62 protein-coding genes, 1 tRNA gene and 1 riboswitch (2 of these 64 cut by a window edge) are annotated in these 55,603 nt (G+C 67.2%); of the genes, 6 read left to right on the top strand and 57 right to left on the bottom strand.

Annotated features, from left to right (window positions below; genetic code table 11):
* From guaA to rpsL, 36 genes are all read right to left on the bottom strand, one after another.
* Positions 1-1,444: the 5' portion of a glutamine-hydrolyzing GMP synthase gene (gene guaA, locus IFS44_RS05505; RefSeq protein WP_056406242.1), read on the bottom strand. It extends 113 nt beyond the left edge of the window; only the first 1,444 of its 1,557 coding nucleotides appear in the window; its start codon is at positions 1,442-1,444; its stop codon lies beyond the left edge, outside the window.
* A gap of 94 nt (positions 1,445-1,538) precedes the next feature.
* Entirely contained in the window at positions 1,539-1,961 is a 423-nt protein-coding gene (gene rplQ / locus IFS44_RS05500) for a 50S ribosomal protein L17 (RefSeq protein WP_031395235.1), read from the bottom strand.
* Between the two features lie 252 nt (positions 1,962-2,213).
* Entirely contained in the window at positions 2,214-3,284 is a 1,071-nt protein-coding gene (locus tag IFS44_RS05495) for a DNA-directed RNA polymerase subunit alpha (RefSeq protein WP_031395236.1), read from the bottom strand.
* Between the two features lie 100 nt (positions 3,285-3,384).
* The gene (gene rpsK / locus IFS44_RS05490) at positions 3,385-3,774 is read right to left on the bottom strand and encodes a 30S ribosomal protein S11 (protein ID WP_031395237.1); all 390 of its coding nucleotides are present in this window, start codon (positions 3,772-3,774) and stop codon (positions 3,385-3,387) included.
* 84 nt (positions 3,775-3,858) lie between these two features.
* Positions 3,859-4,227, bottom strand: a complete 369-nt coding sequence (gene rpsM, locus IFS44_RS05485) for a 30S ribosomal protein S13 (RefSeq protein WP_031395238.1) — start codon at positions 4,225-4,227, stop codon at positions 3,859-3,861.
* 215 nt (positions 4,228-4,442) lie between these two features.
* Positions 4,443-4,676 (bottom strand): hypothetical protein, encoded by a 234-nt coding sequence (locus tag IFS44_RS05480; RefSeq protein WP_166745984.1) that lies wholly within the window; start codon positions 4,674-4,676, stop codon positions 4,443-4,445.
* 49 nt (positions 4,677-4,725) lie between these two features.
* On the bottom strand, positions 4,726-6,069 hold the full coding sequence (locus IFS44_RS05475; RefSeq protein ID WP_192097752.1) for a sensor histidine kinase: 1,344 nt from the start codon (positions 6,067-6,069) through the stop codon (positions 4,726-4,728).
* A gap of 6 nt (positions 6,070-6,075) precedes the next feature.
* Positions 6,076-6,768, bottom strand: coding sequence for a winged helix-turn-helix domain-containing protein (locus IFS44_RS05470; protein ID WP_031395241.1), 693 nt, complete (start codon positions 6,766-6,768; stop codon positions 6,076-6,078).
* Between the two features lie 210 nt (positions 6,769-6,978).
* Positions 6,979-7,629, bottom strand: a complete 651-nt coding sequence (locus IFS44_RS05465; protein ID WP_037529375.1) for an adenylate kinase — start codon at positions 7,627-7,629, stop codon at positions 6,979-6,981.
* A gap of 51 nt (positions 7,630-7,680) precedes the next feature.
* A complete protein-coding gene (gene secY, locus IFS44_RS05460) occupies positions 7,681-9,045 on the bottom strand; it encodes a preprotein translocase subunit SecY (protein ID WP_031393745.1) in 1,365 nt (454 codons plus the stop codon).
* Positions 9,046-9,368: 323 nt separating this feature from the next.
* Positions 9,369-9,911, bottom strand: a complete 543-nt coding sequence (gene rplO / locus IFS44_RS05455; RefSeq protein ID WP_031393746.1) for a 50S ribosomal protein L15 — start codon at positions 9,909-9,911, stop codon at positions 9,369-9,371.
* Positions 9,912-10,018: 107 nt separating this feature from the next.
* Positions 10,019-10,195 carry a 50S ribosomal protein L30 gene (gene rpmD / locus IFS44_RS05450; protein WP_031393747.1) on the bottom strand — a complete coding sequence of 59 codons (177 nt, stop codon included), beginning with the start codon at positions 10,193-10,195 and terminating at the stop codon, positions 10,019-10,021.
* Positions 10,196-10,201: 6 nt separating this feature from the next.
* Entirely contained in the window at positions 10,202-10,993 is a 792-nt protein-coding gene (gene rpsE / locus IFS44_RS05445; RefSeq protein ID WP_043156692.1) for a 30S ribosomal protein S5, read from the bottom strand.
* A 3-nt stretch (positions 10,994-10,996) separates the two neighbouring features.
* Positions 10,997-11,353 (bottom strand): 50S ribosomal protein L18, encoded by a 357-nt coding sequence (gene rplR, locus IFS44_RS05440; RefSeq protein ID WP_031393749.1) that lies wholly within the window; start codon positions 11,351-11,353, stop codon positions 10,997-10,999.
* A complete protein-coding gene (gene rplF, locus IFS44_RS05435) occupies positions 11,353-11,886 on the bottom strand; it encodes a 50S ribosomal protein L6 (protein WP_031393750.1) in 534 nt (177 codons plus the stop codon). Before rplF ends, rplR begins: the two co-directional genes overlap by 1 nt.
* A complete protein-coding gene (gene rpsH / locus IFS44_RS05430) occupies positions 11,886-12,281 on the bottom strand; it encodes a 30S ribosomal protein S8 (RefSeq protein WP_031393751.1) in 396 nt (131 codons plus the stop codon). The genes rplF and rpsH overlap by 1 nt, the downstream gene beginning before the upstream one ends.
* A gap of 10 nt (positions 12,282-12,291) precedes the next feature.
* A complete protein-coding gene (rpsN, locus tag IFS44_RS05425; RefSeq protein ID WP_031393752.1) occupies positions 12,292-12,597 on the bottom strand; it encodes a 30S ribosomal protein S14 in 306 nt (101 codons plus the stop codon).
* A gap of 65 nt (positions 12,598-12,662) precedes the next feature.
* On the bottom strand, positions 12,663-13,277 hold the full coding sequence (gene rplE / locus IFS44_RS05420; protein ID WP_042466294.1) for a 50S ribosomal protein L5: 615 nt from the start codon (positions 13,275-13,277) through the stop codon (positions 12,663-12,665).
* The gene (gene rplX / locus IFS44_RS05415) at positions 13,270-13,587 is read right to left on the bottom strand and encodes a 50S ribosomal protein L24 (protein WP_031393754.1); all 318 of its coding nucleotides are present in this window, start codon (positions 13,585-13,587) and stop codon (positions 13,270-13,272) included. Before rplX ends, rplE begins: the two co-directional genes overlap by 8 nt.
* Positions 13,587-13,955 carry a 50S ribosomal protein L14 gene (rplN, locus tag IFS44_RS05410; protein WP_031393755.1) on the bottom strand — a complete coding sequence of 123 codons (369 nt, stop codon included), beginning with the start codon at positions 13,953-13,955 and terminating at the stop codon, positions 13,587-13,589. The genes rplX and rplN overlap by 1 nt, the downstream gene beginning before the upstream one ends.
* A gap of 164 nt (positions 13,956-14,119) precedes the next feature.
* Positions 14,120-14,392: a 30S ribosomal protein S17 gene (gene rpsQ, locus IFS44_RS05405; RefSeq protein ID WP_031393756.1), complete on the bottom strand. Its 273-nt coding sequence runs from the start codon at positions 14,390-14,392 to the stop codon at positions 14,120-14,122.
* A 10-nt stretch (positions 14,393-14,402) separates the two neighbouring features.
* Entirely contained in the window at positions 14,403-14,609 is a 207-nt protein-coding gene (rpmC, locus tag IFS44_RS05400; RefSeq protein WP_031393757.1) for a 50S ribosomal protein L29, read from the bottom strand.
* A gap of 4 nt (positions 14,610-14,613) precedes the next feature.
* Positions 14,614-15,048, bottom strand: a complete 435-nt coding sequence (rplP, locus tag IFS44_RS05395) for a 50S ribosomal protein L16 (RefSeq protein WP_031393758.1) — start codon at positions 15,046-15,048, stop codon at positions 14,614-14,616.
* Between the two features lie 15 nt (positions 15,049-15,063).
* Complete coding sequence (gene rpsC / locus IFS44_RS05390; RefSeq protein ID WP_031393759.1) at positions 15,064-15,771, bottom strand: 30S ribosomal protein S3; 708 nt, start codon at positions 15,769-15,771, stop codon at positions 15,064-15,066.
* On the bottom strand, positions 15,771-16,148 hold the full coding sequence (gene rplV / locus IFS44_RS05385) for a 50S ribosomal protein L22 (RefSeq protein WP_037529220.1): 378 nt from the start codon (positions 16,146-16,148) through the stop codon (positions 15,771-15,773). Before rplV ends, rpsC begins: the two co-directional genes overlap by 1 nt.
* Entirely contained in the window at positions 16,148-16,423 is a 276-nt protein-coding gene (rpsS, locus tag IFS44_RS05380; RefSeq protein ID WP_031393761.1) for a 30S ribosomal protein S19, read from the bottom strand. Before rpsS ends, rplV begins: the two co-directional genes overlap by 1 nt.
* Before the next feature lies 1 nt (position 16,424).
* Positions 16,425-17,264, bottom strand: coding sequence for a 50S ribosomal protein L2 (gene rplB / locus IFS44_RS05375; protein WP_031393762.1), 840 nt, complete (start codon positions 17,262-17,264; stop codon positions 16,425-16,427).
* Between the two features lie 4 nt (positions 17,265-17,268).
* Positions 17,269-17,583, bottom strand: a complete 315-nt coding sequence (locus IFS44_RS05370; protein ID WP_031393763.1) for a 50S ribosomal protein L23 — start codon at positions 17,581-17,583, stop codon at positions 17,269-17,271.
* Positions 17,576-18,202 carry a 50S ribosomal protein L4 gene (gene rplD / locus IFS44_RS05365; protein WP_031393764.1) on the bottom strand — a complete coding sequence of 209 codons (627 nt, stop codon included), beginning with the start codon at positions 18,200-18,202 and terminating at the stop codon, positions 17,576-17,578. Before rplD ends, IFS44_RS05370 begins: the two co-directional genes overlap by 8 nt.
* Before the next feature lie 2 nt (positions 18,203-18,204).
* The gene (rplC, locus tag IFS44_RS05360; RefSeq protein ID WP_192097751.1) at positions 18,205-18,951 is read right to left on the bottom strand and encodes a 50S ribosomal protein L3; all 747 of its coding nucleotides are present in this window, start codon (positions 18,949-18,951) and stop codon (positions 18,205-18,207) included.
* Positions 18,952-19,238: 287 nt separating this feature from the next.
* Positions 19,239-19,547, bottom strand: coding sequence for a 30S ribosomal protein S10 (gene rpsJ / locus IFS44_RS05355; RefSeq protein ID WP_007406109.1), 309 nt, complete (start codon positions 19,545-19,547; stop codon positions 19,239-19,241).
* Positions 19,548-19,772: 225 nt separating this feature from the next.
* Positions 19,773-20,171 (bottom strand): GFA family protein, encoded by a 399-nt coding sequence (locus tag IFS44_RS22885; RefSeq protein ID WP_192071212.1) that lies wholly within the window; start codon positions 20,169-20,171, stop codon positions 19,773-19,775.
* 171 nt (positions 20,172-20,342) lie between these two features.
* The gene (tuf, locus tag IFS44_RS05345; protein WP_031393767.1) at positions 20,343-21,536 is read right to left on the bottom strand and encodes an elongation factor Tu; all 1,194 of its coding nucleotides are present in this window, start codon (positions 21,534-21,536) and stop codon (positions 20,343-20,345) included.
* A 106-nt stretch (positions 21,537-21,642) separates the two neighbouring features.
* On the bottom strand, positions 21,643-23,739 hold the full coding sequence (gene fusA / locus IFS44_RS05340) for an elongation factor G (RefSeq protein WP_031393768.1): 2,097 nt from the start codon (positions 23,737-23,739) through the stop codon (positions 21,643-21,645).
* Between the two features lie 123 nt (positions 23,740-23,862).
* Positions 23,863-24,333, bottom strand: coding sequence for a 30S ribosomal protein S7 (gene rpsG, locus IFS44_RS05335; protein ID WP_031393769.1), 471 nt, complete (start codon positions 24,331-24,333; stop codon positions 23,863-23,865).
* A gap of 49 nt (positions 24,334-24,382) precedes the next feature.
* Positions 24,383-24,754 (bottom strand): 30S ribosomal protein S12, encoded by a 372-nt coding sequence (gene rpsL / locus IFS44_RS05330; protein WP_010164594.1) that lies wholly within the window; start codon positions 24,752-24,754, stop codon positions 24,383-24,385.
* 315 nt (positions 24,755-25,069) lie between these two features.
* On the opposite strand from rpsL, the gene IFS44_RS05325 reads away from it, so the two are divergent.
* From IFS44_RS05325 to nusG, 3 genes are all read left to right on the top strand, one after another.
* A tRNA-Trp gene (locus IFS44_RS05325) sits at positions 25,070-25,146 on the top strand.
* A gap of 640 nt (positions 25,147-25,786) precedes the next feature.
* Positions 25,787-25,984, top strand: a complete 198-nt coding sequence (gene secE / locus IFS44_RS05320) for a preprotein translocase subunit SecE (protein ID WP_031393770.1) — start codon at positions 25,787-25,789, stop codon at positions 25,982-25,984.
* A gap of 9 nt (positions 25,985-25,993) precedes the next feature.
* A complete protein-coding gene (gene nusG / locus IFS44_RS05315) occupies positions 25,994-26,530 on the top strand; it encodes a transcription termination/antitermination protein NusG (RefSeq protein ID WP_031393771.1) in 537 nt (178 codons plus the stop codon).
* Positions 26,531-26,598: 68 nt separating this feature from the next.
* On the opposite strand, the gene IFS44_RS05310 is transcribed toward nusG, so the two are convergent.
* The 8 genes from IFS44_RS05310 to IFS44_RS05275 all read right to left on the bottom strand — a co-directional run bounded on the left by IFS44_RS05310 (position 26,599) and on the right by IFS44_RS05275 (position 37,056).
* Positions 26,599-27,525, bottom strand: coding sequence for a glycosyltransferase family 2 protein (locus tag IFS44_RS05310; protein ID WP_192097750.1), 927 nt, complete (start codon positions 27,523-27,525; stop codon positions 26,599-26,601).
* Positions 27,522-28,430 carry a polysaccharide pyruvyl transferase family protein gene (locus tag IFS44_RS05305; protein WP_342366338.1) on the bottom strand — a complete coding sequence of 303 codons (909 nt, stop codon included), beginning with the start codon at positions 28,428-28,430 and terminating at the stop codon, positions 27,522-27,524. Before IFS44_RS05305 ends, IFS44_RS05310 begins: the two co-directional genes overlap by 4 nt.
* On the bottom strand, positions 28,427-29,500 hold the full coding sequence (locus tag IFS44_RS05300; RefSeq protein ID WP_192097748.1) for a glycosyltransferase: 1,074 nt from the start codon (positions 29,498-29,500) through the stop codon (positions 28,427-28,429). Before IFS44_RS05300 ends, IFS44_RS05305 begins: the two co-directional genes overlap by 4 nt.
* A complete protein-coding gene (locus IFS44_RS05295; protein ID WP_192097747.1) occupies positions 29,497-30,417 on the bottom strand; it encodes a glycosyltransferase family 2 protein in 921 nt (306 codons plus the stop codon). The genes IFS44_RS05300 and IFS44_RS05295 overlap by 4 nt, the downstream gene beginning before the upstream one ends.
* 63 nt (positions 30,418-30,480) lie before the next feature.
* Positions 30,481-31,593 (bottom strand): glycosyltransferase, encoded by a 1,113-nt coding sequence (locus tag IFS44_RS05290; RefSeq protein ID WP_192097746.1) that lies wholly within the window; start codon positions 31,591-31,593, stop codon positions 30,481-30,483.
* On the bottom strand, positions 31,590-33,584 hold the full coding sequence (locus IFS44_RS05285; protein ID WP_274604206.1) for an HAD family hydrolase: 1,995 nt from the start codon (positions 33,582-33,584) through the stop codon (positions 31,590-31,592). Before IFS44_RS05285 ends, IFS44_RS05290 begins: the two co-directional genes overlap by 4 nt.
* A 182-nt stretch (positions 33,585-33,766) precedes the next feature.
* Complete coding sequence (locus tag IFS44_RS05280) at positions 33,767-35,800, bottom strand: alpha/beta fold hydrolase (RefSeq protein WP_192097744.1); 2,034 nt, start codon at positions 35,798-35,800, stop codon at positions 33,767-33,769.
* Between the two features lie 134 nt (positions 35,801-35,934).
* Positions 35,935-37,056, bottom strand: a complete 1,122-nt coding sequence (locus IFS44_RS05275; RefSeq protein WP_244649940.1) for an alpha/beta hydrolase — start codon at positions 37,054-37,056, stop codon at positions 35,935-35,937.
* A gap of 114 nt (positions 37,057-37,170) precedes the next feature.
* On the opposite strand from IFS44_RS05275, the gene IFS44_RS05270 reads away from it, so the two are divergent.
* Both IFS44_RS05270 and IFS44_RS05265 read left to right on the top strand, forming a co-directional pair.
* Positions 37,171-37,926, top strand: a complete 756-nt coding sequence (locus tag IFS44_RS05270; RefSeq protein ID WP_192097742.1) for a Crp/Fnr family transcriptional regulator — start codon at positions 37,171-37,173, stop codon at positions 37,924-37,926.
* A 91-nt stretch (positions 37,927-38,017) separates the two neighbouring features.
* Positions 38,018-41,176, top strand: a complete 3,159-nt coding sequence (locus IFS44_RS05265; protein WP_192097741.1) for a helicase-related protein — start codon at positions 38,018-38,020, stop codon at positions 41,174-41,176.
* Between the two features lie 3 nt (positions 41,177-41,179).
* On the opposite strand, the gene cobF is transcribed toward IFS44_RS05265, so the two are convergent.
* Genes cobF through cbiE form a run of 6 tightly spaced genes read right to left on the bottom strand, consistent with a single transcriptional unit; the run spans position 41,180 to position 46,340 of the window.
* Positions 41,180-41,947 carry a precorrin-6A synthase (deacetylating) gene (cobF, locus tag IFS44_RS05260; RefSeq protein WP_342366337.1) on the bottom strand — a complete coding sequence of 256 codons (768 nt, stop codon included), beginning with the start codon at positions 41,945-41,947 and terminating at the stop codon, positions 41,180-41,182.
* Positions 41,944-42,663: a uroporphyrinogen-III C-methyltransferase gene (cobA, locus tag IFS44_RS05255; protein WP_192097740.1), complete on the bottom strand. Its 720-nt coding sequence runs from the start codon at positions 42,661-42,663 to the stop codon at positions 41,944-41,946. The genes cobF and cobA overlap by 4 nt, the downstream gene beginning before the upstream one ends.
* On the bottom strand, positions 42,660-43,982 hold the full coding sequence (locus tag IFS44_RS05250) for a cobyrinate a,c-diamide synthase (RefSeq protein ID WP_192097902.1): 1,323 nt from the start codon (positions 43,980-43,982) through the stop codon (positions 42,660-42,662). Before IFS44_RS05250 ends, cobA begins: the two co-directional genes overlap by 4 nt.
* A gap of 8 nt (positions 43,983-43,990) precedes the next feature.
* Positions 43,991-44,776 (bottom strand): precorrin-4 C(11)-methyltransferase, encoded by a 786-nt coding sequence (gene cobM / locus IFS44_RS05245; protein ID WP_192097739.1) that lies wholly within the window; start codon positions 44,774-44,776, stop codon positions 43,991-43,993.
* On the bottom strand, positions 44,773-45,138 hold the full coding sequence (locus IFS44_RS05240) for a cobalamin biosynthesis protein (protein WP_192097738.1): 366 nt from the start codon (positions 45,136-45,138) through the stop codon (positions 44,773-44,775). Before IFS44_RS05240 ends, cobM begins: the two co-directional genes overlap by 4 nt.
* Positions 45,135-46,340 carry a precorrin-6y C5,15-methyltransferase (decarboxylating) subunit CbiE gene (cbiE, locus tag IFS44_RS05235; RefSeq protein WP_446740838.1) on the bottom strand — a complete coding sequence of 402 codons (1,206 nt, stop codon included), beginning with the start codon at positions 46,338-46,340 and terminating at the stop codon, positions 45,135-45,137. The genes IFS44_RS05240 and cbiE overlap by 4 nt, the downstream gene beginning before the upstream one ends.
* On the opposite strand from cbiE, the gene IFS44_RS05230 reads away from it, so the two are divergent.
* On the top strand, positions 46,330-47,079 hold the full coding sequence (locus IFS44_RS05230) for a cobalt-precorrin-6A reductase (protein ID WP_192097901.1): 750 nt from the start codon (positions 46,330-46,332) through the stop codon (positions 47,077-47,079). The two genes, cbiE and IFS44_RS05230, sit on opposite strands and share 11 nt — an antisense overlap.
* Here the strand turns inward: IFS44_RS05230 and cobJ are convergent.
* The 7 genes from cobJ to IFS44_RS05195 form a co-directional block, all read right to left on the bottom strand.
* Positions 47,055-47,819 carry a precorrin-3B C(17)-methyltransferase gene (cobJ, locus tag IFS44_RS05225; RefSeq protein ID WP_192097736.1) on the bottom strand — a complete coding sequence of 255 codons (765 nt, stop codon included), beginning with the start codon at positions 47,817-47,819 and terminating at the stop codon, positions 47,055-47,057. The two genes, IFS44_RS05230 and cobJ, sit on opposite strands and share 25 nt — an antisense overlap.
* Positions 47,816-48,595 (bottom strand): precorrin-2 C(20)-methyltransferase, encoded by a 780-nt coding sequence (cobI, locus tag IFS44_RS05220; RefSeq protein ID WP_192097735.1) that lies wholly within the window; start codon positions 48,593-48,595, stop codon positions 47,816-47,818. The genes cobJ and cobI overlap by 4 nt, the downstream gene beginning before the upstream one ends.
* Positions 48,592-49,221 (bottom strand): precorrin-8X methylmutase, encoded by a 630-nt coding sequence (locus IFS44_RS05215; protein WP_192071229.1) that lies wholly within the window; start codon positions 49,219-49,221, stop codon positions 48,592-48,594. Before IFS44_RS05215 ends, cobI begins: the two co-directional genes overlap by 4 nt.
* Positions 49,221-50,345 carry a cobalamin biosynthesis protein CobG gene (locus IFS44_RS05210; protein ID WP_192097734.1) on the bottom strand — a complete coding sequence of 375 codons (1,125 nt, stop codon included), beginning with the start codon at positions 50,343-50,345 and terminating at the stop codon, positions 49,221-49,223. The genes IFS44_RS05215 and IFS44_RS05210 overlap by 1 nt, the downstream gene beginning before the upstream one ends.
* A complete protein-coding gene (gene cobN / locus IFS44_RS05205; protein WP_192097733.1) occupies positions 50,342-53,635 on the bottom strand; it encodes a cobaltochelatase subunit CobN in 3,294 nt (1,097 codons plus the stop codon). The genes IFS44_RS05210 and cobN overlap by 4 nt, the downstream gene beginning before the upstream one ends.
* 5 nt (positions 53,636-53,640) lie before the next feature.
* On the bottom strand, positions 53,641-54,690 hold the full coding sequence (gene cobW / locus IFS44_RS05200; protein ID WP_192097732.1) for a cobalamin biosynthesis protein CobW: 1,050 nt from the start codon (positions 54,688-54,690) through the stop codon (positions 53,641-53,643).
* Positions 54,691-54,827: 137 nt separating this feature from the next.
* Positions 54,828-55,044, bottom strand: a riboswitch (cobalamin riboswitch).
* Positions 55,045-55,204: 160 nt separating this feature from the next.
* Positions 55,205-55,603, bottom strand: the end of a protein-coding gene (locus tag IFS44_RS05195) for a HoxN/HupN/NixA family nickel/cobalt transporter (RefSeq protein ID WP_446740839.1). It continues 639 nt past the right edge of the window; only the last 399 of its 1,038 coding nucleotides appear in the window; the start codon falls outside the window, past its right edge; its stop codon occupies positions 55,205-55,207.

The following is a 55,603-nucleotide window of genomic DNA, read 5'->3' as shown; positions in this document are numbered from 1 at the left end:
GGAACTGGAACGCCTGCGCGGTCATCCCGTCGGTCGACGTCACCGCGCGCAGGGCGAGGACGTTGTCGTAGGTTCGGCCGTCGCCCATCACGCCGACGCTGCGCACGGGCAGCAGCACCGCGAACGCCTGCCAGATCGTGTCGTAGAGCCCCGCCGCGCGGATCTCCTCGAGATAGATCGCATCCGCCTTGCGCAGGATGTCGCAGCGTTCCTTGGTGACTTCGCCGGGGATGCGGATCGCGAGGCCGGGTCCGGGGAACGGATGACGGCCGACGAAGATCTCCGGCAGGCCGAGCTCGCGACCGAGCGCGCGGACCTCGTCCTTGAACAGTTCGCGCAAGGGCTCGACGAGCTTCATGTTCATCCGCTCGGGCAGACCACCGACATTGTGGTGGCTCTTGATCGTCACCGACGGCCCGCCGGTGAAGCTGACGCTCTCGATCACGTCGGGATAGAGCGTACCCTGAGCCAGGAACTCCGCCCCGCCCAGCTTCTTGGCCTCGGCATCGAACACGTCGATGAAGGTCTTGCCGATGAACTTGCGCTTCAGCTCGGGGTCGGTGATGCCCGCGAGACCGCTGAGGAACAGCTCCTCCACGTTCACATGGATCAGCGGGATGTTGTAGGCGCCGCGGAACAGGCTGACGACCTGCTCGCTCTCGCCCGCGCGCATCAGCCCGTGATCGACATAGACGCAGGTGAGCTGCTCGCCGATCGCCTCATGGATCAGCACCGCCGCCACCGCCGAGTCGACGCCGCCCGACAGACCGCAGATGACCCGGCCGCTGCCGACCTGCGCGCGGATCTCGGCGATCTTGGTCTCGCGGAACTCGGCCATCGTCCAGTCGCCGCTGAGACCGCAGACGTGCCGCGCGAAATTGGCGATCAGCTTCCCGCCATCGGGCGTGTGGACGACTTCGGGGTGGAACTGCACGCCGTAGAAGCGCCGCGCCTCGTCCGCGACGATCGCATAGGGGGCACCGGTCGATACCGCGACGGGGGTAAAGCCCGGCGGGATCGCGTCGACCTTGTCGCCATGGCTCATCCAGACCTGGTGCCGCTCGCCCTCGGCCCACAGCCCGTCGAACAGCGCGCAAGGCGACTTCACCTCGACGAACGCGCTGCCGAATTCGCCGCCGTCACCCGAGACGATCACGTTGCCGCCGAGCTGCGCGGACATGACCTGCTGGCCGTAGCAGATGCCGAGGATCGGGATCCCCGCCTCGAAGAAATGCTGCGGCACGCGGGGGCTGTTCTCGGTCGTGACCGAGGCGGGGCCACCCGACAGGATGATCCCCTTCGGCTGCATCCGTTCGAACGCGGCCGCGGCGGACTGGAAGGGGGCGATCTCGCTATAGACGCCCGCCTCGCGCACGCGGCGGGCGATCAGCTGGGTTACCTGGCTGCCGAAATCGACGATGAGAATGCTGTCTGGGTGCTCCATGTCGGGCGCATAGCCGGATGGGACCCGTAACGAAAGAGGCCGCGCCTCCCGGATGGGAAACGCGGCCTGCAATTCGACTAACGAGAGGCGGGGATTATGCCGCTTCGTTGTAATCCTCGTCCGACATCACCGGACCCGAATCCTGGCCCTTCGCCGAGACGTCGCGGTCGACGAACTCGATGACGGCCATCGGCGAGGCGTCCGACATGCGGATGCCAGCCTTGATGACGCGAGTGTAGCCGCCGTTGCGATCCGCATAGCGGGTCGCCAGAACGTCGAACAGCTTCACCAGCTGGGCGTCGTCGAGCAGCTTGCCGTGCGCGAGACGACGGTTGGACAGGCCACCCTTCTTCGCGAGCGTGATCAGCTTCTCGATGTAGGGACGCAGTTCCTTCGCCTTGGCGACGGTGGTGGTGATCTGCTCGTGCTTGATGAGCGCGGCGCTCATGTTGCGGAACAGAGCAAGACGGTGGGCCGAGGTCCGCTGAAGCTTACGGCCGCCTACGCGATGGCGCATGTTTAATACCTTTTCGTTCGTTCAGGGGCCGTATGAGGTACCCGGGAGCTGGTCGCCGTTAAGGCCGGCGACCGATGCCTTCGTAAAGACGGCAAGGACGGGTTCCGTCAATCACGAAACCCGCGCCTTGCCCGCTTTGTCTCCAGCCGGGTGGCGACCCGGCAAAGCCGCGTCGTCGAACGGGTCGGTCGAAACCGACCCGCCGGCCGGGCTGTCTGGTCTCCGGTGCAGCATGGCTGCCCCGGTGCCAGATCAGCCCATGATTTCCTGCTCGAGCTTCTTGGCCATCTCTTCGATGTTCTCAGGCGGCCAGCCCGGGATTTCCATGCCCAGGCGAAGACCCATCGACGACAGCACTTCCTTGATCTCGTTCAAGGACTTGCGGCCGAAGTTAGGCGTGCGCAGCATCTCGGCTTCGGTCTTGCCGACCAGATCGCCGATGTAGATGATGTTGTCGTTCTTGAGGCAGTTCGCCGAACGCACCGACAGCTCGAGCTCGTCGACCTTCTTGAGAAGGTAACGATTGATCTGCTGCGTGTCGCCTGCGGGCTCCGCACCACCGGCAGCGGGTGCTGCCTGGCCGATCGGGGCCGACGAACGGGTGACCGACGAATCGTCGAAGTGGACGAACAGCGCGAGTTGGTCCTGGAGAATGCGACCGGCATAGCCGACTGCGTCTTCCGGGGTGATCGTGCCGTCGGTTTCGATCGTCAGCGTCAGCTTATCGTAATCCAGGTCCTGACCGACGCGGGTCGGGTCGACCTTGTACGACACCTGACGTACCGGCGAGTAGAGCGCATCGACCGGGATCAGACCGATCGGCGCGTCGGCCGGGCGGTTTGCGGTCGCGGGCACGTAACCCTTACCGATGTCGGCGGTCAGCTCCATGTTGAGCGTCGCACCCTCATCGAGGTGGCAGATCACGAGATCCTTGTTCATGATCTCGATGTCGCCCGAGACGGCGATGTCGCCGGCCTTGACTTCACCCGGACCCGTTGCCGAGAGCTGGAGGCGCTTGGGCCCCTCGCCCTGCATGCGGATCGCGATCTGCTTCACGTTGAGGACGATGTCGGTCACGTCCTCGCGGACGCCGGCCAGAGACGAGAACTCATGCAGCACGTTCTCGATCTTGATCGAGGTCACGGCCGCGCCCTGCAGCGACGAAAGCAACACGCGCCGCAGCGCGTTGCCGAGCGTCAGGCCGAAGCCACGCTCGAGCGGCTCGGCGATGAAGGTCGCCTTGCGCTTGGTGTCGCCACCGGCCTTTTTCTCCAGGCCGCTGGGCTTCTTGAGTTCCTGCCAGTTCTTTGCGTTGACAGACACTTGCTTCCCCTAATTTGGGGGCCGGCGGACAGGACGTCCACCGGCCATGAATATGCACCCGTGCCGCGCGATCAACCGCGCACGGGCAACGTCGGAGAAATCAGACGCGACGACGCTTCGAAGGACGAACGCCGTTGTGCGGGATCGAGGTCACGTCGCGGATCGACGTGATCTGGAAACCGACTGCCTGCAGCGCACGCAGTGCCGACTCGCGGCCCGAACCGGGGCCCTTCACTTCGACTTCGATCGTCCGGACGCCGTGCTCGGCGGCCTTCTTGCCGGCGTCTTCCGCTGCGACCTGCGCCGCGTACGGAGTCGACTTGCGCGAGCCCTTAAAGCCCATTGCGCCGGCCGACGACCACGAGATCGCGTTGCCCTGGGCATCGGTGATCGTGATCATGGTGTTGTTGAAGCTGGCATTCACGTGTGCGACGCCAGAGGTGATGTTCTTGCGCTCGCGCCGCTTAATGCGCTGAGGTTCGCGTGCCATGGTGTATTTCCTGACCTGTATCTGCGTGACGCCGGGCGGTCCCTCGGGACCAGCGCCGGCGGAGTAATCCAGTGTTGAGTCGGATTACTTCTTCTTGCCGGCGATCGGCTTGGCCTTGCCCTTGCGGGTGCGCGCATTGGTGTGCGTACGCTGGCCGCGGACCGGCAGGCCCTTGCGGTGACGAAGACCACGATAGCAGGCGAGATCCATCAGGCGCTTGATGTTCATCGACACCTGGCGACGCAGATCGCCTTCGACGGTGTAGTCGGCGTCGATCGCCTCACGGATGTGCAGCACTTCCTGGTCGGTCAGGTCCTGGACTCGTGCGGTGTCGGCAATGCCGAGCTTCGCGACGATTTCCTTGGCCTTGGTCGAACCGATGCCGTGAATATAGGTCAGCGCGATCACCACGCGCTTGTTGGTCGGGATATTAACACCCGCGATACGTGCCATGAACTTGGTTCTCCTGCTCCACGAGGTCCGGCATGGCTGCACGGCCCTCATCTCCTAGCGATGATCCGAAACGCACGATAACGGCGAACGCAAAAGAGCGCCGCCGGGAACCGTCGTATCGGGGAGGTCGAATTAGGCGCGCGCTAACGAACTGTCAAGCCGCGGGTTCCGCCGCCCGCGTGATGCGCCCCTGCGATGCGCGCCGTGCAACCGCGTCAGCGCCGGGGCTCCGCCACGCGTCGCATCACGATCCAGCGCCGCAGCGCGACGACGAACCAGATCAGCTCGACCAGCCCGAACGGCCATGCCCCCTGCAGGAAGCCATAGGCCGATCCGAACAGGCATCCAACGGCGAAGCCGAACGTCCACCAGTGCGATCCCGATTCCTTGGCATAGCACAGCAGGGTGAAGGAGACTGCGGCAAGCCCGAAAAGCGAAAGTGCGTCCATCGCCAATCCCTTGGCGCGTCCGGCCGGACAAAGCCATCCCCGCTCGCAGTCAGACTGGCAGGACGATCCGCGCGACGAGGCCGGGCGCATTGTCGCCCAGCTCGAACCGCCCGTCATGCAGCCGCGCGACCGCCTCGACCAGCGCCATGCCCAGCCCCGCCCCCGGGGTCGTGCGTGCGCTGTCGAGTCGCCCGAATCGCTTGAGCGCCTGCGCGCGGTCCGCCACCGCAATCCCCGGCCCGCGATCCTCGACCTGGATCGCGACGCCGTCACCGCGCTCGATCAGGCGGAGCGTTACCGTGCCACCACTGGCCCCATGCCGCAGCGCATTGTCGATCATGTTGGTGATCGCCTGGCTCAGCAGTTCGCGGTGCAACGCCATGGCCGGTGGCCGATCGTCGATCGCCACGACGAAGCTCAGGCCCGCATCCTCGGCGACCGGGGCATAGAGCTCACCGATCTCCTCGAGCAGATTCGCAGGCGGCACCTGGATGAACCGGTCGCGCGACACCGATCCAGACCGGCTGATCTCGATCACCATCGTCAGCATCCGCATGACGAGGTCGGTCTCTGTCAGCAGCCCGCCCAATGCCACTTCACGCGCGTCGGGGTCCGCGATCAGCACCGCCTGCTCGGTCTTGGTCCGCAGGCGCGCCAACGGCGAGCGCAGGTCATGGGCCAGGCTGTCGGTCACGACGCGCAACTCGGCCATCACCCCTTCGAGCTTGCTGAGCATGACGTTCAGCCGCGCGGCCAGCCGGTCGAACGCGTCACCGCCACCCGCGACCACGGCCACACGGCGTGACAGGTCGCCCTCGCCCGCAGCCTCGACGACGCTCGCTATCCCGTCGAGACGCCGACCGACATAGCGCGCGAGAACGAGTCCCCCGACGATGCCGAGCGCGAGCGAGAGGGTGATGGCAAAGGCCAGCGCGCGCTCCATCGCACGTTCCTCCGCCGCGATCAGATCGAGGTTGCGCCCCGTCAGCAGCCATTGCCGGCCGATCGGATACAGGGCGTACCCCGTCTCACGCGCGTTCCACAACGCGTCGTCGCCAAGCCGGGCGATCCTGAAGCGGGTCATCCGCAGCGGCACGGTCAGCCGGGCGGGCGCGACTCCCTGGACGGTTCGTCCGTCCGCGTCGACGAGCGCGAGTACCAGCGAGACGTCGCCGGGGCTCACCGCCTCGCCGATCGCCTGGCGCAGCTCGGGAATACCGCCGACCTGCCAGACGGTGCGCAGCGCATCAGACTGTTCGGTTGTCTCGCGCCGGATCGCATCGATCGCATCGGCGCTGGTCTGTTTCCAGACGAAGCCGATCAGCGCGAGGTTGGACACCAGCGACAGCATGATCGCGAGCAGCGCGATCCGCGCGGTGACCGACAGGCGCATCGCGGTTCAGCCCTCCACGGCGAGCCGGTATCCTGCCCCGCGTACCGTATGGAGGATCGGCGTCGGGAACCCGTCCTCGAGCTTGCGCCGCAACCGCCCGATATGGACATCGACGACGTTCGATCCCGGGTCGAAATGATAATTCCAGATCTTCTCGAGCATCATCGTCCGCGTCACGACCTGCCCCGCATGCCGCGCGAGGAATTCGAGCAGGTTGAATTCGCGCGCACCCAGCGGGATCGTATGCCCACCGCGCGACACGACGCGTGAAAGCAGGTCGATCTCAAGATCGCCGACCGACAGCTTGGTCTTTTGCGGATCGCTCGCGAGGCGGTCCGACCGGCGCACCAGCGCCTCGACGCGCGCCGACAGTTCCGCGAACGAGAAGGGTTTGCAGAGATAGTCGTCGGCCCCGGCCTTCAGCCCGTCGACCCGGTGATCGACCGCGGCGAGTGCGGAGAGGATGAGGACCGGGGTGACGATGCCGGCCGCGCGGACCGCGCTGACCATGGCGAGGCCGTCGAGCCCTGGCAGCATCCGGTCGGCGATGATGAGGTCGAAGATGCCCTCGCTGGCGAGAAACAGTCCGTCACGCCCATCGCCACAGGTCTCGACGGCGTAGCCCGCCTCAGTCAGCCCCTTGGCAAGATAGCTCGCGGTCGAGACATCATCTTCGACAATCAGGATCTTGCGGTTCACGGCGTCATCGCTTTCCCCTGTCCCATAACGGAAAGGCCGGCGGAAATCACTTCCCGCCGGCCCCCACGGTACCCCCGGGAGTGACGGGCACCGATCTCTGGAAACTCGCGCCGCTCGTTCGGGCGACACGCGTCTCTTAGGATCGGGCACTCGACAGGGGGATGACCCGAACATGACAAACCTGTCATGGTCGGGTCGGTGATCGTTTAATCAGCGGTCGTCGAGGATCGCTGCGATCGCGACACCGACATGGCCGATGTCCGCCATCCCGTCGACGCGGCGCACGAGACCACGCGCATCGTAGATTGGCAGGATCGGCGCGGTCTTGGCGCGATATTCGGCCATCCGCGTCTTGACGGTTTCGGCATTGTCGTCGGGACGGCGCTTGAACTCGGTCGAGCCACACACGTCGCAGACCCCGGCAACCGCCGGCTGCTTGAACCGATCGTGATAGCCGGCACCGCAGTTCGCGCAGGTGTACCGGCCAACCACGCGGTCGATGAGCGCAGCCTCGTCGACACCGAGCTCGATCACGTAGTCGAGCGTGCGACCGCGAGCTGCAAGCAGCCCGTCGAGCGCCTCGGCCTGGGCCGCGGTGCGCGGATAGCCGTCGAAGATCACGCCGTTTGCGGTATCGGGCTGGTCGAGCCGCTCGCCGATGATGCCCGACACGATGTCGTCGCTAACCAGGCCACCGGCGGCCATCACGGCTTTCGCCTGAAGGCCAACGGGTGATTCCGCTGCAACCGCAGCGCGCAGCATGTCGCCGGTGGACAGCTGGACCATGCCGCGTTCGGCCACGAGCGTCGCGGCCTGCGTGCCCTTGCCCGCGCCTGGCGGGCCAAGAAGGATGATATTCACGAAACGCACTCCCCTCGTTCGTGCAGGATTATAAACCGGTAACCCCGCAACTTAGCGAAGTCGACCGCCCTTCAGCTTCGCCTTCTTGATCAGGTCGCCATATTGATGCGCGAGCAGATGGCTCTGGATCTGTGTCACCGTATCCATCGTCACGTTGACGACGATCAGCAGGCTGGTGCCGCCGAGATAGAAGGGGATCGACAGCGCCGTGACCAGATATTCGGGCAGCAGGCAGATGATCGTCAGATAGGCGGCACCGATGACGGTGATGCGCGTCAGTACGTAATCGAAGTAGTTCTCGGTGTTCTTGCCCGGACGGATACCGGGGATGAACCCACCATGCCGCTTCAGATTGTCCGCCGTCTCTTCGGGATTGAAGACGATCGCGGTGTAGAAGAACGAGAAGAAAATGATGCCCGCACCGTAGAGCAGCATGTACACGGGGCTGCCGTGTTGCAGATACTGGTTCAGGGTGATGATGAAATCGCCCCACTGCGACTCACCCGCGACGCGCTGTCCGGCGAACTGCGAGATCGTCAGCGGCATCAGCAGCAGCGACGAGGCGAAGATCGGCGGGATGACGCCCGCGGTATTGATCTTCAGCGGCAGATGGCTGCGATCGGCCTGCATCCCGCGCTGCGTCTGGCGCTTGGGATACTGGATCAGGATGCGGCGCTGTGCGCGCTCCATGAAGCAGATGAACAGGACGAGCAGGACAACCGCGACGATGATGCCGATCAGCTTGATCGGGTCGAGGCTGCCCGAACGGCCGCCCTCGAGCAGGTTGACCAGGGTCGTAGGCAGATGCGCGACGATGCCCGCCATGATGATCAGCGAGACGCCGTTGCCGATGCCGCGGCTGGTGATCTGCTCACCCAGCCACATCAGGAACATCGTGCCGCCGATCAGCGAGATGACCGCCGCGATGCGGAAGGTCATGCCCGGCTCGATCACCGCGGCGATGCCCTGGTTCGCGCCGAGCGTCTCGAGCCCGACGGCGATGAAATAGCCCTGCACCGCGGTCAGGCCGACCGTGCCGTAGCGGGTATACTGGTTCAGGCGCTTGCGGCCCGATTCGCCGTCCTTCTTGATCGCGGCGAGCGTGGGGCTCAGCGAAGTCGCGAGCTGCACCACGATCGAGGCGGTGATGTAGGGCATCACGCCGAGCGCGATCAGCGACATACGGCTGAGCGAGCCACCCGAGAAGGTGTTGAAGAAGTCGAGCACGCCGCCCTGCGTCTGCTGCGACAACAGCCCCAGCGCAGTCGGGTCGACACCCGGCAACGGGACATAGCTGAGCAGGCGGAAGACGATCAGGGCGCCGATCGTGAACCACAACCGCTTCTTGAGATCGGTCGCCTTGGCGAATTTGGACAGGCTGACGCTTTGCGCCATCTGGTCGGCTGCGGATGCCATACGTGTGATCGTCCTGGAAACAAAGAAGGCGGGAAGCGTTGTGACCGCCCCCGCCGCTCATATAGGCGCAGGAGCGCGCTTGTCTAATGCCTAGGTGCGTTATGCGAGCCCGAGGGGCACTCGGTCGCCCCCTGCCCCGTTCGTCCTCAGCGAAGTCGAAGGACGTTGCCCCAGGTGACGTACCCTTCGACTACGCTTAGGGCGAACGGAGGAGGGGTGGTCCCGAAAAACGGGCGGGTCGGAAGCGGGCGACAGGAAGCCGCCAGGTCAGGCAAATAAAAAGGGGGCCGGCGCTCTCGCACCCGCCCCCTTTCTTGTTCGGCTCAGGCCTTGAACGACGCCTTGTGCGCCGCACGCTCCTTGTACTTCACGCCCTTCTTGGCGGCAGCCTTCTCGGCTGCGGGGACGAAGTGGATCACCTCGACCTTGCCGCCGATCTTCTCGACCGCCTCGATCGCGCCCTTCGACGCACCGTCGACGGTGAACGAGAGGACCGTGGTCAGCTCGCCCTTGGCGAGGAGGCGGACGCCGTCCTTGCCGCCGCGTGCCAGGCCAGCGGCCTTGAGCGCGTTGTGGTCGAGCGTGGCGTTCGCCTCGATCTTGCCGGCATCGACCGCGAGCTGGATCGCGCCGAGGTTGACCTCTGCGAAGTCCTTGCGGAAGATGTTGTTGAAGCCGCGCTTAGGCAGACGCATGTGGAGCGGCATCTGGCCGCCTTCGAAGCCGGCGATGGACACGCCCTCGCGGCTCTTCTGACCCTTCTGGCCGCGGCCGCCGGTCTTGCCCTTGCCCGAGCCGATGCCGCGTCCGACGCGCATCTTGGACTTACGGGCACCTTCGTTATCGCGGAGTTCGTTGAGCTTCATGGTAATGCACTCGCTTTCGCTTGTTACGCGCTGTGGAAATGGATTCCGGAATAAGAAAGGGGGCCGTTAGCCCCCTTTCCCGTATTTGTCACGTGGGTCGTGAAGGCTCAGCCTTCGACCGACACCATGTGCTGCACCTTGCGGATCATCCCGCGGACCTCTGGGCTGTCTTCCAGCTCGCGGGTCTTGTGCATCTTGTTCAGGCCGAGACCGACCAGCGTTGCGCGCTGGTCCTTCTCGCGGCGGATCGGCGAACCGGTCTGCGTGATCTTGATGGTAGCCATGATCGCTTACTCCGTGATCGCAGCTGCATCGGCCTCGGCGGTCTTCGAACCACCATGGCCGAGCAGGTCGGCGATCTTCTTGCCGCGACGCTGTGCGACGGCCTTGGGCGAGGTCTGCTCGCCAAGGGCTTCGAACGTTGCGCGGATCATGTTGTAGGGGTTCGACGTGCCGACCGACTTGGTCACGACGTCTGCAACGCCCAGCGACTCGAAGACGGCGCGCATCGGGCCACCGGCGATGATGCCCGTACCCTGAGGCGCCGACCGCAGCGTGACCTTGCCGGCACCGAAGTGACCGTTGCCGTCATGATGCAGCGTGCGACCGTCCTTGAGCGGAACGCGAACCATCTTCTTCTTGGCAGCTGCCGTCGCCTTCGAGATGGCTTCCGGCACTTCGCGTGCCTTGCCATGACCGAAGCCTGCACGGCCCTTGCCGTCGCCGACGACGACGAGTGCTGCAAAGCCGAAGCGCTTGCCGCCCTTGACCGTCTTCGAGACGCGGTTGATGTGCACCAGCTTCTCGATCAGCTCTTCGCCGCCATCGTCCGAACCCGGACGACCGCCACGATTGTCACGACCGCCACGACCGCCATCGCGACCACCACGGTTGCCACCGGGGCCACCGCCACGGTTGCCGCCGGGGCCACCACGACCGCCACCGCCGCCGCCACCGGGACGACCACGGCCACCGCCGCTGTTGCCCTGGTATCCGGTGCTCTGGGGCACGTTCTGAGCCGTGACGTCCTGTGCGGTCGTCTCGGGTGCGATTACCGCTGGCGTGTTGTTTTCGTCAGCCATGTCTTAGAACTCCAATCCGGCTTCGCGCGCGGCATCGGCAAGAGCCTTCACGCGACCGTGGTAGAGGAAGCCGCCGCGATCGAACACGACCTGGGTCACGCCCGCTGCCTTGGCAGCCTCGGCGACGCGCTTGCCGACCGAAGTCGCCGCGTCGATGTTGGCGCCGGACGTGCCGCGCACGTCCTTCTCCAGCGTCGAGGCCGAAGCGACCGTCGTGCCGGCGGCATCGTCGATCACCTGGGCATAGATGTGCTTGCCCGAGCGATGCACGGACAGGCGCGGACGGGTGCCGGCGCGTGCGCGCAGCGCGGTACGGTTGCGGCGACGCCGCTTGGCGAAAAGAGAAAGTCCCTTGGTCATTACTTCTTCTTCCCTTCCTTGCGGAAGATGAACTCGCCGTCGTACTTGATGCCCTTGCCCTTGTACGGCTCGGGCTTGCGCCACTGACGAATCTCTGCGGCCAGCTGGCCAACCATCTGCTTGTCCGAACCCGAGATCTCGATCGTCGTGTTGTCCGGCGTCTTCACCTCGATGCCCTCGGGCACGTCGATGTTGACGTCATGGCTGTAGCCGAGCTGCAGCTTGAGGTTGCGACCCTGGGCTGCGGCACGATAGCCGACGCCGCTGATCAGCAGCTTCTTGGTGAAGCCTTCCGACACGCCGGTGACCAGGTTCTGCACCATGGTCCGCTGCATGCCCCAGAACGCGCGGGCGCGCTTGGTGTCGTTGGCCGGCTGCACCGAAATGCCGCCGTCTTCGATCGTGTAGCTGATCTCGTCGCGCAGCGGCATCTTCAGGGTCCCCTTGGGGCCCTTCATCGTCAGCTGCTTGCCCTCGATCGTCGGCGTGATGCCCGCCGGTACGGTGACCGGCTTCTTACCAATACGGCTCATCAGAACACCTCCGCGAGGACTTCGCCGCCGACGTTCTGCTCACGTGCTTCGGAATCCGAAAGCACGCCGCGGGGCGTCGAGACGATGGTGATGCCGAGGCCGTTGCGGACGCGGGGAAGTTCCTGCGAACCGGAATAGACGCGACGGCCGGGCTTCGAGACGCGCGCGACATGCTTGATCGCAGGCTGGCCCTCAAAATACTTCAGCTCGATGCGAAGGCCGGCCGCGGGGCCCATCTGCTCTTCGCTATAGCCACGGATATAGCCTTCACGCTGCAGAACGTCGAGCACGCGAACGCGCAGCTTCGACGCCGGAGTCAGGACGGAGTCCTTCTTCGCGCGCTGGCCATTACGGATACGGGTGAGCAAATCACCCAGGGGATCGGTCACTGCCATGATGTAGTCCTTACCAGCTCGACTTCGTGACGCCGGGGATCAGGCCCTTGTTGGCCAGATCGCGCAGCTGAATACGGCAGAGCCGGAACTTGCGGTAATAGGCGCGCGGGCGACCGGTCAGCTCGCACCGGTTACGGATGCGGGTCGGGTTCGCGTTGCGCGGGATTGCCGCCATCTTGAGGCGAGCGATCAGACGCTCACCATCGTCGAGCGTCTTGTCCGCTGCGATTGCCTTCAGTGCCGCGTACTTCGGGGCATACTGCTTGACCATGCGCTTGCGGCGCTCGTTCTTGTTGACTGAACTCAGTTTCGCCATCGACTTAAGTTCTTTCTTTCCTGAAGCGCCGCCCGTGACACGAGGTCAGGGGCGGCGGTTGGTAGTTAAGCTGCCTTCTTCTCGTCGGCAGCGTCGTCTTCGATCGGGAACGGGAAACCGAAGAGACGGAGAAGCTCGCGAGCCTCGTCGTCGGTCTTGGCGGTCGTCGTCACGATCACATCCATGCCGCGGACCTTGTCGACCCGGTCATAGCTGATTTCTGGGAACACGATCTGCTCCTTGATACCGCAGGCATAGTTGCCACGGCCATCGAAGCTTTTCGGGTTGAGACCGCGGAAATCGCGGACGCGGGGAAGAGCGATCGTGATGAAACGGTCGAGAAACTCGTACATGCGCTCGCGGCGAAGGGTGACCTTCACGCCGATCGGCATGCCTTCACGCAGCTTGAACTGCGCGATCGACTTCTTGGCCTTCGTCACGACGGGCTTCTGGCCGGCGATCAGCTCCATTTCCTGGGCTGCCTGGTCGACCTTCTTCTTGTCCTGCGTCGCTTCGCCGACACCCATGTTCAGCACGATCTTGTCGATCCGGGGGATCTCCATGACGTTCTTGTAGCCGAACTTCTCGGTCATCGCCTTGATGATCGTCTCATCATACATCTTCCGCATGCGCGGCGTGTAGGCGGCCTCGGTGCCAGCGGCGGTGTTCTGATCAACCATTGATCTTCTCCCCGGTCTTGACGGCCACGCGGACCTTCTTGCCATCCTGCTCCTCGAAGCGGACGCGGGTCGGCTTGCCGTCGGCGGTCACGTGAGCGACCTTCGAGACGTGCATCGGTGCTTCCTTGCGGACCAGGCCACCCTGCGGGTCACCCTGGGTCGGCTTGGTGTGGCGCACGGCGATGTTCACGCCCGAGACGACGACCTTGTCGGTCTTCGGCATCGACATCGTGACTTCGCCGGTCTTGCCCTTGTCCTTGCCGGACAGGATGATGACCTTGTCACCCTTCTTGATACGCTGGCTCGCCATTACAGCACCTCCGGCGCAAGGCTGATGATCTTCATGTGCTTCTTGCCACGCAGCTCGCGAACGACTGGGCCAAAGATACGGGTGCCGATCGGCTCCTCGTTCTTGTTGACCAGCACCGCGGCATTGCCGTCGAAGCGGATGACCGTACCGTCTGCACGGCGGATATCCTTGGCGGTACGAACGATCACCGCGCGGTGAACGTCGCCCTTCTTCACGCGGCCCCGTGGCTGCGCTTCCTTGATGCTGACGACGATGATGTCGCCAACGCCTGCAACACGACGCTTGGAACCCCCAAGCACCTTGATGCACTGCACCCGCTTCGCGCCGCTGTTGTCAGCGACGTCGAGATTGGACTGCATCTGGATCATGGATCCGTATCCCTTCTCTGTCTCTGGGGTCGATACCGACCGAACCCCGCCTAAAAAATCACCCCGCCGCGGACGAATCCGCAACGGGGAGGAGCGGCCGCTTAGCCGTTCCCGTTTACGAAAACAAGAGCGCAGGGAGTTGCCCCCCTGCCCTCATGTTTGATTCAGCCCTCGGCCGAAGCCCGCTCCGGCGTCGCGTGGGTGTTGACCCGCTCGATCACCTTCCAGGTCTTCAGCTTGGAGATCGGTGCGGTCTCTTCGATCCGCACGGTCTCGCCCTGCTTGAACTCGTTGCTCTCGTCATGAGCATGATACTTCTTCGAGCGACGGATGATCTTCCCGTAGAGCGGGTGCTTCACCTTACGCTCGACGTTCACGACCACCGTCTTGTCGCCCTTGTCGGACACGACCAGACCGGTCAGCACGCGCTTCGGCATGATGTGTTCCTTACTTCGCGGCGTCAGCGCTGGTGCGCTGAGCCTGCAGGGTCTTGATGCGAGCGATGTCGCGGCGGACCTCACGAACGCGGCTCGGCTTTTCGAGCTGGTTCGTGGCGGCCTGGAAGCGCAGGTTGAACTGCTCGCGCTTCAGTTCGCCAAGCGACTCCGACAGCTGGTCGTCACTCTTGGCCTTCATGTCGTCGATACGAGCCATGATCTTACTCGCCTCCCAGATGCGAGGTGTCGCCCAGGCGGGCAACGACCTTTACCTTGATCGGCAGCTTCATGGCCGCCCGCTCGAATGCCTCGGCGGCGATCTTGCCGTCGACGCCGTCGAGCTCGAACAGGATCCGACCCGGCTTGACTCGAGCGGCCCAATATTCCGGCGCGCCCTTGCCCTTACCCATGCGGACTTCGGCTGGCTTTCCCGAGACCGGAAGGTCTGGGAAAATGCGGATCCACAAACGCCCCTGGCGCTTCATGTGACGCGTGATCGCGCGGCGTGCCGCCTCGATCTGGCGTGCGGTGATCCGGTCGGGCTCCATGGCCTTCAGGCCGTAGGAACCGAAATTGAGCGAGAAGCCACTCTTGGCGTCGCCCGAAATCTTGCCCTTGAAGGCCTTCCGGAACTTGGTCTTTTTTGGTTGCAGCATGTCTGTTCCTGCCCCTTAGCGACGATCGTCGCGCTGCGGCCGCACGCCGGAGGTCTGAGCCTCCATCATGATGCGGTCGTACGACGTCGGATCGTTGCCGAGAATCTCGCCCTTGAAGACCCAGACCTTCACGCCGCAAACGCCGTAAGACGTGTGCGCCGTAGCCTCGGCATAATCGATGTTCGCGCGCAGCGTGTGCAACGGAACCCGACCCTCACGATAGCTCTCCGACCGTGCGATCTCGGCGCCGCCAAGACGACCGCCGCAGTTCACGCGGATGCCTTCGGCACCGAGACGCATCGCCGACTGAACCGCACGCTTCATGGCGCGACGGAAGGCGATACGACGCTCGAGCTGATCGGCGATGCCCTGTGCAACGAGACGTGCATCGACTTCCGGCTTGCGGATCTCGACGATGTTCAGCGACACGGTCGACGACGTCATCTTGCCGATCGTCGAACGCAGCTTCTCGATGTCCGCACCCTTCTTGCCGATGATCACGCCGGGGCGTGCAGCGAAGATGGAGATGCGGGCCAGCTTGGCCGGACGCTCGATCACAACCTTGGAGATCGCAGCCTGCGGCAGCGTCTTCATGATATATGCGCGGATCTTGAGATCCTCGAGCAGGAGCCGACCATAGTCGGCGCCTTCGGCGTACCAGCGGCTATCCCAGGTACGGTTGATCTGCAGACGCAGACCGATGGGGTTGCTCTTCTGACCCATTATGCTTCTTCCTGCTCGCGCACGACGATGCGCAGACGGCTGAATGGCTTGAGGATGCGGGTCGACTTGCCGCGGCCGCGGGTCGCGAAGCGCTTCATCGTGATCGACTTGCCAACCGATGCCTCGGCGACGACCAGCGAGTCGACGTCGAGGTTGTGGTTGTTCTCCGCATTGGCGATGGCCGAGGCCAGCACCTTGCGGGCTTCGATCGCCATGCCCTTGGTCGAGAAGGCGAGGATGTTCATCGCATCGCCGACCTTCTTGCCACGGATGAGCGCAGCCACGAGGCCGAGCTTCTGTGCGGAACCGCGGATCTGCGTACCGACCGAAAGCGCCTCGTTGTCCGCGACCTTGCGCGGGCTGACTTGCTTAGACATCAGCGCTTGCCCTTCTTGTCGGCGGAGTGGCCGGGGAAGTAGCGCGTGGGCGCGAACTCGCCCAGCTTCATCCCCACCATGTCCTCGTTGACCGAGACCGGCACGAACTTGCGGCCGTTATAGACGTTGAACGTGAGGCCCACGAACGACGGCAGGATCGTCGAGCGACGCGACCAGGTCTTGATCGGCGAACGCGCGTTGGTGTCCTGGGCGGTTTCTGCCTTCTTGAGCAGATGAAGGTCCACGAACGGACCCTTCCAGACTGAACGAGCCATGTTAGCCCTTCCTCTTCGTCGAATGACGCGACCGGATGATCATCTTGTCGGTCGATTTGTTGTGACGCGTGCGCGCACCCTTCGTCGGCTTGCCCCACGGCGTGACCGGATGACGGCCACCCGAGGTGCGGCCTTCACCACCGCCGTGCGGATGGTCGACCGGGTTCTTGGCGACGCCGCGCGTCAGTGGACGAATACCAAGCCAGCGCGAACGCCCTGCCTTGCCCAGGTTCTGGTTCTGGTTGTCGGGGTTCGAAACCGCGCCAACCGTCGCCATGCAATCGCTGCGGATGTAGCGCTGCTCGCCCGAGTTCAGGCGGACCATCACCATGCCCTTGTCGCGACCGACGACCTGCACATACGTGCCGGCCGAACGGGCGATCTGGCCACCCTTCATCGGCTTCATTTCCACATTGTGGACGATGGTGCCGACCGGCATCTGACCCAGTTCCATGGCATTGCCTGGCTTCACGTCGGTCTTCTTGGCCGCCAGGACCTTGTCGCCAACGGCCAGACGCTGCGGCGCCAGGATGTAGGCGAGTTCTTCGTCCGGGTACTTGACCAGGGCGATGAACGCGGTGCGGTTGGGATCATACTCGATCCGCTCGACAGTGCCTTCGACGTCCCACTTGCGACGCTTGAAGTCGATGTAGCGGTACTTCTGCTTGTGACCACCGGCGATGCCGCGCGAGGTCACATGACCCTTGTTGTTACGACCGCCGGTCTTGTGCTTGCCTTCGGTCAGCGCCTTGACGGGCTTGCCCTTCCAGAGCGACGACTTGTCGACCAGGATGAGACCGCGGCGTGCCGGCGATGTCGGATTATAATGCTTGAGTGCCATGGCCTCAGATCCCCGTCGTCACGTCGATGGACTGACCGTCCTTCAACGTCACGATTGCCTTTTTCATGTCCGAGCGCGAGTAGTTCGTGCCCTTCCACTTCTTGGTCTTGCCCTTCTGGACGAGCGTGTTCACGCCGACGACGTTCACGTCGAACAGCGCCTCAACGGCCGCCTTGATCTCGGGCTTCGTGGCGTCGTTGGACACCTTGAACACCACCGCGTTGTGCTCCGACAAGGTCGTCGTCTTCTCGGTGATGTGCGGGGCGAGGATAACGTCGTAATGACGATTATCGATGCCCGCCTTCTGCTTCTTAGCCATGGAAGCGCGCCTCCAGCTTTTCGACAGCGGCGCGCGTCAGCACCAGCGTGTCATGCTTCAGGATGTCGTAAACGTTGGCGCCGGCTGCCGGCATCACGTTCACTTCGTACAGGTTGCCCGCAGCGAATGCGAAGCTGGTGTCGACCATGTCGCCGTCGATGACGAGCGCACGCTTGCCGAAGCCGAGCTTGGCGAGATCGCCCTGCAGCGTCTTGGTCTTGCCACCCTCGACAGCCAGGCTGTCCATGATGACCAGCGAACCCGCCTTGGCGTGGCTGCTGAGCGCCATGCGCAGACCGAGCGCGCGAACCTTCTTGTTCAGCGACGGGTTGAAGTCACGGACGCGAGCGCCGTGAGCCTTACCACCACCGATGAACACGGGCGCGCGGCGATCGCCGTGACGTGCCGTACCGCCGCCCTTCTGGCGACCGAACTTCTTGCCGGTGCGAGCGACGTCTGCACGCTCACGGGTGCCACGAGCCGTCTCGCGACGCTTCTCGAGCTGCCAGGTGACCACACGGTGCAGGATGTCGGCGCGCGGATCGAGACCGAAGATCTCGTCGTTGAGCTCGATGTCCGCGCCCTCGGTGCCGGCGAAAGATGAAAGCTTGATCTTCACGCTCAGCCCTCCTGGCCGTCGGCTGCAGGTGCGTCGGTCGTTTCGGCCGGCGTGTCTGCTGCGGTGTTGCTGTTGGCGGTCTTGAGACCGGCGAGGAACGGTGCGTCGGCGTGGCGCGCGACCTTCACCGAGTCCTTGACGAAGAGCCAGCCGCCCTTGGAACCAGGAACCGAACCCTTGACGAACAGGAGACCACGCTCGACGTCGGTCGATACGATCTCGAGGTTCTGCTGGGTGCGATACTTGTCGCCCATGTGGCCGGCCATCTTCTTGTTCTTGAAGACCTTGCCCGGATCCTGGCGCTGACCGGTCGAACCGAGCGAACGGTGCGAGACCGAGACGCCGTGGGTTGCCCGCAGACCGCCGAAGCCCCAACGCTTCATGCCGCCCTGGAAGCCCTTACCCTGGGTCTTGCCCTGGATATCGACGATCTGGCCTGCGACATAATGGTCAGCCGAGATCTCGGCGCCAACGTCGAGCAGGCCGTCTGCGTTCACGCGGAACTCATGGACGACAGCCTTAGGCTCCACTTCGGCCTTGCCGAAATGGCCGCGCTGCGGCTTTGCGACATTCTTCGACTTGGCAACGCCTGCACCAAGCTGGACGGCGGTGTAGCCGTCACGATCCATTTCGCGAACGGAAATGACCTGATTGCCTTCGAGTGCCAGAACGGTGACCGGCACGTGCCGACCATCTTCCTGGAACAGGCGGGTCATCCCCATCTTCTTCGCGATCACGCCAGTACGCATGATCTTGTCCCTTCCTAGACAGAGGCCCCGTCGGACTATTCCTCGGGGGCTTGCGGACCATGTCCGGAGCAAGCTCCATAATGCATCCACCTGACCCCATCCCCGGCAAAAGCCCTGAATGGGGTCGGATCAACCCGGTAAATACGAAACGCGCCCCGTCCCGGGCTGGTGTTCCTGCGAACGCAGGAACGTGACGGGGGACGCTGCCCCGTCGGTTTGCACCGACGGCGGTATCCCAATGTCGAACGGCGCGGGACCGTTACCGGTCAACCGCGCCGCGCTCGCCCTTAGGCGAGCTTGATCTCGACGTCAACGCCAGCGGCGAGGTCCAGCTTCATCAGCGCATCGACCGTCTGCGGCGTCGGCTGGACGATATCCAGCATACGCTTGTACGTGCGCACCTCGAACTGCTCGCGCGACTTCTTGTCGATGTGCGGGCCGCGGTTCACGGTGAATTTTTCGATGCGCGTCGGAAGGGGAATCGGACCGCGGATGAGCGCGCCGGTGCGGCGTGCGGTGTCGGCGATGTCGCCAGTGGCTTGATCGAGCACACGGTGATCGAACGCCTTCAGACGAATGCGGATATTGCTGTCCATAGTCCCTACCGATGCGAAAGAGCGGGCCCGTTTCCGGGCTCTTGCTGGTTGATGTTTAAACCGAAGGCGGGCCATTACGGGAGAGTCGCCGAAAAGGCAACTAGCGCGACGACGATTTTAGGCCGCCCCCTCGCGGCGGCGATAGGCTCCATGACTACCCTCACCCAACCCCTTTGACGCTACCTCGACCTAGGGCGGGCGCTCGATCAGCCAGATAACCGACGCCTACACGCGTCCCTTGGCGGAATGCTGTACTTCACCTGGCAAGGTCACCCAGTGATGCATCGATTCCTCCCAGACAGAGCGAACGGGAGCTGGGAAAGCAGGATCGGCAATCGCGCCCACGGCGACCCCGATCATCGACGGGTGCTTGGCAGTCCTCGCATAGACCGTTGACCCGCACTCTGGACACAAGACCGCCTCCAAGCGATTGCCTTCGTCCGTCGCTCGCTCAAACCGCTTGCCCTCACCGGCGACAGTGAGCAGGTCCCCGGGATAATAGGCGAGAACACCAAAGGGCGATCCGCTTCGGCGCTGACAGGCGATGCAGTGACATGCCACCACGGCAGGCGATGGCCCCGGAAGCTCGACCGTGAGTTGGCCGCACTGACATTGCGCACGCATAAGCCCCGCCCCCTTTGACGTGCCTAATCTAGCCGCTCGACGGACCCTGGCGATTGCCTGCTCGCCGCCCAACGCTTTGGCGATGCTGCGGCCGCCCCCGAACACGAAAAAGCCCGGCCTCTCTCGCGAGAAGCCGGGCTCTTTTCAATCATCTCCCGAAGGAGAGGATGCTTACTTGTCGATCTGGCTGACGACGCCTGCACCGACGGTACGGCCGCCTTCGCGGATCGTGAAGCGCTGGCCCACGTCCATGGCGATCGGTGCGATCAGCTTGATGCCGAGCGACACGTTGTCGCCTGGCATGACCATCTCGGTACCCTCAGGCAGCTCGACGGTGCCGGTCACGTCCGTCGTACGGAAGTAGAACTGCGGGCGGTAGTTGGCGAAGAACGGCGTGTGACGGCCACCCTCTTCCTTCGACAGCACGTACACTTCCGAGTTGAAGTCGGTGTGCGGCTTGATCGTGCCTGGCTTGCAGAGCACCTGGCCACGCTCGACTTCGTCGCGAGCGACGCCGCGGATCAGCGCGCCGACGTTATCGCCAGCCTGGCCCTGGTCGAGCAGCTTGCGGAACATCTCGACGCCCGTGACCGTGGTCTTGCGGACGGTCGGGTGGATACCGACGATCTCGACTTCCTCGCCAACCTTGACGATGCCGGTCTCGACGCGGCCGGTGACAACCGTACCACGACCCGAGATCGAGAACACGTCCTCGATCGGCATCATGAACGGCTTGTCGAGCGGACGCTCGGGCTGCGGGATGTAGTCGTCGACGGCCTGCATCAGCTCGGTGACGGCGTCGGCGCCGAGCTTCTGGTTCGAACCCGACAGCGCGCAGGTTGCCGAACCCTTGATGACGGGGATGTCGTCGCCCGGGAAGTCGTACGAGCTGAGCAGCTCGCGGATTTCCATTTCGACCAGCTCGAGGATTTCCTCGTCGTCGACCAGATCGACCTTGTTCATGAACACGACCATGGCAGGCACGCCGACCTGGCGTGCGAGCAGGATGTGCTCACGGGTCTGCGGCATCGGGCCATCAGTCGCCGAAACCACGAGGATCGCGCCGTCCATCTGGGCTGCGCCGGTGATCATGTTCTTCACATAATCGGCGTGGCCCGGGCAATCGACGTGCGCGTAGTGACGGTTGGCCGTCTCGTACTCGACGTGTGCGGTCGAGATCGTGATGCCGCGCTCGCGCTCCTCGGGTGCCTTGTCGATGTTTGCGAAGTCGACAGCGGTACCGCCGGTCGTCTCTGCCAGAACCTTCGTGATCGCAGCGGTGAGCGACGTCTTGCCATGATCGACGTGACCGATGGTGCCGATGTTGAGATGCGGCTTGTTCCGCTCAAATTTTGCCTTGGCCATTGTTTCCTACCTTCTGATTCGTATTCCGGTGCCACACCGGGAACCGCGCGAACGCGGCCCCATAGCGGCTGTTAAAGCCTGACGCTAGCCCTACCCCCTTAAAGGGTTAGGCCAGTTTCGCCTTCACCTCGTCAGCGACGTTCTGCGGCACTTCATCATAATGCGAGAACTGCATCGAGTATTGCGCGCGGCCCTGCGTGAACGAGCGGAGCGAGTTCACATAGCCGAACATGTTGGCCAGCGGCACCATCGCCTCCACCGTCTGCGCGTTGCCGCGGCTGTCGGTGCCCTGGATCTGGCCACGACGGCTGTTCATGTCGCCGATGACGTCGCCCAGATAGTCCTCCGGGGTGACGACCTCAACCTTCATGACCGGCTCGAGCAGCGTGATGCCCGACTTCTGCGCCACTTCGCGCATTGCGCCACGTGCACAGATTTCGAACGCCAGAGCCGACGAGTCGACGTCGTGATACGCGCCGTCATACAGCACGATCTCGAAATCGATGATCGGGAAGCCGACCAGCGAACCCGAAGCGGCGGTCTCGCGGAAGCCCTTCTCGATCGCAGGCAGATATTCCTTCGGAATGTTGCCGCCCTTGATCTCGTCCTTGAACGTGATGCCCGAACCGCGCTCGCCCGGCGTGACCTTGACCTTCACGCGACCGAACTGACCGGTGCCGCCCGACTGCTTCTTGTGCGTGTAGTCGACGTCGACCGGCTTCTTCAGATATTCGCGATAGGCGACCTGAGGAGCGCCGACATTGGCCTCGACCTTGAACTCACGCTTCATGCGGTCGACCAGGATCTCAAGATGGAGCTCGCCCATGCCCTTGATGATGGTCTGGCCCGACTCGGGGTCCGACGACACGCGGAACGACGGATCCTCGCGTGCGAGACGATTGAGCGCGACGCCCATCTTCTCCTGATCGGCCTTGGTCTTCGGCTCCACCGACAGCTCGATCACGGGCTCGGGGAATTCCATCCGCTCGAGGATGATCGGTGCGTTCATCGCGCAGAGCGTGTCGCCCGTGGTGGTGTCCTTGAGGCCTGCGAGAGCGACGATGTCGCCCGCGAACGCTTCCTGGATGTCCTCACGGCTGTTCGCATGCATGAGCAGCATGCGGCCGACCTTTTCCTTCTTGTCCTTGACCGAGTTGGTGACCTGCGATGCGGTCTCCAGCTTGCCCGAATAGATGCGGGCGAAGGTCAGCGTGCCGACGAACGGATCGTTCATGATCTTGAACGCCAGTGCCGAGAAGGGAACCTCGTCCGACGAAGGACGCTCGTCCGGCGTAACGCCATCGAGCTTCAGACCCTGAATCGCGGGAACGTCGAGCGGCGACGGCAGATAGTCGACCACGGCGTCGAGCAGGGGCTGGACACCCTTGTTCTTGAACGCCGAACCGCAGACCACCGGCACGAACGCCATGCTGAGCGTACCCTTGCGGATCAGCTTCTTGAGATCGGCGACGCTCGGCTCGTTACCCTCGAGATAGGCTTCCATCAGAGCATCGTCCTGCTCGACGGCCATCTCGATCAGGTCGCTGCGATACTTGGCGGCCTTGTCGGCCATGTCGGCCGGGATGTCCTGATATTCGAACTTCGCGCCCAGGCTCTCTTCGAGCCAGATGATCGCGCGGTTCTCGACGAGGTCGACCAGGCCCTTGAAGCCGCCTTCCATGCCGATCGGCAGGTACAGGACCGCCGGGCGCGCACCGAGACGCTCGATGATCGAGTCGACGCAGAAATAGAAGTCGGCACCGGTGCGATCGAGCTTGTTGACGAAGCACATGCGCGGCACGCCGTACTTGTCGGCCTGACGCCACACGGTCTCGGACTGCGGCTCGACGCCGGCAACGCCGTCGAAGCACGCGACCGCGCCGTCGAGGACGCGCAGCGAACGCTCGACTTCGATCGTGAAATCGACGTGGCCCGGGGTATCGATGATGTTGATAAGGTGCTCTTCGCCCTTACCTTCTTCGGCGCGCCACTTGCAGGTGGTTGCAGCCGACGTGATCGTGATGCCGCGCTCCTGCTCCTGCTCCATCCAGTCCATCGTCGCGGTGCCTTCATGCACTTCGCCGATCTTGTAGGACTTGCCGGTGTAATAGAGGATGCGCTCGGTCGTCGTCGTCTTGCCGGCGTCGATGTGCGCCATGATGCCGATGTTGCGGTAACGGTCGAGCGGATGGCTGCGGGCCATGATCGTGCTTCCTTAAGGATATGGGGAGCCGAACGTGCCGGCTCCCCAATATATAGGTGTTTGCGTTACGGGCGAAAGACCGCCCGTGACACGGTTACCAATGCTAGGCTTCGAAGCCCGCTGTTACCAGCGGTAGTGCGAGAATGCACGGTTGGCTTCTGCCATCCGGTGCGTGTCTTCGCGCTTCTTGACCGCGTTGCCGCGGTTGTTCGCGGCGTCCATCAGCTCGCCCGACAGCCGTGCGGCCATCGTGTTCTCGCTGCGCGAACGTGCCGCACCGATCAGCCAGCGGATTGCCAGCGCCTGTGCACGCTCGGGACGCACTTCAACGGGAACCTGGTAGGTTGCACCACCGACGCGACGCGAACGGACTTCGATGCCCGGCTTCACGTTGTTCAGCGCATCGTGGAAAACGCCGATCGGATCGCGCTTGGCGCGGCTCTCGACGGTTTCGAATGCACCGTACACGATCAGCTCTGCGACGGACTTCTTGCCGTCCAGCATGACGCTGTTCATGAACTTCGACAGAACCTCATCCCCGAACTTGGGATCAGGCAGGATGACCCGCTTTTCGGGACGACGACGACGTGCCATTTTATATTCCTTCTAAACTTCAGCCTTAGTGATCAGATACCTGATCGGCTTACTTCGGACGCTTGGCGCCGTACTTGGAACGCGACTGACGCCGGTCCTTCACACCCTGTGTATCAAGCACGCCGCGCAGGACGTGATAGCGAACACCGGGAAGATCGCGGACACGGCCGCCACGGATCAGGACAACCGAATGCTCCTGAAGATTGTGGCCCTCGCCCGGGATGTAGCTGATGACTTCGCGCTGGTTGGTCAGGCGAACCTTGGCCACCTTGCGCAGAGCCGAGTTCGGCTTCTTCGGGGTCGTCGTGTAGACGCGGGTGCAAACGCCGCGCTTCTGCGGGTTAGCTTCCATCGCAGGGACCTTCGACTTGGCCTTCTGCGGATCGCGGCCCTTGCGGACCAACTGGTTGATCGTCGGCATTGAAGCCTTCACCTTTCAAATGGTTACTTTGCTGGAGCCGTTGAGGCGCCTGAGAATACAAAAAGGACCCTAGGAAGCGCAAAACGCTCCTCAGGCCCTGGAATGCATCCAGCAATGTTCAAGCATGCCCGGCGGGAAAGACTCCCGAAGAACAGGGCGCGCCTATAGGTCAGGAGTCAGCCGCGGTCAACACGGGGATCACCCCACCCTGCCCTGAACCCGACGCCAGAATGGTTGCACGTTCGACAATCGTGCGTCGGGCATGAACAGGCGCTTGCCCTGCCGCGGACATGGCGCTAGAGCCCGCCACCGCACAGGAGTGTAGCTCAGTTGGTTAGAGCGTCGGTCTCCAAAACCGAAGGCCCTCGGTTCGAATCCGAGCACTCCTGCCAGATTCTCTCACATCGTCGTCGTTATGCATTTCTGACCATGGGGTCAGGGATCAGCAAAGCCGCGTCCGTTGCGATTGCACAAAACGCATTTCATAATGCAATTTGCGCAGTTGTGAAATTCGCTGCTGCGATGCACAAAGACTGTGCCTTTCAGGCATCCTCTCCTAAAACTTTTACGGCCGGTCTTTGACCGGCCTTTTTTTTGGTCTGTGTGCTGATATACCGATGTCGGTCCGTCACGCCGGCAAACATAACAGAAACGCAGGAGAGGCGCCGCCGGCAAGACCGGCACCGGTTGACGGCCGGCGGGGGAGAGGGCGCAAACGCCCGCCCCCGCGCCTTCCGGTCCCGCCTCCCACGCATCCCCTTATGCTTTCAATCATGCGCGAAAGGCTGGTGCAGGGCGCCTCATGCGCTGCCGAGTCGGGTCATAACGGGGCCGCCCGGCGGGCGCTGCCGCCCCACCCCTTGCGTTCCGTTGGCGCGGAAGCTATCTGCGCCGCCATCCGACAGCGAGACGGACGCATGCCCGACCCCTTTGACGGGGCCCTATTGACGGGGCGACCCTTCACAGGGAGCGGGTTATGGGTCTATGCCTCGCTTCTTTTCATGTCTCCATCAGGCGGGTTCGAACAGCACCGTGGCTAAAACGTCCCCACTCGAATTCATCCGGCAGGTCCGCACCGAAACCTCGAAGGTTACGTGGCCGACGCGTCGCGAGACGATCATGACCGGGGTGATGGTCGTCATCATGACGACGATCCTCGCGCTCTTCTTCTTCGGCGTCGACTCGATCCTTCAGGCGATCGTCACCGCCCTTCTGAAACTCGCTCAATAAGGTCCGCACATGGCGCGCTGGTACATCATTCACGCCTATTCGGGCTTCGAGGGCAAGGTCCGCGACTCGATCATGGCAGAGGCGACCCGTATGGGTCTCGAGCAGCTCGTCGAGCAGATCGAAGTCCCCACCGAGACGATCACCGAGGCCCGCCGCGGCAAGAAGATCGCGGTCGAACGCAAGTTCATGCCGGGCTATGTTCTCGCCAAGCTTAACATGAACGACGACGTCTATCACCTCGTCAAGAACACCCCCAAGGTGACCGGCTTCCTCGGCAGCATGGGCAAGCCGCAGGCGATCAGCGAGGCGGAAGCCACGCGGATGCTGAACAGCAAGGAAGAGGCCGCGGCCGCTCCCAAGCAGAAGGTCAAGGTCGACTACGAGATCGGCGATCAGGTCAAGGTGCTCGACGGTCCGTTCGCGAGCTTCAACGGTCTGGTCGAGGAACTCGATTTCGACCGCAGCCGCGTCAAGGTGTCGGTGTCGATCTTCGGTCGCGCCACCCCGGTCGAGCTCGAATTCGAGCAGGTCGAACGCTCGAAGTAATCACCGCCTGAGCCTGCGGGCTCGGTCTGGACAATCGATCATGGGCCTGATGCTGCGACGCCGCGGCATCAGGCCTTTTCGTGTGCACCCGAGAGCCGTACCCGCGCGGTAAGCCCGTGCCCGGCATAAGCGAGAAAGCCGCGCAGCATGTGGCGCAGGCGGAAACTGTGGAAGCGCCGGATATAGGGAAAGGGCCGCGTCCCCGCGCGGATTTCGCCGAGCGCATCGCCAAGGTCGCGGCGGATCGCGCCCAAGATTCGCCGGTCGGTTAGGATATGCTTGGCGTAGAGCGCGCCGTCGCCATAGCCATAGCCCGCGAGCAGCGCGATCACCTGATCGGGCCGGCAGCGCCCATGATGATGCTCGACGGCAAAATAGGGGTCATAGGCCACGACCACCCCGGCCGCGATCGCGCGGAACAGGAAATCGGTATCCTCCGCCGCGACGAAGCGCGCGCCCGCGCCGAACCGCGTATCGAACGGCCCCGTCCGCGCGATGACGTCGTGCGTGAAGGCAAGGTTCGCGCCCATCACGAACCCGCCGGGAAACGCGCCCGGCACCGGCTCCATCGGATGATCCTCGAGCTTCAGCGTCACCGGCAGGTCGGCGGCATCGCCCGCCAGGATCCGCCCGCCGACGATCGTCGGCGTCGCGACCCCGGCGAACCGGCGGACGAGCGCAAGCAGATAGTCCGGCTTGAGCACGCAATCGTCGTCGGTCATCGCGACGATCCGCCCCCGGACATGCGCCAGCCCCAGATTGCGCGCCCGCGCCAGCCCCGCGCATGGCTCGGTCAGCAGCATCACGGGAAACGCCTGCTCCTCCTGCCAGGCCGCCAGCCGTGCCGCGGTGTCGTCGCGCGACCCGTTGTCGACGACCACCATCTCGACCGCCACGTCCCCCGCAACGCCGACCGCGCGCGTCACCGAGTCGAGCGTGCGCGACAGCGAGGCCCCCCGGTCGCGCGTGCAGATCAGCAGACTGACGTCGATCATTCGCGCAGCAGCAGCGGCGATCGCGCGGTCCAGGCGGCGATATAGGCGGACAGCTTGCCATAGTCGTTGTCGAGCGCGACGTGCGGGATGCCCAGCAGCACGGCAAGGATATGCGCGTGCAGCCGGTCGGTGACGACCTGCCGCCCGCGCGACAGGAGTGTCAGCCCGCGCGCAACCCGCACACGGGCCAGTTGCTCATAGTGAGCAGGACGCGGCACCCCCGCCTTCCAGGCCGGCAGCACGCCGTCCTCGAGCCAGTCGAGCACCACCGCCCCCTCGGGCACCGGACCGCGATCCCCCGCCACACGCTCGTCATCGGTCCGCATCAGCATCAGCAGGTCGCAGTCCGCCGGCCCACGCGGCTGCGCCCCCAGCGCGAACGCAGAATCGGGCGCCAGCGCGACCGGGCAGGACAACCGCTGTGCGAGGGCGAGGCTCTGCGCATCGCGGACATAGAGGTGGAAATCGGGATGCCCCGCGACACAGGCGGCGAAGCGGTCGAGCCCCTCGCCAGCGCGGAAATGGATCGACTGGGGCAGCTGGACGATCGTCCGGTCGCGAAACTCCGCCAGCATTGCCTCGCGAAACCGCTGATGATGCGGCCAGATATCCCCCAGATTGCCGCCGCCGTGCAGGAACACGACCCCCGCCGGGCTGTCGCGGCGAAACGCGTCCGCGTCGAACGCGTCCCAGGTACAGACATGATCGGGATCGCGCCCGGTGATCGCGCGGAGCATGGCGATCTCACCCAGCCAGATCGCGCTGTCGCCGACATTGGCGTGATCGGGAAAGTCGAGCAGAACATAGCGGTCACCGGGCCCGACATGCCGCCGGTACAGCGCCGCCAGCGCCGCCTGCTGCACCGCGATGACGTCGTTGTCCCCCGTCGGTACGGGCGCCGTCACGCGACCATCTCCGCCTTGGCCGCGCATACCTCCGCATAGAGTGCCTCACACCGGTCGAGCCAGCGGTCGCGGGTGAACAGCCGTTCGACCCGAGCGCGCGGTACATCGCGCGGAATCGCCATCGCCGCAGGGATCGCCGCCGCCAGCCCCTCCACGTCGCCCGGCCCAGCGAGACATCCTGCCTCACCCACGACCTCGCGTGCCGCGCCCATGTCGAACGCGGCGACCGGCAGGCCGCACGCCATCGCCTCCGCCGCAACCAGCCCGAACGGCTCGTCCCAGCACGGCGTGAACAGGAACACTGACGCCTGCCCGAGCGCCGACGCCAGCGCCGCGCCGTCCAGATGTCCGCCATAACGGACGTCGGGTCCCAGATGCGGCGCGACCTCGGCCGCCCAATAGTCCGGATCCTCGATCTGCCCGTACAGCGTGATCGCCACACCCGCGCGCCGTGCGGCCTGTACCGCCAGATGCGGCCCCTTGTTCGGCGTCATCCGTCCCGACCAGACCGCGCTGCCGTCCCCTGCGGGCGAGAACCGCCACGCGGCGGGGTCGATGCCGTTGTGCAGCACCGATGCCTCGGCGGGCGCACCGTCGGGCCACCAGGCGCGCAACTGTGATTGCGACGTCACCGTCAGCCGGTGCGTCGGTGACGGGCTCGCCTTCACGAACCAGTGCAGCGCGTCATAGGGCGGCACGTGGAGCGAGGTGACGGTCGGCACGATCGCGGTCCGCTGCGGCTCGATTGGAAAGCGGCTGAGGCTGTTGTTGTGCACCACGTCGAACCCGCCCGCCGCGATCCGGTCGCACGCCGCGAGATAGCCCTGGTCGACATGCGCGATCAGCGGTGCGGACCCGCGATGCTCGGCCCAGGGAAACACCCGCTCATAATGTTCGGGCAGCACCGGATCGATCGCGAAGCGCGGGTCGCTGTCGCCGCTCGCGAACAGCACGACGTCGTGCCCGCGTGCCTGCAGCCCCTCCGCCAGATACCAGCTGTGCGATTCCATCCCGCCCATGAACGGCTGCGCGATCCGCTGGCGGACGTGCGAGAGCAAAGCGATCCTCACGCCGCCGCGGCACTCGCGGCGACACGCTCTTCCAGCAAGCGGATGACGCTTGCGGTATTGGCATAGGGCTGGTGGCTCTGCTGTCCGGTCAGCGCGAGATCCGCGTCATCGGGGCGGCGCAGCACGCGGATCGGCTGGCCGGGCCGGTCGTCGATCAGCCCCATCAGCCGGAATGCGTGCAGCCAGTGCCCCATCGTCCGATAGCCCCAGCGCGCCTCGAACAGCTCGGCATTCCGGATCACGCTGTCGAGATGATGGACTGGCGGCATGTGGTGCGGGTGATATTGATGATGCGCCAGCCCGCCCTTGATCCACGCGATCGGCACGCCCGCGGTGTCGAGCACCTTGCCGAAGTCGGTATCCTCGCCGCCATAGCCGTTATAGCCCTCGTAGAATCCGCCGACCGCGAGGAAGGTCGCGCGCCGCATCGCGAAGTTGAGCGACCAGAAACAGCGATAATCGTTGCACGCCTCAATCCCCTCGGCGGGCGGTCCGCGCCGGTCCGAATGCCGCACCGCGATGTCCGCGAAATCCTCGCTGCGCCAGTCCCCCTTCGTCGCGCCACCCGGCAGGTACATCACCTCGCCCATCAGCAACCCGTCATAGGTCGAAAGATGCCCGGCATAGTCCGCGACGAGACCCGGCGCCGGGATGCAGTCCATGTCGAGGAAGATCAGCCCCTCCCCCGTCGCGGTCCGCGCCGCCAGGTTGCGCGCGGCAGCCAGCGGCAACGCCTCGCCCGCGATCATCAGCTGGCGGACCGGAAAATCCGTCTCGGGCAGGACATAGGGCTCGTCCTGCATCACCGCGACGATCAATTCGCGCGGCGGGGTCGTCTGTCGCGTGAGCCCCAAAACCAGATTGTAAAGATGCTCGGCCCGCCCCTTGGCCAGCGTGACGATCGAGATAGCGGACATGGGCAGGGCTCCAATGGGATCTGGGAACAGGATGGAACAGGGTAATGACGGGGGCAGAACGGATCAGGCCGGGTGCGGTGCCGTGCCCCAGAGCCGCGCCGCCAGCGCCTCGAGCCAGCGCGCGGCATCGTCGGCGGGGGCCTCGGCGATCATCGCGCGCTGCCGTTCGGGACGGTGCTGCGCATAGGCGGCGTCGATCGCCTGGGTCCACGCGTCCGCCGACGACGGCAGATGCGGCCGGATGCACGCCACCCCCGCCGCGCCCAGCGCGTCGGCCTTGCGGTGCTGCTCGTCGAAGTAGCGCCATTCGGGCACGGCGATCCACGGCCGCGCCGCCGCCAGGATCTGCTGGCAGGTCGTGTTCCCGGTCGACGCGATCACCAGATCCGCCGCCGCGACATAGTCCGCCGCATTCTCCACCCAGCCGCGATGGTCGATATTGGCGGGCTCGGTCGCATGCCAATCGCGCACGACCGGCCCGATCGTGATCCAGCGCGCGGCAGGCCGGCTGCGCGCGCCGACGCCCAGCGGCGCCTGCCCGAACCCGCTGCCGCCGCCGCCGGCCATGACGAGGATCATCTCCTCGCGCTCGCCGATCCCCAGCCGCTCCCGCGCCGCGCTCCGGTCGGGGCCCTGCGTATCGACCCCCAGCCCGCCCGCGAAACACGTCTTTTCGACCATCGCCGCGTCCCAGTCAGGCTGGGCAAGATCGCGGTGGAACGCAGCGAGCAGCCCGGCGGCGCCGTCATAGGCCGCGCGGTGCCCGGCATCGCCGCGGTCGCCATGCTGCAGAACCTTGACGTGCGGCACGCTGCAGATCCGCGCCAATTGCGCGATCTCCGCCGACACGTCGCAGATCATCAGTGCCGGGTCCGCGTGCGCGAACCAGTCGGCGATCGTCGCCATCGCGCTTCGGATCCCCGGCCAGCCGAGCGGTGCGCAGTGCAGCGTCGCGGGCGTTGCAACCCAGTCCATCGCCACCTCCGCCCCGGTCGGCTCGAACAGCGACGGGATCGTCACGATCCGCGCTTGCGCCGGCAGCGCGGGGAAGATGTCGTCGCGCGCGCAGAAGATCGTCACGGGACGCGACGCCGGCAGCGCCTGCAGAATCGCAGCGCAGCGTTCCGCATGCCCACGGCCCTGATGGTGGACGAAATAGCCGAACGGACGCGTCATGCCGCGACTTGCACGGCCGGCGTGGTCAATCCGAGCCGTGCCAGCCCCTCGACCACCCCGGCGGCATGGTTGCGCGTGGCGCGATGCAGCCCGGGACGCGCGGCAAGTGTCGCCAGTTCATCACTCGCATTGGCGACGACAATCGCGAACCCGCACGCGTCGAGCATGTCGAGGTCGTTGCCGCTGTCGCCCGCTGCAATGCAGTCGTCGAGCGTCAGCCCCAACCCGGCCGCATAGGCCGTGATCGCCGCCGCCTTGCCGCCGCCGGAGGACAGCACGTCGATCAGCCGGCCGTGAGAGAACACGACCCGCGCTGCAAGCCCCGCCTGCGCCAGAGCCGCGCGGATCGCTGCGGCGTCGGCGGCGTCGCCAAAGAAGCTGAGCTTGTGCGCGCCCTCGGTAGCGACCGGCTGGGCGCAGATGCCGAGCGGGGCAATCGCCGCACGTACCGCCGCCCGGTCCCAGTCCTTATCGAGCGCGGCAGTGAACGCTGCGCAGGACTGCCACCCGCCATGCGCCGCCGGACGGAGGATCCGCGTCCCAACGTCGACGATGAATGCATCCGGCTCGGGCAAATGCCACTGCGCCAGCACCGCGCGCGCCTCGGCGAAGCTGCGCCCCGTCGCGACCACGAACGGTAGGCTGCTGCCATGCCGCCAGCTCGCGAACGCCGCTGCGCCGTCAACTGACCCGGTCAGCGTATTGTCGATGTCGCAGGCCAGCAGCGCAGGCTGGCGCCGTAATGCCGCGTAGATGTCGACCGCCGCCCCGGCATAGCGTCGCCAGTCATACGCCGCACTCCCCACGCGTGCCGCCCGGCTCAACTGTGCGTGAAGACCCGCGTCCTCGATCACCGCGCGGCAGGCCGCAGCGATTCCCCGCTCGTCGCGCGGATCGACCAGCAAGCCGTGACCGATCTGCGCGACGATCTCCGCCGGCCCTCCGTTGCGGGTGGCGACGACCGGCACGCCGGCTGCCGCCGCCTCGATCAGGGTCAGCCCGAACGGCTCGTGCAGCGCCGGGTTGACGAACACGCCGCCTGCCGCCGCTCGCCGGTACAGTGCGGTAACGTCCGCCGCATCGTGCCGCGGCGGCAAGGCGAACCGCCCGCGCAGCGCGGGACCAGCGGCAAGCGCCTGGAGCTCGCCCAGCACTGCCCGTTCCTCGCTCGACGACTGGCCCCCATGTTGCCCGGCGAGGATCACCAGATTCGCACGCTCGTGCAGAACCGGATCCGCCGCGAACGCACGTACGAGGGCCGCGAGGTTCTTCTTCGCCACCGGTCGCGCGATCGCCAGCAGGATCGGGAGATCAGGCCGATCGAGCCAGTCCCCCAGGCGATCGACAAGCGTCACCGTGTTTCCGGCGTCGGGACGGCGGGGTACGCCTGGTGGCACGCAGTGGATCCGGCCCGCGACCCCGACGCCATAGGCCGGGACCTGCCGTTCGGCCTCGTCCCGCGTCGATACGATCAGCGCGTCTGCCGCAGCGATCGCGGTGGTTTCCGCCGAAATCCGCGTGCCGAGTTCGGCTCCGCCAAGGCCCTGACGGCGTTTGTCGATCGCCAGCGCATGCGGCGTGTACACGAACGGGATGCCGAACCGGCGGCGTGCCTCGATCGCGACGGCTGCGGCATCGGCGAAATGCGCATGGATGACGTTCGGCATGACCGCCAGTCCGGCAATGTGACGGCAAAACGCCTCGGTGAATGCGGGCAGGTCGGCGGCGAGCGCCTCCTTTTCGAGATAGCGGTCGTCGCCACTATCGACCCGGTCGATCGTCAATCTGTCGGTGACGCACTCCGATCGCAGGCCATGCACGGATGGAAGATCCGCAGACCGGAACAACCGGGTAACGATCGAGACCCGGTCCACGCCGGGAAGCTTTGCCTGAACCAGCGCTGCGTCGACCACATACGCAAGATGCCCCCCGGAGTCGGCCGTAATGCCGAAGTCGATGGGCGGCGCTTTCAGGCAGCCCCCGAGGGCCAAATGGAGAATGAACAAGGCGACCCCGTATCGTTAGTATGGCGAAACGATACGCCACGACATTCGATCCCGGGGTGCGCGGTTATCGCGTTGCGCTATGTTAACCCTGTTGCAATCTGACGTTTTCTGCCGCTGCCGGACAGCGGCGCCCCGGCATGTCTGCATGCCCGGGGCGCCCGTTCATGTCACCGCGCGGGGTCGAATGCGAACAATGCGGTCGGCAGCGATGCCGGCGCACCCGGCTTGAACCAGCTGGTGTCCTGGATATGGCTCGCCGTCACATAGATCCGCCCGTCGGGCCCTTCGGAGAAGGTATCGGGCCAGCGCAGCCGCTTGTCGGTCAGCACCGGCTCGACGTGATCGCCGACCAGCCGCGTGATGCTGTCGTCGGTGGGCGACGTGATGTACAGCACCCCCGCCTTGCTCATCCACAGACCGTCCGCGACATGCGTCTCGGCGATGGTCTTCACCCCCGCCGCCTGCTGCGCCGCGCTCACGCCCTCGCGGAGCAGCCCGGTATCGATCGCGTAGAGCGTCTTGCCGGTCAGCGCCTGATAATACAGCGTCTTGCCGTCGTTCGAGATCGCGATCCCGTCCGCGGAGAAGGCCGGCTGACGGCCATCGGGGCGGACCAGCGGCTTGCCGTCGGTCATGACCGTCACGCTCTTGTCGATCTGCGTCGAGCCATGCCCGTCGAGCGCGCGCATACCCTTGCCGCTCTCCAGGTCGATCACGATGATCGCGCCGCGCGTGCCAGAATCGGTGATGTAGCCAGTCTTGCCGTCGGGCGAGAAGCGGATGTCGTTGAGGTACGTACCCTGAAGCGCGACATCGGGCGCGACCTTGATCACCTTGGTCACGCGGTTCGTCGCCAGGTCGATCCTGACCAGCTTCGGCGCGCCCTCGAGCGGCTTTTCGTTACCCGGCGCGCCGGGATCGAGCACCCACAGATTGCCGTGCCCGTCGGGCACGATCGACTGGACGCAGACGAAATAGTCGCCGACCGGCAATTCGCTGGCGCGGGCGTTGCGCCAGCTGTTCCACGTATCGTCTGGATAGGCCTTAAGCTTTCCGTCCGGCAGCACCTCGGCGACCGAGATCGGCGCATCGTCGGTCCAGCGCGGGAAGTTGACGAACCGTCGTCCGTCTGCGGTCACCGCGACGCCGGTCACCTGGTGGTCGAACGTCGCCACCTGAGTCAGCGGGCTCGCCGCGGTCTTGGCCTGTGCGACGCCGGCCGCGGTTGCGGCGGCGGCGAGTGCGAAAAGCGCGGCGCCTGCGAGAAGGGGTTTGAACTTAGACATGTCGTAGCTCCGGTAAATCGTGTCGGACAAGGTAGCGGGATCGCCGGTGAACAGCGTGACGAGCAGGTCGGCGACCGCCTCGGGCCGCTCACGCTGTGGAAAATGGCCGACGCCCGGCAAGGTGACGAAGGCAAAGGGGCCCGAGAATTTCTCCGGTACCGCGGTGGTCGCGCTTGGTGGGTTCACCCCGTCCTCCGCACCCTGAATGTACAGCGCGGGCAGCGACAGCGTCTCGCTCGCCTTTACCGCTTCCTCAAGCCAGACGCTCGCGGGATCGGGCGCCGCCTCGTCCCAGCGCGCGCGGTAGCTGTGCAGCGTGACGTCGACCCAGTCCGGATTCCCGAACGCGCGCGCCACCCGTGCAAAGGTCGCCTCATCGAACCAGCCCGGCGGCGACCAGTTGGTCCAGTGGACATGCGCAAATCCCCTGGGGTCATCGCGCACCGCCTGCGCGCCGCGCGCGGTGGCCATGAACCAGTGGTACCATTGCCGCTGCGTCTGTTCGAACGGCGGCGTCGGCATGCCGCCCAGTCGCGGCGGCGTCGCGAGCATCGCGATCCGCTGCACCCGCTCGGGCCATCCCACCGCCAGCGCCTCGGCGATGTTCGAGCCCCAGTCATGCCCCGCGACCATGAACCGCGCGATCCCCAGCCCGTCCATCACCGCGATCGCGTCCATCGCCAGCACCGCGCTGTTGCCGGTGCGCGGCGTATCGCCTTCGAGGAACCGCGTTTCGCCGAACCCGCGCAGGCTCGGCACGATCGTCCGCAGCCCCGCGGCATGAAGCGCGGGCAGGACGTCGTCCCAGGTCGAGGAGTCATCGGGCCAGCCGTGCAGCAACAACACCGCATCGCCCTCGCGCGGGCCCGTATCGGTATAGGCTATCGCCAGCGTCGGCGTGTTTATCACCGGCATCTCAGCGCCCCGCCATCAGCAGGGCCACAACCCGCCCGAGGGCACGATAGCGGGGCGAAGAGGCATGGGTCGTCGACGTCATGGCATTACTCGCTGCAAAAATGGGAGGGAGAAACTATCCCCCTCCCAACGCATCAGCGCTTCGCAGGAGCCATGGCGAATGCCGCCTTCAGCCGTGCGACCGCGAGATCGTTCGCATCCTTGGCGCCGCGCACGATCGTGCCCATGCCGAAGAATTCATGCGTCACGCCCGGGAAGGTACGCTGCTCGACATTGTCGCCCGCCGCGCGCATCGCCGCAGCCAGCGTCTCGCCGTCCGACCGCAGCGGATCGATCTGCGCATTGATGATTGTCGTCGGCGGCAGCCCGCGCAGGTTCGCGCCGACCAGGTTCAACCGCGGATCCTGCGCATCCGCCTTGCTGGTCTGGTAGTAATAGCCGAACCACGGCAGCATCGCGCCGTTGAGCGGCTTCGCGTTTGCCGAATCCCTGCGCGACGGCAGCGTCTTGCTGCTGTTGGCGATCGGATAGACCGAGACGATGTGCAGCGGCGCGGTCAGGCGATTGTCGCGGGCATAGATCGCCGTCGCGACCGCCAGATTACCGCCGGCGCTCTCGCCCGCAACCGCGATCTTCGCCGGGTTGCCGCCCCATGCCGCGGCATTGGCCAGCGTCCAGCGATAGGCCGCCGCCGCATCGTCATGCTGCGCGGGGAACTTGAATTCGGGCGCATGGCGATATTCGACCGACACGACGATCGCGTTCAGCGCCTTGGCCATCGCGCGCGGGGCCGCGTCATAGGTCGCGACGTCCGCGATCACCCAGCCGCCGCCGTGATAATAGACCACGACCGGCAGGCCCTTGGCATTGGCGGCGCTCGCCGGCTTGTACACGCGGGCGAACTGCTTGGCGTCGCTGCCATAGGGCATGTCCTGCGTCGTCACCGATGCGTCGGGCGTCGTCGGCATCCCCTTCTGTGCCATCACCGCCTTTGCGCCATCCGCAGCCGAGGGCTGTTGGCGTGCTTCGGCGGGCGTCAGCGTCTCGATCGGCTTGCCGCCGAGGCCGGCCAGCGCGTCGAGCACGGCCTGCATGTCGGGCGCAGCCTTGGCCGGCGCCATCTTGGTGGCAGGCGGCGGGGGCGGAGGCGGCGCAGTGTCGCTCCGCGCCGACTGGGCGAGCGCAGCGCCCGGGATAAGTACGAGCGTTGATGCAAACACGCCGGCGAGCAGCGTCCGTCGAATGGAATGTGTCAAAATTGCCTCCTGTATCATTGAGAGGCGCAACCCCGGCGGCGGCGTGGGAGTTGCTGTACGAAACCGGACGAAGACCGGATCGTATTGAATTCGTGCAGTGTTTCAGGGGGCGTGATGGCGAGCAACTACCGACTGGAGACCATCGACCGGGATGGGGCTCGCGACGCGTCGTCGGCACGCGGCACAGGAAACCGGCTCCTCCAGCGCCTGAGCCCCGACGACTTCGCATTGATCGCCCCGCATCTCGACCGCGTTTCCTTCGCGGTCGGCGAGTCGCTGACGCGTGCGGGCGACCGGATCGAGACGCTCTGCTTTCCCGAGGAGGGGATCGCCGGCGTGCTCGACGCGCTCGAGGGCGATCATCGCTTTGCGGTCGGGCTGATCGGCGCGGAGGGCTTTGTCGGCTGGTCCGCGCTGCTCGGCGACAACCGCTCGCCCTATGACGTCGTGATGCGCGCCGAACAGGGCGTCGCGCTGCAGCTCCCGCTCGACCGCTTCCACGCCGCCGCCGCGCAGAGCGACACGCTGCAGGTCGCGCTGCTCCGTTTCGTGCAGGTGTTCATGACCCAGATGGGCCGCACGATCGTATCGTCGCTCGCGCATTCGATCGAGCGACGCATGGCGCGCTGGATCCTGCTCTATCACGATCGCATCCGCGACGACGCGATCTGCATGACGCATGAGGAGTTCCGCCTGATGCTCGGCGTCCGGCGCAGCAGCGTGACCGAGGCGCTCCACCGGCTCGAGGAGGAGCATGCGATTCGCTCGGTCCGCGGCCGTGTGCTGGTCCGCGACCGCGACATTCTGATGCGCATGGCGGGCGACACCTATGGCCATGCCGAATCCGAGTATCGACGCCTGCTCGGCTGAGCCTGTCGGAACATTTCGTGCACGGATCACGGAACGAGCCGGTCCGCATACCGTTCATTCAATGGGCGCCAACGGCCCGACCGGAGGGGCCATGCTGAAGCGTACCGACCATATCGACCTGCCGGGCGACACGCGCGCCGCACCGGCAACCCTGCCCGCGGCGACCGTCGTTGCCGAGCTGCTGACCGCCGGGATCGACCGTGCCATTCTGGTAGTCGAGGACGAGGCGCGCGCCGAGGCGATCGCCTGTCTCGCGGAGGGGTTCGCCCCTGCGATGACCGTCGTCCATCTCGTTGCGAGCGATGCGCTCCCCGGCGACTCCGCGCCGCCCAGCGCCGCCAATGTCGGCCGCCGGGTCGAGGCGCTGCGCCGTCTGCGCGCCGCGACCGCTACAGCCTCGACCGGCCCGATCCTCCTCGTCCTGTCAGCCGAGGCGAGCGCGGTCCGCTATCCCGCCCCTGCAGCATTCGACGAGGCGCCACCGGTGTTCCGCGTCGGCGACACGATCGACATCGCCGCGCTGCCCGCGCTCGCCGAAACGATCGGCTACACGATCGACGACCGCGTCGACGAACCCGGCGAGATCGCGATCCGCGGCAGCGTCGTCGACCTGTTTCCGGCCGACCGCGCGAACCCCGCCCGGATCGAATTCGACGACAATTCGGTCATTACCGAAATTCGCAGCTATGACCCGGTGTCGCAGCGCAGCCTTGAAACGCTCGACGCGGTAATCGTCGGTCGCGCCTGCGAGCCCGATCTGGGTGACGGCGTCGCGATCACCGAGCATTTGCCCGACGCCTCGCTCCATTTCGACCCTGTGGTCGACGACCGCCGCACGCGCTTCCTTGCGCTTGCCGCCGACGGCACCGCGGCGCGTCAGGTCAAGGCCGCGTTGGTCGACACCCGCACCTGGAACAAGGCGACGGCCGGCCGCCAGAGCCTCGCCACCGACACCCCGGTCGAACGCACCCCGCGCTTCATCGAGCGGCGCGATCCCGTCCGCGCCTTCCGCCGCTTCGCGCGTTCGGTGATCGCCGATGGCCGGCTCGCGATCGCCGGGTCCGCGCGTGACCTTCGTTTCCTCGCATCGCGGCTCGGCGTCGACGCCGAACCCGTCGACAGTCTTGCTGAGGCGGCGGCCACACCCGTCGGTTCGGTGTCACTGCTCTGCGCTCCGCTCGACCAGGGCTTTGTCTATGCCGATCTCACCATCGTCGCTGCCGCCGATCTGCTCGGCAGCCGCGCACGACTGGACGACGGTCCCGGCGCCGGCGTCGCGGCCTTTGCCGAAGGCGCGACGCTGCAGACCGGCGACATCGTCGTGCATCAGGATCACGGCATCGGTCGCGTTCTCGGAATCGAGGCGCTGCCCGACTTTGATGGCGTCGCGGCCGACGCGATCGTGCTCGACTATGCCAAGGGCGCCCGCCGGCTCGTACCCGTGCATGAAGCCGATCGCATCTGGCGTTATGGCGCAGACGCGGATGCGGTGACGCTCGACACGCTCGACGGGGGAAGCTGGACCAAGCGTCGCGCCGCAATCGACACCGCGATCGCGGAAAGCGCACGTGCGCTTCAGGCGGTCGCCGCCGAACGTGATGCGCGGACGACGCCGCCGATCGTCCCCGATGTCGCGCTCTACGAACGGTTCGCTGCGGGCTTCCCCTTCGCCGAGACCCCCGACCAGGCGCGCGCGATCGCCGCGGTCCGCAGCGACCTCGCCAGCGGCAAGCCGATGGACCGGCTGATCGTCGGCGATGTCGGCTATGGCAAGACCGAGGTCGCACTTCGCGCCGCCGCGCTTGTCGCGCTAGCCGGTCGCCAGGTCGCGATCGTCGCGCCCACCACGGTGCTGATCCGCCAGCATCTTGAAACATTCCGCACGCGCTTTGTCGGCACCGGGCTGGAGGTCGCTGCGCTGTCTCGGCTGTCGACGCCCGCGGAGCGCAAGCGAGTCTGCGCCGGTCTCGCCGACGGGTCGATCGCGGTCGTGGTCGGCACCAGCGCGGTTGGCGGCAAGGGCGTCGCCTTTGCCGATCTCGCGCTCGTCGTGATCGACGAGGAACAGCGGTTCGGCGCGAAGGCCAAGGCGTCGCTGCGGGACATGGGCGCGGGCCATGTCCTCACGCTCAGCGCCACGCCGATCCCGCGCACGCTCCAGTCGGCGATGGTCGGCATTCAGGCGATCTCGGTCATTGCGACGCCACCCGCACGCCGTCAGCCGATCCGTACCATCGTCGCGCCGTTCGAAGACGCCGCGGTCCGCAAGGCGCTGCGCCGCGAACGCGCGCGCGGCGGCCAGAGCTTCGTCGTCGTGCCGCGGATCGAGGACATCGCCCCGCTCGCGAAGACGCTCGCGCGGCTCGTCCCCGAGCTCGGCCTCGTCATCGCGCACGGCAAGATGGACGCCGCCGAGCTCGACGACGCCATGGCGGGCTTTGCCGCGGGTGACGGCGACGTGCTGCTCGCGACCAACATCATCGAGGCGGGGCTCGACGTGCCGCGTGCCAACACGATGATCGTCCACCACGCCGACCGGTTCGGCCTGTCGCAGCTCCACCAGCTGCGCGGCCGGGTCGGACGCGGCGGCCGGCGCGGCCAGATCCTGCTGTCGACCGACGGCGAGGCCATGATCGCCGAGGCGACGATGAAGCGCCTGCGCACGCTCCAGGCGTTCGACCAGCTCGGCGCGGGCTTCGCGATCAGCGCGCGCGATCTCGACATGCGCGGCGCGGGCGATCTGGTCGGCGAGGATCAGGCCGGCCACATGAAGCTGATCGGCATCGACCTCTACCAGCATCTGCTGGGTCGCGCGCTGAAGGCCGCGCGCGGCGAGCCCGTCGATCAGTGCCAGCCGGTGCTCAATCTCGGCGTCGGCGGCATGCTTCCCGAAGAGTGGATCCCCGAGGCCGACTTGCGGCTGACGCTCTACGGCCAGCTCGCGCATCTGTGCGACATCGCCGCGCTCGACGCGTTCCAGGCGGAGCTCGAGGACCGGTTCGGCGCACTTCCCGACAATGCCGTCCGCCTGCTCGAATGCGCGCGGATCCGCGCACTCGCCGCCGCCGCCGACATTCGCCAGATCGATGTCGGCCCGGGCGCCATCGCCTTCACCCCGGGGAATCCGACCGCCGCCCTTCCGGCGCCGTTCGAACAGGCGAAGCGCCGCTGGCTGGTGCGCGAACGGATCGAGGATCCCCTCGCCCGCCTCGACCGCGTCCGCGAGCTGCTGAGCGACCTGTCGGAGTGACGCTCAGCCGCCCGTGCGGCGGAGCAGGTACACGTCCATGATCCAGCCGTGCCGGGCGCGCAGTCCGGCACGGCGCGTGACGATCTCCGCCCCGACCGCGGCGAGCGGCCCGGCGATCAGCGCCTCCTGCGCCATGCCCAGATACGCCCCCCACCAGATCATGATCCCCTCGGGAGCGAGCGTCTCGAACGCGCACGCCCCGTCGAGCATCACCGCCAGCGTTTCGACCCCCGCCGGCCACCCCTCCGCGCGCAGCCTGCGCCCGGTGGTGATCGTCACCGGCGCGGCGAGCGTGTTGAGCGGGATGGCATGCGCCGCGGTCAGCGCCTGCAGGCTGGTGATCCCCGGCACCACGCTCACCCGGATCGACCGCCCCCCCGCGCGCAACCGCTCGGCGATCCGCAGGCTGCTGTCATAGAGCGACGGGTCCCCCCAGACGAGGAACGCGACCCGCCCCCCGCCCGGTAGATGCTCGGCGATCTGCGCCGCCCAGACCGCCGCGATCTCGTCATGCCACGCGTCGACCGCCGCACGGTACGGCGCGTCCGCATCGCGTCCGGGCAGATCGAACTCCACCACCTTGGCCGGCCCGGTCAGCAACGCGGTGCAGATGGTCCGGCGCAAATCGACCAGATCGGACTTCCCCGCGCCTTTCCGCGGCAGCAGGATCAGGTCGGCGGCGTTCATCGCCGTGACCGCCGCACGCGTCACATGATCGGGATTGCCCGTGCCGATCCCGATCAGCGATATCTCGATGTCGACCCCGCTCACGGCGCCATCAGCGAGCCATAGAGGATCAGCGCGGGCTTGTCGGACACGCCCCCCGCCAGCCGCGCCGCAAGTCCTGCGATCGTCGACCAGGTCAGGCTCTGGTCGGGATGCCCGACATTTTCCGCGAGCAGCGCGGTCGTGTCGCCCGACAGACCATGTGCGACGAGCGACTCAACCAGAGCCGGGAACGTCCGCTGCGGCATGAACACGACCGTCGTCGCCTCCGGATCGGCGAGCGCGGCCATGTTGCGCTGCTGGGGCAGTTTCCCGGTCACGTCATGCCCGGTGACATATTGCACCCGCCGCGCGGACAGGCGGCGCGTCAGCGGTATCGCCGCGGCGGCGGCGGCGGCGCTCGCCGCGCTGATTCCGGGGACGATTTCGAACGTCACGCCCGCTTCGCGCAGCGCGACGATCTCCTCCTCGAGCCGCCCGAACATCCCCGCATCGCCCGACTTCAGCCGGACGACGCGCGCGCCGGTCAGCGCATGATCGACCAGCAGTTGCGACACGTGCGACTGGCGCGGCGACGGCCGCCCCGCGCGCTTGCCGACCGCGACCAGTTCGGCACCGACGCGCGCATGGCCCAGCACCGCGCCCGACGACAGATCGTCGAACAGCACGACGTCGGCGCGCTGCAACCGCGTCACCGCCTTCAGCGTCAGCAAATCGGGGTCGCCGGGGCCGGATCCGACGAACGAAACGAAACCGGTCATGCAGCCGGTGGGCCAAGGGGGGCAATCATGTGGAAGAAACTACCCGTCACGCCGCCGCGATGCGAGCCGGTTTCGGGCACGGCCTGCGCATTCGCGTCGACCACCTGCGCCAGCGGCGCGTCGGGCTGGTCGAGGATCGTCGAATAATGGAATTCATGCCCCGCCAGCATCGCCCCCGCCGCGATCCCGCCGATCGGCGCGTGCAGCGTCGCGCGGCGATAGCCCAGATGCATCCGCCGCTTCTCATAACTCGTCACCAGCCCGAGCAGCCCCGCCATCCGGTGCCGCGTCCCGTCCGCATCGATCAGCCCCTCACCCAGCGCCATATAGCCGCCGCACTCGCCGTGCACCGGCCGCGTTTCGGCATGCAGCGCCAGCGCCGCGCGGAACCGGTCCGCCGCCGCCAGCGCACCCGCATGAAGTTCGGGATAGCCCCCCGGCAGCCAGACCAGATCGGCATCCTTCGCCGGCGCCTCGTCCGCCAGCGGCGAAAAGGGCAGGATCTCGACCCCCGCGCTGCGCCACCCGTCGAGCACATGCGCATAGGTGAACGAAAAGGCGGCATCCTGCGCCAGCGCGATCCGCTGTGCCGGCGGGGTCGGCACGACCGTCCCCTGCGCGACCGGCCGCGGCGTGGCGGCGGCCGCCTCGCGCAGTGCGGCGATATCGACATGCGCGCGCAGGAACGTCGCATAGGCCGCGATCTGCGCGTCGAGTGCAGGGTGCTCGATCGCCTGCACCAGCCCCAGATGTCGCTCGGGGAGCGTCAGGTCGCCGCGCCGCGGCAGCGCGCCGAACACGCGGATCCCGACCGCTTCCATCCCGCTGCGCGCCAGCCGCTCGTGCCGCTCGCTCGCCACGCGGTTGAGGATCACGCCTGCGACCCTTACGCCTGGATCATAGCGCGCGAACCCCAAAGCGGTCGCCGCCGCGGACTGCGCCTGGCCCGACACGTCGATCACCAGCACGACCGGCCAGCCCATCCGCCGCGCGACGTCCGCGCTCGCGCCATTGCCCGTCGCGCCCGGACGCGCCACCCCGTCGAACAGCCCCATCGACCCTTCGGCCAGCGTCATGTCCGCATCGTCGCCGCGCGCCGCGATCCCGTCGAGCCGCGGCCCCGTCATCGCCCAGCTGTCGAGGTTGAATGACGCGCGCCCGCTCGCCGCGCGGTGAAACGCCGGGTCGATATAGTCGGGCCCGCATTTGAACGGCTGCACCGCGATCCCGTCGTCGCGCAGCGCGCGCAACAGCCCGAGCATCACCGTCGTCTTCCCCGTTCCCGACGCAGGCGCAGCAACCAGCAGGCCCGGAGTCATGCCGCGCGTCATGGCGTGTCCCCTGCGAACCGGGACTCCGCCGATTGCGGCCGGAACCGCCGGTCATAGCCTTGCGCGTACAGGCTGCTCGTCACGAAATCGCCTGGCGCCAGCACGCGCCCGACCAGGATCAGCGCGGTCCGCTCGGGTCGCCCCGTCACCGCCGCCTCGACCGTCGACAACTTCGCGCGGACGATCTGCTCGTCGGGCCAGCTCGCGCGCCACACCACTGCGACCGGGCAGTCGCCGCCATAAGCGGGCAGCAGGTCCGCGACGACCTGCGCCAGATTGTGCACCGACAGGTGGATCGCCAGCGTCGCCTGCGTCGCGGCGAACGCGGCAAGCGTCTCGGCCGCCGGCATAGAACTCGCACGCCCCGGCGTCCGCGTCAGCACCACCGACTGCGCCAGCTCGGGCAAAGTCAGCTCGACCTCGAGCGCGGCGGCGGCGGCGGCAAAGGCGGGGACGCCCGGGGTGATCGTCACCGGTATATCCAGCGCGCGCAGCCGCCGCAGCTGCTCGCCCATCGCCGACCAGATCGACAGATCCCCCGAATGCAGCCGCGCCACATCCTGTCCGGCCGCGTGCGCGGTGACGACCTCAGCGATGATCTGGTCGAGGTCCATCGGCGCGGTGTTGACGATCCGCGCGCCCGGCGGGCAATGCTCCAGCAGCGCCTCAGGGATCAGCGACCCGGCATAGAGGCACACCGGTGACATCGCGATCCGATCGCGCCCCCGCAACGTCAGCAGGTCGGGCGCACCCGGCCCCGCGCCGATGAAATGCACGGTCATGGTCGAAATCCTTGGGCAATGGCGCAGGTCGCGCGGCGGCACGGCGAAATATGGCGAAGGGTCAGCAGCCTCGCGCCCGGCCCCGCACCGGCAAGCGCGGCGGCCTCGGCAACGCTGCCGGTCCCCCGCACTGCAAGGCTTACAGGCGACCGGGTGACGGGACTGGCCGCAATCAGCGCGGCGGGATCGACCGTGATCAGCGGCAGACCCAGCAGCGCCGCGATCTCGCCGGGCAGCCCGTGCTTGTCAGCGGGCGCCGCCAGCGCCTCGACCGGCGGGAGCCCCTGCTGCGCGGCGGCCAGCGCGGCGCGCAACGCGGCGGCATCCGCGGCCGTGTTGAAGCCAAAACCGGCGACGATCATGCCGGATACGTCCATTGCACCACCGGGAACTGCGCGCGCCACCCACGTCGCGTCCCGATCGGCACCGCCTGCGCCACCTCGATCCGCATCAGGCTCCCCCCCTGCGCTGCCTGCCACTGCGTCAGCAGCGCCTCCGATTCGAGCGTCACCGCATTCGCGACGATCCGCGCGCCCTGCTCGACCCGCGGCCACAGCGCGCGCAACAGCGCCTCGGACAGCCCGCCGCCGACAAACACCGCATCCGGGCACGCTCGCTCGCCAAGACAATCGGGCGCCCGCCCCTCGACCACCACCAGCCGGTCGACGCCCAGCGTCGCGGCATTGTCGCTGATCCGCCGCGCGCGGACCGGATCCGCCTCGAACGCGGTCGCGCGCGTCGACGGATGCGCCAGCAGCCAGGAAATCCCAATCGATCCCGATCCCGCGCCGATATCCCACAGGCTCTCGCCCGGCTTCGGCGCGAGTGCGGCCAGCGTCACCGCGCGGATCGGCGACTTGGTGATCTGCCCATCATGCGCGAACCAGGCGTCGGACAGCCCCGCCTGCGGCAGGACCGCGCCCGCCCCGTCGAAGACGATCCCGACCGCGACCGGATGCGCGATGTCGTCGAACGCGATCGTCGCGGCGGTCGCATCGCGGATCCGTTCGCGCGGCCCGCCCAGCGCCTCGAGCACGTGCAGCACCGACGCACCGAACCCCGCCGCCTCCAGATACGCCGCCAGCCCGCAGACCGCCGCCCCGTCGCGCACCAGCACGATTGCGCGCCGCCCCCGCGCGATATGCGGCCGCAACCGCCCGAACGGGGCGGCGTGTAGCCCCAGGCACGTGCAGTCCTCGAGTCCCCAGCCGAGCCGCGCCGCTGCCAGCGCGAAGCTCGACGGTGCGGGATGCGCGGTCCACTCGCCCGGCCTCAGATGCCGCGTCACTGACGTGCCCGCGCCGAACCAGAACGGATCCCCCGATGCCAGCATCACCACCCGCCGGCCGCGATGCCCGATCAGCCGCGCGATCCCGTCCTCGAACGGCACTGGCCAAGCCTCGACCGCCCCCCTAAGCTCGCCGGCAAGCGCCAGATGGCGGGTCGCGCCCGTCACGATCTCGGCATCGGCCAGCGCCGTGCGCGCCGCGGCGGACAGCCCGGCCACGCCGTCCTCGCCAATCCCGACGATCGTCAGCCACGGAGCCTCAGTCATTCCGACCATCTTGCTTCTCGGCGGCACCACCGAAGCCAGCGCGCTCGCCGCACGGCTGGCGGCGCGCGGCGACCCGACCGTGCTGAGCTATGCCGGCCGCGTCGCCAACCCGCGCGCGCAGCCGGTCCCCGTCCGCATCGGCGGCTTTGGCGGCGTCGACGGCCTCGTCGCCTGGCTGCAGGAGCACCGCGTCACGCATCTGATCGACGCGACACACCCCTTCGCCGCGCAGATGCACCGCCATGCGGTCGACGCCGCGGCGCAGGCGGGCGTCTCGCATGTCGCGCTGACCCGCCCCGCCTGGACCCCGGTCGCGGGCGATCGCTGGCACCGCGTCGCCGGCATCGCGGACGCGGTCGCCGCGCTCGCCGGGCCGTCGCAGCGCGTGATGCTCGCGCTCGGCCGGATGCATGTCGACGCTTTCGCGCGGCAGCCGCAACACGACTATCTGCTGCGTTTCGTCGATACGCCCGATCATCCGCCGCCGCTGCCCCGCCACCGCCTGGTCGTCGACCGCGGCCCGTTCGACGCGGTCGGCGACACCCGGCTGATGCGCGACCACGCCACCGAACTGGTCGTCTGCAAAAATGCAGGCGGCAACGGCGCGGCGGCCAAGCTCGTCGCCGCGCGCACGCTCGGCCTGCCGGTGATCATGATCGACCGCCCGGCGCTGCCCGCGCAGCACGCGGTCGATACGGTCGACGCGGTGCTCGGCTGGCTCGATCATGGCGCCGACCGCGGCGTGTAGAGGATCGGCCCCGCCGCCCGCGCGATGATCCGCGTCAGGCTCGACCCGACGATCACCATCGTCCGCATGTCCGCCATCTCCGCCCGCGCCGCGGTCAGCGTTTCGATCGACAGATGTTCCTCGGGCGTCGACACTGCGCGCGCGAACAGCACCGGGCGATCGTCGCCGCACGTCGCGCGAAGGATCTCGAACGCGCGGACCAGCCCGTCGGGTCGCGCCTTCGATCGCGGATTGTAGAAGGCGATCGCGAAATCGGCCTCCGCCGCCAGCCGCACGCGTCGCTCGATCAGCGCCTGGGGCTTCAGATTGTCCGAAAGGTTGATCGCGCAGAAATCATGCCCCAGCGGCGCGCCCGCGCGCGCACTCGCCGCCAGCATCGCGGTGATCCCCGGCAGCACGCGGATGTCGATCAAGCCCCACGCCGCCGGCCCCGCCTCGAGCGCCTCGAACACCGCCGCTGCCATCGCGAACACGCCGGGATCCCCCGACGACACGACGACGACGCGCGCGCCTTCCGCTGCCAGCTCGAGCGCATGGCGCGCGCGGTCGATCTCGACCCGGTTGTCGCTCGCATGCAGTGTCAGACCGTCGCGCGCCGGAACCCTCGCGATATAGGGGATATAACCGATCACGTCGGTCGCCTCGGCCAGCGCCGCAGTGACCTCGGGCGTCACCAGCGCCGCATCCCCCGGCCCCAGCCCCGCAATCGCCAGCCAGCCGGTCCCTGCGCTCAGGGTCATGGCCGCCGCCCCTGCCCATGAATCAGCAGGATCGCGAAATAGGGCGTAACCGCATCCGCCTCGCACAGCCGCGTGACCCGCTGCTCCGCCATCGCCGCATATTCGACCAGCCACGCCGCCTCCTCGCGCCCCGCGGCGGCGACCGCGCGGCGCAGCTTGGCGAGGTGGCGGCCGATCTTCATCACCACCAGCGCATCGGTGTCGCGGATCCGCCGCACCAGATCCGCCTCGGGCAGCGTCCCCATCACCACCGTCAGCACGTCGTCGCCCCAGGTGATCGGCGCGCCGCTCGCGGTCCAGGCGCCCGACATGCCGGTGATGCCGGGGACGACCGCGACCGGCGCGACCCCCTGCAACCGCGTATAGAGATGCATGAACGATCCGTAGAAGAACGGGTCGCCCTCGCACAGCACCACCACGTCCTCGCCGCCCAGCGCCAGCGCCGCGAGGTGATCGATGCACCCCGCGTAAAAGCCCGACAGCCGGTCGTTGTAGCGCGGATCGGACAATGCGATCTCGGTGGTGACGGGATATTCCATCGGATATTCGATCACGTCGTCGCGCAACATCCCCTCGACGATCCGCCGCGCCTGCCCCGGCCGCCCCGCCTTGCGGAAATAGGCAACGTGCCGCGCGCCGCGCACCAGCCGATCAGCGCGCACGCTCATCAGGTCGCACGCGCCCGGCCCCAATCCGACGCCGTGGATCGTGCCCGTCACCACCGCCTGCCCCGGCGGCGGCACCAAGGTCGCGGAGGGCTCCGCCACGCCGATCATTCCGCCGCGCTCGCGAGCGCGTTGATCGCCGCGACGGTGATCGCGCTGCCGCCCAACCGCCCCTCGACGATCACGCACGGCACCGGCTGCGCCGCCCACAGCGCATCCTTCGATTCGACCGCTCCGACGAAACCCACCGGACAGCCGATGATCGCCGCGGGCCGCGGACAATCGGGATCCTCCAGCATATTGAGCAGGTGGAACAGCGCAGTCGGGGCATTGCCGATCGCCACCACCGCACCCGCTAGATGCGGCCGCCAGAACTCCAGCGCCGCGGCCGAGCGCGTCGTCGCCATTTCTCTCGCCACCGCGACCGTCTCGGGCGTGTGCAGCGTACAGATCACCGCATTGTCCGCCGGCAGGCGCGCGCGCGTGATCCCCTCGGTCACCATCCGCGCATCGCACAGGATCGGCGCGCCCGCCCGCAACGCCGCGCGCGCAGCACGCGCGAACCCAGGCGAAAAGCGGATATCCTTGGCCAGCGCGACCAGCCCCGCAGCGTGGATCATCCGCACCGCGACCGGCTCCTCCTCGGCTTCGAACCGCGCCAGATCCGCCTCGGCACGGATCATCGCGAACGACTGGCGATAGATCGCGGCCCCGTCGGTCTCATAGGCATAGGGCATCAGGCGGCTCCGGACGGCTGGGAGAAATGGGCGATAATCTGAGCGGGTTCGAGCGCGCCGAGCAGCGGCGGCGCGCCCGCGCGTGCGTGCAGGGCAAGATCGAACCGCCCGTCGCGCCCGGTCAGCACCACGTCCGCAGGCCTCGCACGCGCGCAGCCCTTGGCGCATCCCGACACGTGCAGGCTGCCAGCGACCAGCGGTGCCAGCCGCCGCGCGAGGTCGCGCGTCGCGGCGCTCGCCTGCGGACAGGCGGGCGCGCCGACACAGGCGTCGACCCCGGCGCGCACGGCGCTGCGGTCGCGCGCGCCATCCGCCACCCCGCCTTCGAGGATCAGCATCCGCCACGGCGTCACGCGGATTGCCGTGACCGGGTCTGCGGCGATCCGGTCGCGCAACTCGACTGCCGCGATCCGCCCGAAGCCGAGCGCGACCGCCGCGCCCAGCGGATGCGCCCCGGCTTCGGGCGGTGGCGCGGTGGGCGCGGGAACCAAGGTCGCGGGCCCCGGCACGGCCGCTGCGTGGCGCGCCATCCGCCCCGCCGCCGCACCGCCGCTGTCGACGAACCACCGTGCCAGCGCGATCAGTGCGTCGACTGCGGTGTCGCGCGTCACGCCCACCCCCGCCGCGCGCCCCTCGCCGCGCACCAGCAGCCTGCCGTCCGCCGCACGCTCGACCCGGAAATCGGCGGGCGCGCAGGTCAGCACCGGCGCAGCGCCCGCATCAATCGCAAAACCAACCTTGCCAGGCAGCACCGGCAGGTCGGACAGCCGCTCGCGCAACGCGGTGGCGATATGCTGCGTATCGTCCCCGTCCCGCCAGTCGGGCGCGACCAGCATCGCGCCGCGCGCCTCGCGCTCCGGATCGGGGTCGATCAGCCCGACCGCCAGCAACGCCTCGACCAGCCCCCGCCATCCCGCCTCGGTCACACCGCGGATCTGCAGGTTCGCGCGGCTGGTCACGTCAATCTCGCCATTTCCCCACGCCATTGCCGCATCACACAGCGCGAGTGTCTGCGCGCGCGTCAGCCGGCCGAGCGGCGGGCGGATCCGCACCAGCAGCCCGTCGCCCGCCGCCATCGGCCGCCACGCATCGGGGCACCATCCCTTGACGACGAACGCGCTCATGCCGGCAGCGCAAGCTGCGCGAGGATCGAATTGCGCCGCGTCGGCCACAGCCCGGCCGCGTGCAGCGCCGCGAACCGCGCGGTCATCGCCGCCAGCGCCGCGGGGTTGGCGCGTTCCAGAAACGCGCGCACCGCGTCGCGCCCCAATGTCGCGTCATAATAGAGGTCGATCAGCGCGGGCGACACCACCCGCGCCAGCTGCGCGAACATCGCCATATGGTCGAGCGTCGCGGCGATCTCCGCGCCCCCGCGAAACCCGTGCCGCATCATCCCCTCGACCCAGGCCGGGTTCGCCGCCCGCGCATGAACGACCCGCGCAATTTCCTCGTCGAGCGACCGCGCACGCAGCCGTTCCGGATCGCGCGCATCGAGATGATACAGCGCCGCGCCCTTACCCCCGGCAACCGCCTGCGCCGCCGCGAACCCCGCCTCGTGCGCGGCATAATCCGCGGCGAGCAACAGGTCGGTTTCGGGCAGGTCCTGAACATGGACGAACGCGTCGGCGGCGGCGACCCGGTCGCGGATACCCGCCGGATCGGACCGCGTCGCACCGTCATCGCCCGCCCCGTCGAGCGCGTGGCACGACGCCGCCAGCCATGCCGCCCCCGCCGCCGCCCGCGCCGCCTCGCCGTACGTCTCGCCCGCATCACCAAGACCCAGCCCGTAGCGACCCGGCTCGGGCCCATAGACCCGCGCACCGACGGCAGCGCCGACGAACGGATTCCAGTCGCTGGGCTCGTCGCGCAGCGCCAGCGCGCGCACCGCCTGCCCGAACATCTGGCCGAGCGCGGGAAACGCATCGCGGAACAGCCCCGACACACGCAGCGTCACGTCGATCCGCGGCCGGTCGAGCCTGGCCAACGGCAGGATCTCGACCCCCGTGACGCGGTCCGACGCGTGATCCCAGACCGGTTCCGCGCCTAGCAAATGGAGCGCCATCGCAAACTCCTCGCCCGCGGTCCGCATCGTCGCCGACGCCCACAGGTCAACGACCAGCGCGCGCGGATAGTCGCCCTCATCCTGCAGATGCCGGCGGACCAGCTCGTCGGCCAGCCGCACGCCCTGCGCATGCGCCGCGCGCGACGGCACCGCGCGCGCGTCGGTCGCATACAGGTTTCGCCCGGTCGGCAGGACGTCGCTGCGTCCGCGCCACGGCGACCCCGACGGCCCCGCGGCGATCCGCCTGCCCCGCAACGCGCTCAGCAGCCCGTCGCGCTCGGCCTCGCCCTGTTCGCCACGCCCATAAACGTGCAGCCCGTCGCCGAACTGGCTCTCCTTCACGTCGCACACGAACGTGTCGATCCGGGTGATCGCCTCCGCCTGGCTCGTCGACTCGTCGAGCCGCAGCGTCGCCGCCAGCCCGGTCGCGCGCGCCTCGTCGGCGATGTCGCGCTGCAGCCGGTCGCGGCGCGCGGGGTCGAGCCCGTCGGCGGTCGAAAACTCGTCGAGCAACGATTCGAGCCGCCCCAGCCCCGCGCCGCTGCGCGTCGTCGCGGCCGGCGGCGGGACATGGCCGATCGTCACCGCGCCGATACGCCGCCGTGCCTGTGCCGCCTCGCCCGGATCGTTGACGATGAACGGATAGAGCACCGGCATCGCCCCGGTCAGCGCCTCGGGCCAGCATTCTCCCGACAGCGCGACCGCCTTGCCCGGCAGCCATTCGAGCGTCCCGTGCGCGCCGACATGGATCAGCGCATCACTCCCCCGCGCGTGCAGCCACAGATAGAAGGCGACATAGGCATGACGGGGACAGCGCGACAGGTCGTGATACTCCCCGACCCGCGCCGCGCTGCGCCCGCGTTCGGGCTGGAGCGCGATCACCACGCCCCCCCGCTCGACGCCCGCGAACTCGAACGCGCCGTCGATACAGGCCGGATCGTCCTCGGGCGCGCCCCAGCCTTCCTCGAGCGCATCGCGCAACACGGCCGGCAAGCCCCCAAGCGCCGCACGATACGCCGCGACCGGCCACGCGATCCGCCCCGTCGCCAGCGCCTCGGCCAGCGCTTGCGGCGCCGCGCCGCCGGTCGCATAGCCCGCCGCCGCCAGATCCTCGACGATCGCGTCCGCGGACGCCAGCGCGTCGAGCCCGACCGCATGCGCCATCTGATAGTCCTTGCCCGGATAGGTCGACAGCACGACCGCGGGTCGCTGCTCCGCGACCGGGCGCTCCGCCAGCCGCACCCACGCGGTGACGCGCGCGACGATTGCGGCGATCCGCTCGGGATCGGCCCGGTGCTCGCGCCGCGCATAGCCGAGAGCGTCGTCGCGGACGCCGTCCTCCTTGAAGCTTGCGACGCCCGCGAACAGCCGTCCGTCGACCTCGGGCAGGACGACGTGCATCGCCAGGTCGGCGGGGGACAACCCGCGCGTCGACCCCCCCCAGGCGGCGCGGTCCGACGTCGCCAGCGCGACCTGGAACACCGGCACCCCCGCCCCGTCGAGCGGCGAGCTGTCGTCCGCGCCGCGGCCGGAAAAGGCGGTCGCGTTGACGATCGCCGCCGGGGCGAGCGCGACGACCCAACGCGCCAGCCACCCCGCCGCGCCCGGCGCCTTCAGCGACGGCGCGAACAGCCCGACGACGTCGAACCCCGCCGCACCCAGCCCGGCATGCAGCGCCTCGATCGGGTCCAGATCCGCGGCGGTCAGGTAGGAGCGGTAGAAGATCAGCAGGATTCGCGGCCGCGTCGCGGTCATCGCGAACGCCGCGGGGCACGTCACACCATCCCGCGGCTGCCACCCGCCGACCTCGGGGACCGTCTTCACCCCCGCGACCGGCCCGGCATAGAGCCCCGCCGCCAGCGCCATCTGCGCCAGCGCGGCTTGCGCCGCGACCGCGCCGCCATCGTCGCACAAGGCGGCGAGCCGGCGCAGCGTCGACACCGGCACCGTCGACGCCGCATCGAGCCGCGCGTCGATCCGCCCGTCCGCAGGCAGCACCGCCAGCGCGATCCCCCGCGCCCGCGCCAGTGCCTCGACCTGCTGCAACCCATAAGACCAGTAGGACCGCCCGCCGATCAGCCGGATCACGATCCCCTTCGCGCCTTCACCCCCCGCCAGCGTCCGCTCGACATAGGTATCGACCGACAGCGGATGCGCGAGCGCGGACAGGTTGGCGAGCCTGAGCGACGGCAGCGGGCTTCCACTCGCCGCCGCACGCCGCCACCCGGCCGCGAACGCGCCGAGATCCCCGTCCGAAAAGGACAGGACGACGAGGTCCGCCGGGCTCTGCGCGAGGTCCTGCGGGACCGCGCTCTCCTCCAGCCCGTGGCTTTCGCGGAAGACGACGTGCATCGCCGTCAGCCCTGAAGCGCGGCCCGGATCCTTGCAGGGTCGATCCGGTCATGCTCGGCGATCACCACCAGCCGCGTCTGCCGCGCCTCGTCGGCGCGCCACGGCCGGTCATATTGCGTCCGCACCCGCGCACCGACCGCCTGCACCAGCAGCCGCATCGGCTTGCCCGTCACCGCGGCATAGCCCTTCACGCGCAGGATGTCGGCGTCGCGCGCCAGCGTCTCGATCCGCGCGGCGAGCGCCGCCGGCTCCGCGATCTCGCCAAGCTCGACGATCATGCTGTCGAAATCGTCATGCTCGTGATCGTCCGCGCCATCATGATGCGACGGCCGCGCGGCGATGTCGTCCTCCGCCGCCGCGTTCAGCCCCAGCACGACACGCGGATCGATCACCCCGTCGGTCAGCGCGATCACCGGCAGCACGCGCGCGGATTCCGCCGCGATCACCGCGCGCGCCGCGGTGATCCCCGCCTCGCCTGCCAGATCCGCCTTGGTCAGCAGCACCAGATCGGCACAGGCGAGTTGGTCCTCGAACACCTCGGCCAGCGGCGTCTCGTGATCGACGCTCGGATCGACGCGACGCTGCGCCTCGATCGCGGCGAGGTCGGGCGCGAACCGCCCCGCGGCGACCGCTTCCGCATCGGCCAGCGCGATCACCCCGTCGACCGTGATCCGCGACCGGATCGCGGGCCAGTCGAACGCCTTGAGCAAAGGCTTGGGCAGGGCGAGCCCCGATGTCTCAATCAGGATATGGTCGGGCCGCGGGTCGAGCGCGAGCAACGTCTCGACGGTCGGGATGAAATCGTCCGCGACGGTGCAGCAGATGCAGCCATTGGCGAGCTCGACGACATTTTCGGCCGGGCAATCGGGGATCGCGCACCCCTTCAAGATGTCGCCGTCGATACCAAGCGTGCCGAATTCGTTGACGATCACCGCGAGCCGCCGGCCGCCGGCATTGCGGATCAGATGACTGATCAGCGTGGTCTTGCCCGCGCCGAGGAATCCGGTGACGATGGTAACGGGAATCTTGACCAGGGTCGGCTGGGGGTCGGTCATGCGATACTCTCCGGGCGTCGGAACGACAGCCACGGACGGACGCACGCCCGCAGCCACACGCGCGCACGACCTGACGGCCGCACGCGTTCGTCGCTCAGACGGAGTACCGTGCCGCGACCATCCCCTGGATCAAGGCAAGAGCGACCATGACGCTGGCAGGTCTCCTGGCTCGCGGGTCGAAGCTCGATGCACGCCTTCCCAGGTCCCGTGACCCAGTGGCTGCCCCCGCATCGGGGGCCTGTGCGTCTCGCTCACCGCTTACAGTTGCAGGGACAGCCGCGGCATTGGGAGGCAAAGCTCCCGCACCGCATTCCCATTCAAGCCCCGAAGGGCACCGGCGCGATCTGTTGAGGTTCGGTAGAACCAAACCTCGGGGTTGTGTTTAGAGGAGTTTGGGGACGGTGCCAATGCACCTCACCTCCGTCATCCGGACGAAAGTCAGGACCCAGAGCCACGCGTAATGCGCTGCCTGGCCCTGGGTCCCGGGTCGAGCCCGGGATGACGACGCTGCTTGTTATTCCCGCACCACCTCGATCTCGTCGAACCGCTTCCACCGGTAGATCGCGAAACTCAGTACCCAGCACGCCACGAACAGCGCGATGATCGCAAAGCCCAGCCCGTTGAAATTCTCGCCCAGCGCCGAAGCAACGTCCCACACGCCCCCGCTCAGGCCCAGCTTCGACGCCAGCAGCGCGAGCGTCTCGATCCCGCCGATCGCGATCGCGACGATCGCCGAGATCAGCGTGATCGTGATGTTGTAATACAGCTTGCGGATCGGCTTCACGAACGCCCATTCATACGCGCCAAGCATCACCACCCCGTCGGCACTGTCGACCAGCGCCATGCCGGTCGCGAACAGCACGGGCAGCACCAGCACCGTGCCGATCGACAGCCCGTCCGCGGCCTGGCTCGC

Origin of the sequence: Sphingomonas sp. CFBP 13706 (assembly GCF_014842355.1) — a bacterium.
GTDB classification, from domain to species: Bacteria; Pseudomonadota; Alphaproteobacteria; order Sphingomonadales; family Sphingomonadaceae; genus Sphingomonas; species Sphingomonas aerolata.
This window is presented reverse-complemented; position numbering and strand designations above follow the sequence as displayed.

Bases quoted from the DNA above. Each gene is read 5' to 3' on its own strand.
- rplP (WP_031393758.1), bottom strand. From the start codon at position 15,048: ATGCTGCAACCAAAAAAGACCAAGTTCCGGAAGGCCTTCAAGGGCAAG.
- rpsJ (WP_007406109.1), bottom strand. From the start codon at position 19,547: ATGGACAGCAATATCCGCATTCGTCTGAAGGCGTTCGATCACCGTGTG.
- cobA (WP_192097740.1), bottom strand. From the start codon at position 42,663: ATGACCGGTTTCGTTTCGTTCGTCGGATCCGGCCCCGGCGACCCCGAT.
- rpsL (WP_010164594.1), bottom strand. From the start codon at position 24,754: ATGCCGACGATCAACCAGTTGGTCCGCAAGGGCCGCGATCCGCAGAAG.
- nusG (WP_031393771.1), top strand. From the start codon at position 25,994: ATGGCGCGCTGGTACATCATTCACGCCTATTCGGGCTTCGAGGGCAAG.
- rpmC (WP_031393757.1), bottom strand. From the start codon at position 14,609: ATGGCTCGTATCGACGACATGAAGGCCAAGAGTGACGACCAGCTGTCG.
- cobW (WP_192097732.1), bottom strand. From the start codon at position 54,690: ATGACCGACCCCCAGCCGACCCTGGTCAAGATTCCCGTTACCATCGTC.
- IFS44_RS05210 (WP_192097734.1), bottom strand. From the start codon at position 50,345: ATGAGCGCGTTCGTCGTCAAGGGATGGTGCCCCGATGCGTGGCGGCCG.
- IFS44_RS05240 (WP_192097738.1), bottom strand. From the start codon at position 45,138: ATGATCGTCGCCGGTTTTGGCTTCAACACGGCCGCGGATGCCGCCGCG.
- secY (WP_031393745.1), bottom strand. From the start codon at position 9,045: ATGGCATCCGCAGCCGACCAGATGGCGCAAAGCGTCAGCCTGTCCAAA.
- rpsN (WP_031393752.1), bottom strand. From the start codon at position 12,597: ATGGCGAAACTGAGTTCAGTCAACAAGAACGAGCGCCGCAAGCGCATG.
- IFS44_RS05250 (WP_192097902.1), bottom strand. From the start codon at position 43,982: ATGACTCCGGGCCTGCTGGTTGCTGCGCCTGCGTCGGGAACGGGGAAG.
- rplF (WP_031393750.1), bottom strand. From the start codon at position 11,886: ATGAGCCGTATTGGTAAGAAGCCGGTCACCGTACCGGCGGGCATCACG.
- IFS44_RS05370 (WP_031393763.1), bottom strand. From the start codon at position 17,583: ATGGCTAAGAAGCAGAAGGCGGGCATCGATAATCGTCATTACGACGTT.
- IFS44_RS05265 (WP_192097741.1), top strand. From the start codon at position 38,018: ATGCTGAAGCGTACCGACCATATCGACCTGCCGGGCGACACGCGCGCC.
- rplB (WP_031393762.1), bottom strand. From the start codon at position 17,264: ATGGCACTCAAGCATTATAATCCGACATCGCCGGCACGCCGCGGTCTC.
- rplO (WP_031393746.1), bottom strand. From the start codon at position 9,911: ATGAAGCTCAACGAACTCCGCGATAACGAAGGTGCCCGTAAGTCCAAG.
- cobM (WP_192097739.1), bottom strand. From the start codon at position 44,776: ATGACCGTGCATTTCATCGGCGCGGGGCCGGGTGCGCCCGACCTGCTG.
- rpsS (WP_031393761.1), bottom strand. From the start codon at position 16,423: ATGGCTCGTTCAGTCTGGAAGGGTCCGTTCGTGGACCTTCATCTGCTC.
- IFS44_RS05270 (WP_192097742.1), top strand. From the start codon at position 37,171: ATGGCGAGCAACTACCGACTGGAGACCATCGACCGGGATGGGGCTCGC.
- rpsM (WP_031395238.1), bottom strand. From the start codon at position 4,227: ATGGCACGTATCGCGGGTGTTAATATCCCGACCAACAAGCGCGTGGTG.
- rplE (WP_042466294.1), bottom strand. From the start codon at position 13,277: ATGGTTGATCAGAACACCGCCGCTGGCACCGAGGCCGCCTACACGCCG.
- IFS44_RS05295 (WP_192097747.1), bottom strand. From the start codon at position 30,417: ATGTCCGCTATCTCGATCGTCACGCTGGCCAAGGGGCGGGCCGAGCAT.
- cobN (WP_192097733.1), bottom strand. From the start codon at position 53,635: ATGCACGTCGTCTTCCGCGAAAGCCACGGGCTGGAGGAGAGCGCGGTC.
- cobJ (WP_192097736.1), bottom strand. From the start codon at position 47,819: ATGACCCTGAGCGCAGGGACCGGCTGGCTGGCGATTGCGGGGCTGGGG.
- IFS44_RS05310 (WP_192097750.1), bottom strand. From the start codon at position 27,525: ATGATCGACGTCAGTCTGCTGATCTGCACGCGCGACCGGGGGGCCTCG.
- IFS44_RS05290 (WP_192097746.1), bottom strand. From the start codon at position 31,593: ATGACGCGTCCGTTCGGCTATTTCGTCCACCATCAGGGCCGTGGGCAT.
- cobI (WP_192097735.1), bottom strand. From the start codon at position 48,595: ATGATCGGCGTGGCGGAGCCCTCCGCGACCTTGGTGCCGCCGCCGGGG.
- fusA (WP_031393768.1), bottom strand. From the start codon at position 23,739: ATGGCCCGCAGCCATCCGCTCGACCGTTACCGCAACATCGGCATCATG.
- cbiE (WP_446740838.1), bottom strand. From the start codon at position 46,340: ATGGTCGGAATGACTGAGGCTCCGTGGCTGACGATCGTCGGGATTGGC.
- IFS44_RS05480 (WP_166745984.1), bottom strand. From the start codon at position 4,676: ATGGACGCACTTTCGCTTTTCGGGCTTGCCGCAGTCTCCTTCACCCTG.
- rpsK (WP_031395237.1), bottom strand. From the start codon at position 3,774: ATGGCACGCGAACCTCAGCGCATTAAGCGGCGCGAGCGCAAGAACATC.
- rpsH (WP_031393751.1), bottom strand. From the start codon at position 12,281: ATGGCAGTGACCGATCCCCTGGGTGATTTGCTCACCCGTATCCGTAAT.
- rpmD (WP_031393747.1), bottom strand. From the start codon at position 10,195: ATGGCTACCATCAAGATCACGCAGACCGGTTCGCCGATCCGCCGCGAG.
- rpsC (WP_031393759.1), bottom strand. From the start codon at position 15,771: ATGGGTCAGAAGAGCAACCCCATCGGTCTGCGTCTGCAGATCAACCGT.
- IFS44_RS05215 (WP_192071229.1), bottom strand. From the start codon at position 49,221: ATGCCCTATGCCTATGAGACCGACGGGGCCGCGATCTATCGCCAGTCG.
- IFS44_RS05280 (WP_192097744.1), bottom strand. From the start codon at position 35,800: ATGCCGGTGATAAACACGCCGACGCTGGCGATAGCCTATACCGATACG.
- rplR (WP_031393749.1), bottom strand. From the start codon at position 11,353: ATGACCAAGGGACTTTCTCTTTTCGCCAAGCGGCGTCGCCGCAACCGT.
- tuf (WP_031393767.1), bottom strand. From the start codon at position 21,536: ATGGCCAAGGCAAAATTTGAGCGGAACAAGCCGCATCTCAACATCGGC.
- rplX (WP_031393754.1), bottom strand. From the start codon at position 13,587: ATGGCGAGCCAGCGTATCAAGAAGGGTGACAAGGTCATCATCCTGTCC.
- rpsG (WP_031393769.1), bottom strand. From the start codon at position 24,333: ATGGCACGTCGTCGTCGTCCCGAAAAGCGGGTCATCCTGCCTGATCCC.
- rplQ (WP_031395235.1), bottom strand. From the start codon at position 1,961: ATGCGCCATCGCGTAGGCGGCCGTAAGCTTCAGCGGACCTCGGCCCAC.
- rplV (WP_037529220.1), bottom strand. From the start codon at position 16,148: ATGTCTAAGCAAGTCAGCCCGCGCAAGGTCGCGGACAACGAGGCGCTT.
- rpsQ (WP_031393756.1), bottom strand. From the start codon at position 14,392: ATGCCGAAGCGCGTGCTGACCGGTCTGGTCGTGTCCGACAAGGGCGAC.
- rpsE (WP_043156692.1), bottom strand. From the start codon at position 10,993: ATGGCTGACGAAAACAACACGCCAGCGGTAATCGCACCCGAGACGACC.
- IFS44_RS22885 (WP_192071212.1), bottom strand. From the start codon at position 20,171: ATGCGTGCGCAATGTCAGTGCGGCCAACTCACGGTCGAGCTTCCGGGG.
- rplC (WP_192097751.1), bottom strand. From the start codon at position 18,951: ATGCGTACTGGCGTGATCGCGAAGAAGATGGGGATGACCCGCCTGTTC.
- IFS44_RS05475 (WP_192097752.1), bottom strand. From the start codon at position 6,069: ATGCGCCTGTCGGTCACCGCGCGGATCGCGCTGCTCGCGATCATGCTG.
- rplN (WP_031393755.1), bottom strand. From the start codon at position 13,955: ATGATCCAGATGCAGTCCAATCTCGACGTCGCTGACAACAGCGGCGCG.